Genomic DNA, 57,171 nt, shown 5'->3' with positions numbered 1-57,171 from the left:
AGGGCCGACACGCTGATCGGAACGCCCGGTTCGACGCGGGCCAGGAGCTGATCCTGGCCCGGATGAAGGTCGATCTCCATCAGGAGAAGCGACAGGAACGCTCGCGTCGACTTCGAAATCGACAGGAGGTGCTGCACCATGCTCCCCTCGCCAGCTTGCGCTGAGGCGGACGAGTTGGGGACGGCGCCGGACGACGAAGGGGTTTGGCTCATGACGTCAGTGTGGGTTCGGCGCCCCGTTCCCCGCATTAAACTACTTGTAAGTCTGGCAAATAAAATATTGCGAAAAAAATTTGCCGCCGCTCACGTCCACACGCGTTCGAGCGAAGTTTCGCGGCATTGCCCACGTCTGGTTCACCCTGCCTAGAAGGCGCAAGCTATCGGAAACGCTCGGGAAACCATCGCCCGGCCAGGATGGCGCAGTGGGGTCGGGGGACAGCGGGATCAGGCATGCGTACCGCCAGTGCGGCACCGGGCGACACAGGTGCGACAGTTCGTCTATCTGAGCTCCTTGGGGCTTTGTCCTTCGCGCTCGATCTCACGGAAGGGCAACCGATCGGCCATTGCGCGAGAGCCACGTGGATCGGCCTCGAGATCGGCCGGCGCATGGGCTTGGATGAAACCGAGCTGCGCGATCTCTACTACACCGTTCTCCTCAAGGACCTCGGGTGCTCGAGCAACGCGGCGCGCATTTGCGAGCTGTATCTCGCCGACGACCTCGCCTTCAAACGCGATTTCAAGACGCTCGGCACCAGTCTCCCCAAGGTGCTCGGCTTCGTCCTGTCGCATACCGGTCGCAGTTCGCCGCTCGGCGATCGCCTGCGCGCCATCCTCCATATCGCGCGCAACGGGGGAACGGTCGCCGAGGACCTGATCCGGACGCGATGCGATCGGGGCGCGGCGATCGCGGCCGCCCTGCGCTTTTCCGAAACGGTGAGTGCCGGCATCCGTTCGCTGGACGAGCACTGGAGCGGCGGCGGCAAGCCCGAGGGCTTGGCAGGCGCGGCCATTCCGGTGTTCGCGCGCATCGCCCTTCTGTCGCAGATCGTGGACGTGTTCCATACGGCCGCCGGCCCGGCAGCGGCGCTGGAGGAGGCCCGGGCACGCGCGGGAAGCTGGTTCGACCCCGCCGCCGTCGCCTGCCTGGAGGCTGCCGCGGCGCAGGACGGCTTCTGGACCGCCCTCGCCGACGCCGATCTGCCGGCGCGCGTGTTCGCCCTAGAGCCCGGCCAGAACAATCTCCACGCCGACGAGGACTATCTCGACGACATCGCCCGCGCCTTTGCCGAGATCGTCGATGCCAAGAGCCCATTCACGTCGGGCCATTCGGCGCGCGTGGCCGTCTATGCCGAGATGATCGCCGCCGAACTCGGCCATGGTGCCCCGCACCGCCGCTGGCTGCGGCGGGCCGCGCTCCTGCATGATCTCGGCAAGCTCGGCGTATCCAACGCGGTGCTCGACAAGAACGGCAACCTGGACGAGGACGAGTGGCGGCAGGTGCGCGCCCATGCCGAGCTGTCGGAACGCATCCTTGCCCGGGTTCCGGCCTTTCGGGACATGGCGCGGATCGGCGGCGCCCATCACGAGCGGCTGGACGGGGGCGGGTATCCCAACGGGCTGAAGGGCGACGCCATCGATCTCGACACCCGCATCGTCACGGTGGCCGACGTCTTCGACGCGCTCACCGCCGACCGCCCCTATCGCTCGGCGATGCCGGCAGTGGACGCCCTCGCGCTGATGGAACGCGAGGTGGGCACCGCCTTCGATCCCGTCTGCCTCGCGGCCTTGGCCCGCGTCGCCCTGCGCATCGAGAGCGACCTGTCGCGCGCCGCCTGATCGCGGCTCAGACCTCGTCGGGCGACTGCAGTTCGGTGAGCTGCGCCTCCAGCCGGCAGCGCAACCCGGCCGGCGCGTAATCGATCGCGACGGAGCCGCTGGTCGAACCCGGCAACCCCATCTCGATCAGTCGTGTGCCGAAGCCCTTGTGCTGCGGCGGTGCCACGGGCGGGCCGCCCGCTTCGGACCAGAGGAGGTCGAGGATGGGCTGGCCTTCGGTCTCGCCGAGCGCCCACGTCACCGAGACGATGCCGCCCGGCACGGACAGGGCGCCGTATTTCACCGCGTTGGTCGCGAGTTCGTGTCCGACCAGCGCCAGGGCCAGCGCGGCCTTCGGGCCGATCATGACCGCCGGGCCGCGGAGCACGATCCGCTCGTCCGGGTCGTGGGGCGAGACCGCCGCGCGCAGGATCGCCTCGACCGAGCCGGCGTCGCGGCGCCCGGCGAGGAGGATGTCGTGCGCCTGCGACAGGGTGCGGATCCGCTGGCTCAGGCTGGCGCGCGCGGTCGCAAGGTCGGGCGCGCCGCGCAAGGTCTGGGTGGCGATCGACTGGACCACCGCCAGCGTGTTCTTGAGCCGGTGCGCCAGCTCGTGGTTGAGGAGGGTGCGTTGCGCGTCGTCGCGTTTGCGGTCCTCGATGTCGCTGACGGTCACCACCGCCGCCACCGTTCGCCCGCGCGCATCCTTGACGGCGCTGCCCTTCACCTCGATCCACCGGCTGCCGTTCTCGGGCAGGGTGATCCGCATCTCCTGGGAGGCGGCGTCGGCCTTGCCCGAGACGATGCGCGCCAAGGGATGCTCGTCGGTCGCCAGGGGCCTTCCGTCTTCGTCGACGCCGAGGAAGAGGCCGCCTGCCTCCGTCGGAAGCGGCCCGCCGCCCAGCCCCAGAAGATCGGCGAGACGCCGGTTGGCGACCAGGAGGCGGCCCGACGGCGCTTCTGCGAGGAGCACGCCGATCGGTATGCTTTCCACCAGAGTGCGGACCCTCGCTTCGTTGTTGCGAAGTGCCTCCTCCTGCTCGATCCTGTCGCTGACCTCGAGGAAGATCACGGTGAAGCGATCATCGCCGAGAGGGCGCACGATGCCTTCGTACCAGCGCCCGAGGGTGCCGACGCGCCGCGTGAAGCGGTGGGACTGCCCCGTCTCGACCGCGACGGCGAAGTCGTCGATCCACTCCGCCTCGATCTGCGGAAGCACCTGGCGAATGCTGCGCCCGATCACGGTTCCCTCGGGGATGCCCGTCAGCGTGTACCAGGCGCGGTTGACCTCCTCGTAGACCCAGTCCACCACCCGGCCCTCGGCATCGCGCACCACGCGGCCGAGGATGAAGGCCTCTTCCAACTGCTCGAAGATCGTGCGCCAGCGTGCGTCCGACAGCCGCTCGGTCATCGCGCCCATCACGAGTCCGGCCGCCGACGACAGGCGCTCGAGGTCGCCGTCGGACCAGGCGCGCGGCTGGCTGTCGATGGCGGCGAGCGCGCCCACGACCTCGCCGCCGGGCAGGCGGAGCGGCACGCCGAGATAGGCCACTACCCCCAAAGCCTCGATGGCGCCGTTGTGGCAGAAATCCGGGTCCAGCCGGGCGTCCGGCACCACGGCCGGCGCACCTTCCTCCACGACGTGCCGGCAGAAGGACAGATCGAGCGGCGTTTCGCCCCGGCCGGCCCAAGGCTCGCCGAGGCCGGGGCTCGCCGCGAAGAACTGCCGGTCGCTGCCAACCAGCGTCACCAAGGCGACCGGCACGCCGAGCATCACCCGGACATGCTCGGCGATCAGCGTGAACTGCCGCTCGCCCGTGCGTTCCAGCAGGCCGCTGCGCATCAGGGCATGGACGCGAGCATCGCTCCGTCGCTGGGGCGATGCCGCTTCGAACGGCGTGTCGGGTCGGGTCTCGTTCATCGGCCGATTCTGAAGCTGCAAGTCGCCGAAACTAGAAATCGCCGGCGACTTGAACAGGGGCGGGACACGCCCCGCCGTCCCGCAAGCGCGACGCAGCGGCTTTCCGGCCACAGTGTCCCCGGGCATCCGCTCCCTGATTCCCGGAGGTCGAGCAACTCATTTCTCCTTGATCGCCTCCATGGCGACGTTGGTCGAGGTGCTCGCGACATGGGGCAGATTCGAGATCACCTCGCCGAGGACCTGCCGGTAGCGGCGGATGTCGCGCGTGCGCACCTTCAGGAGATAGTCGAAGCGGCCGGCGATGAGGTGGCACTCCTCCACCTCGCGGATCCGCTTCACCGCGGCGTTGAAGGCATGGAGCGCGTCCTCGCCCGTCGACGACAGCTTCACCTCGGTGAAGGCGACGTGTTCCAACCCGATGCGCGTCGGATTGATGACGGCCTTGAACCCGTCGATGACCCCGCTTTCCACCAGACGCCGGAAGCGGATCTGGCAGGGCGTCTTCGACAGGCCGACGCGTGCGGCGAGCTCCGTCACCGAGATGCGCCCGTTCTCCGCGAGGACGTCGAGCATCTTGCGATCGAAGGCGTCCAGATCGCTTAGTTTCTTGTCGTCCATGGGTCGTTCGTCCTGAAACGAGGCTCGCGAACGATCCATACGGACTATCGCGAGCCCGACACAAGACGGAACGCTGGCGCGCGAGGGGATATGGTAGCGCCACGTCCTCTCCCGCCCCGGAGCCCGCCGATGTCCGCCACGCTCGATCGTCCCGTCACGACCGATTCCGCCACTGCCGCGCCCTTCACGCGCTTCGCTCCGCCGGTGTCGGAGCCGACGCCGCTTCGCGCCGCGATCACGGCGGCCTATCGCCGGCCGGAGACAGAGTGCCTGCCGCCGCTCGTCGATGCGGCGCGATTGCCCGAGACCCTGCGCGAGCCGGTGGCACGCACCGCCCGCCGGCTGATCGAGGCGCTGCGCGCCAAGCACAAGGGCACGGGCGTGGAAGGGTTGGTGCGGGAATACTCGCTGTCGAGCCAGGAGGGCGTCGCTCTCATGTGCCTCGCCGAGGCGCTGCTGCGCATTCCCGACACCGCGACGCGCGATGCGCTGATCCGCGACAAGATCGCCGACGGGGACTGGAAGTCGCATGTCGGCGGCGGGCGCTCGCTCTTCGTCAATGCTGCGACCTGGGGTCTCGTGGTCACCGGCAAGCTGACCGCCACGGTCAGCGACCGTTCGCTCTCGGCGGCGCTGACGCGCCTCATCGCGCGGGCCGGCGAGCCGGTGATCCGGCGCGGCGTCGACATGGCCATGCGCATGATGGGCGAGCAGTTCGTCACCGGCGAGACGATCGAGGAGGCGCTGAAGCGCTCCAAGCCCCTCGAGGCACGGGGCTTCCGCTATTCCTACGACATGCTGGGCGAGGCGGCGACCACGGCCGCCGACGCCGAGCGCTACCGTCGCGACTACGAAAACGCGATCCATGCCATCGGCAAGGCGTCGGCGGGGCGCGGCGTCTACGAGGGCCCCGGCATCTCGATCAAGCTTTCGGCGCTCCATCCGCGCTACAGCCGCGCCCAGGCGGACCGTGTCATGTCGGAACTCCTGCCGCGCGTGCAGGCCCTCGCCGTTCTCGCCAAGGCTTACGACATCGGCCTCAACATCGACGCCGAGGAAGCCGACCGGCTGGAGCTTTCGCTCGACCTCCTGGAAGCGCTCAGCCTCGATCCGGCGCTGGCGGGCTGGCAGGGCCTCGGCTTCGTGCTCCAGGCTTACGGCAAGCGCTGCTCCTTCGCGATCGACTGGATCGTGGACCTCGCCCGGCGCTCGGATCGGCGCATCATGGTGCGCCTTGTGAAGGGCGCCTACTGGGATGCCGAGATCAAGCGGGCGCAGGTGGACGGGCTGCCGGGGTTCCCGGTCTACACGCGCAAGGTCCATACCGACGTCGCCTATGTCGCCTGCGCCAGGAAGCTGCTCGCCGCCGGTGGTGCGGTGTTCCCGCAGTTCGCAACCCACAACGCGCAGACCCTGGCCGCGATCTACCACCTCGCCGGCCCGGACTTCGCGGCGGACGCCTACGAGTTCCAGTGCCTGCACGGCATGGGCGAGCCGCTCTACGACGAGGTCGTCGGCTCGCAGAAGCTCGGCCGCCCGGCACGCATCTACGCGCCCGTCGGAACGCACGAGACGCTGCTCGCCTATCTCGTGCGCCGGCTCCTGGAGAACGGTGCCAATTCCTCCTTCGTCAACCGCATCTCGGACCCCAAGGTGTCGATCGAGGCGCTGATCGCCGATCCGGCCGAACTCGTCGCCGCCGAGGGCGTGATCGGTGCCCAGCACGAGGGCATCGCTGCCCCCGCCGACCTGTTCGGAACGGAGCGGATCAATTCACGCGGGCTCGACCTGTCGGACGAGAGCGTACTGGCCCGCCTGTCGCGCGAACTGTCCGAGACCGTCGACGCGCCCGTTTCGGCCCATCCCCTCGTGGCGACCGGTGCGCAGGGCGGCGATGCGCGCCCTGTTCGGAACCCGGCCGACGGGCGCGACACGGTGGGCCATGTCGCGGACCTTCCCGTGGAGGCGGCGGGCGCCGTCGTGCGGGCCGCCGCCAAGGGCGGGCCTGCCTGGGCTGCGCTGCCGACGGCGTCTCGTTCCGCCTGCCTCGAGCGTGCCGCCGATCTCATGGAGGCGCGGATCGGCGCGCTGATGGGAACCGTGATGCGCGAGGCCGGCAAGACCGCCGCCAACGCGGTGGGCGAGGTGCGCGAGGCGGTGGACTTCCTGCGCTACTACGCGAGGGAAGCGCGCTCCGGGCTCGGCCCCGCTCATGCGCCGATCGGGCCGGTCGTCTGCATCAGCCCCTGGAACTTCCCGCTCGCGATCTTCACCGGCCAGGTCGCGGCCGCGCTCGTCGCGGGCAATCCGGTGATCGCAAAGCCTGCCGAGGAAACGCCTCTCATCGCCTACCAGGCGGTCCGCATCCTCCACGAGGCCGGCGTTCCCGCGGCGGCGCTCCAGTTCGCGCCGGGCGACGGACGGCTCGGAGCGGCGCTCGTCGGCGCGCCCGAGACGGCGGGCGTCATGTTCACCGGCTCGACCGAGGTCGCGCGCCTGATCCAGGCCCAGCTCGCGAGCCGGGTCTCGGCGGAGGGCAGGCCGATCCCGCTGGTCGCGGAAACCGGCGGACAGAACGCGATGATCGTCGATTCCTCCGCGCTCGCCGAACAGGTGGTCGCCGACGTCATCGCCTCCGCCTTCGATTCCGCCGGTCAGCGCTGCTCGGCGCTGCGTGTCCTCTGCCTGCAGGAAGACATTGCCGACCGGACGCTCGCCATGCTGAAGGGCGCGATGCGCGAGCTGGCGCTCGGCCGCACGGACCGCCTCGCCGTCGATGTCGGTCCCGTCATCTCGAAGGAGGCGCGCGCCGGAATCGAGGCGCATGTGGAGCGCATGCGCGGCCTCGGCCTCAAGGTCGAACGCCTCGATCTGCCGCAGGACGCTGCCCACGGCACCTTCGTCGCCCCGACCCTGATCGAGATCCGCGACCTGTCGGAACTCAAGCGCGAGGTGTTCGGCCCGGTGCTGCACGTGCTGCGCTATTATCGCGACGATCTCGACGCGCTGGTGGATGCGATCAACGCCACCGGCTACGGGCTGACCTTCGGCCTCCATACCCGGCTCGACGAGACGGTGGCGCATGTGACGAGCCGCGTGCGCGCCGGCAATCTCTATGTCAACCGCAACGTCATCGGCGCCGTGGTCGGTGTCCAGCCCTTCGGCGGGCGAGGTCTTTCGGGCACGGGGCCGAAGGCCGGCGGACCGCTCTATCTCGGCCGTCTCGTCGCCCGTGCGCCGGTGCCGATGCACGAGGGGATGCCGCACACGGACGAGGCGCTCATGGACTACGCCCGCTGGCTGGAGGAGCGCGGCCATAGCCAGGACGGCGCCGCCGCGCGCGAGATGGCGGAGCGCTCCGGCGTCGGCCTCGTGCGCGAACTCCCGGGCCCCGTGGGCGAGACCAACCTCTACGGGCTCCATCCGCGCGGTCGCGTGCTGCTCGTGCCGGAAACGGAGGGAGGGCTGCGCCGCTTGCTCGCCGCAACGCTTGCCACCGGCAACACGGCCGTGGTGGACGAGACGGCGGGCCTGGAGGGGGCGCTGCGCGATCTGCCGGCGAGCGTCGCCGCCCGCGTCTCCCGCACGGCGGACTGGGCGAAGAGCGGACCGTTCGCGGGCGCGCTGGTGGAAGGCGATGGTGCTCGCGTGCGAGAGCTGAACACGTGCATCGCCGCCCTCGATGGGCCGCTGGTGCTGGTTCAGGCGGCGACGACGCAGGCTCTGGCGAGCGATCCGGAGGCGATCTGCCTGAGCTGGCTGGTGGAGGAGGTCTCGACCTCCGTCAACACGGCGGCCGCCGGCGGCAATGCCAGCCTGATGACGATCGGCTGATGCGACGGTGGGGCTGGAAGCGCGGCTTTCAGCCCATCTTCGCCGACGCGTAGCCGCCCGGCGAAGCGGGAAAGACCACGGTGCGGTCGCCGTTCAGGAAGGCGCGGTGGTGGATATGGGCGTGGATGGCGCGCGACAGGACCTGCGCCTCGACGTCGCGTCCGATCGAGACGTAGTCCGCCGCCGACTGGGCATGGGTGACGCGCGCGACGTCCTGCTCGATGATCGGGCCCTCGTCGAGATCGGCGGTGACGTAGTGCGCCGTCGCCCCGATCAGCTTCACGCCCCGCGCATAGGCCTGGCTGTAGGGTGCGGCCCCCTTGAAGCTCGGCAGGAACGAGTGGTGGATGTTGATGATCCGCCCCGACATCGCCTGGCACATCGCATCGGACAGCACCTGCATGTAGCGGGCGAGCACGATCAGCTCGGTGCCGGCCCCTGTCGCGATCTCCAGGATGCGCGCCTCGGCCTGCGGCTTGTTCGCCTTCGTCACCGGCACGTGGTGGAAGGGGATGTCGTGGTTCACCACGAGCTTCTGGTAGTCGAGATGGTTGGAGACGACGCCGACGATGTCGATCGGCAGCGCCCCGATGCGCCAGCGGTAGAGGATGTCGTTGAGGCAGTGGCCGAAGCGCGAGACCATGAGGAGGACCTTGGCCGGCACCGCCGTGTCGAAGATCTCGTAGGCCATGGAGAAGGGCGCGGCGACCGGGGCGAACCCCTCGCGCAGCGCATCGAGACCGACGCCTTCCTCCGAGCGGAAGCCGACCCGCATGAAGAAGCGGCCGGCGTCCATGTCGTCGAACTGGGCGCTGTCGATGATGTTGCAGCCCTGTCCCGCCAGATAGGTCGAGATCGCGGCCACGATGCCGCGCGATGTCGGGCAGGTCACCGTCAGGACAAACTGCTGCATGGGATCGTTCACGGCGCTCTGGAGGGTCGGGCGGTCCGGCATCGGGACAGTCGAAGCACGGGGGCTGGGGCAAGCGGGGGCCGAGTGGCTCCGGTCGTCAGCTGTCCATCTTCAGGGCGGCGATGAAGGCTTCCTGCGGGATGTCCACCTTGCCGAACTGGCGCATGCGCTTCTTGCCCTCCTTCTGCTTGTCGAGGAGCTTGCGCTTGCGCGAGGCGTCGCCGCCGTAGCACTTGGCGGTCACGTCCTTGCGCAGGGCCGAGATCGTCTCGCGCGCCACCACCTTGCCGCCAATCGCCGCCTGGATCGGGATCTTGAAGAGGTGGTTGGGGATCAGCTCCTTCAGCTTCTCGCACATGGCGCGGCCGCGCTTCTCCGCCTGCATGCGGTGGACGAGCATGGAGAGCGCGTCGACCGGCTCGGCGTTGACGAGGATCGAGAGCTTCACGAGGTCGCCCTCGCGATAGTCGGCGAGCTGGTAGTCGAAGGAGGCGTAGCCCTTGGAGATCGACTTCAGACGGTCGTAGAAGTCGAACACCACCTCGTTGAGCGGCAGCTCGTAGGTCACCATCGCGCGCTTGCCGACATAGGAGAGGTCGACCTGGATGCCGCGCCGCTCCTGGCAGAGCGTCAGGATGTTGCCGAGATAGTCGTCGGGGGTGAGGATCGTCGCCTTGATCCAGGGCTCGTAGATCGCCTCGATCTGCATCGTGTCCGGCATGTCGGCCGGGTTGTGCAGCATCACGGTCTCGCCGTTGCGCATCCGGATCTCGTAGACCACCGAAGGGGCGGTCGCGATGAGATCGAGGTCGAACTCGCGCGACAGGCGCTCCTGGATGATCTCGAGATGCAGGAGCCCGAGGAAGCCGCAGCGGAAGCCGAAGCCGAGCGCGGCGGAGGATTCCATCTCGAACGAGAAGCTCGCGTCGTTGAGGCGCAGCTTGCCCATCGCCGCGCGCAGGTCGTCGAAGGCGGCGGCATCGGTCGGGAACAGACCGCAGAACACGACGGGCTGAGCCGGCTGGAAGCCCGGCAGCATTTCAGCCGTTGGGCGCTTGTCCTCGGTGATCGTATCGCCGACGCGGGTATCGGCGACCTCCTTGATGGAGGCGGTGATGAAGCCGATCTCGCCGGGGCCGAGGGCCTCCATGTTGATCATCTTGGGCGTGAAGACGCCGACCCGGTCGACCGGGTACTTGGCGTCCGTGCCCATCATGCGGATGGTCTGGCCGCGCTTCAACTCGCCGTCGATGACGCGCACGAGCACGACGACGCCGAGATAGGCGTCGTACCAGGAATCGACCAGCATCGCCTTCAGAGGCGCGGCGCGATCGCCGGTTTTCGGCGCCGGCAGGCGCTTCACGATCGCTTCCAGCACGTCCTCGATGCCGAGGCCGGATTTGGCCGAGATCAGGACGGCGTCGGAGGAATCGATGCCGATGACCTCCTCGATCTGCTCCTTCACCTTGTCGGGCTCGGCGGCGGGCAGGTCGATCTTGTTGAGGACCGGCACGATCTCGAGATTGTTGTCGAGGGCGAGATAGACGTTGGCGAGCGTCTGTGCCTCGACGCCCTGCGCGGCGTCCACCACCAGGAGCGCGCCCTCGCAGGCCGAGAGCGAGCGCGACACCTCGTAGGCGAAGTCGACGTGCCCCGGCGTGTCGATGAGGTTGAGGACGTAGGTCTCGCCGTCCTTGGCGGGATAGGTCAGGCGCACGGTCTGCGCCTTGATGGTGATCCCGCGCTCCTTCTCGATATCCATGTTATCGAGAACCTGCTCCTTGCCCGCCATCTCGCGCGCGTCGAGCCCTCCCGTCAGCTGGATCAGCCGGTCGGCGAGCGTCGATTTGCCATGGTCGATATGGGCGACGATGGAGAAGTTGCGGATGCGGGAAAGAGGCGTCTGGCTCATGACAGACGCCTATAAGGCTTTGCGGGGCGGACGGGAATGGGGTTTTACGCCTTCCGTCCGGTTCGGGCGAGCCGTCAGGCTCCGTCGCCGCGGGCCACGCGCCCGCCGCGCCGTTCGCCGAAGAAGAAGGGACGAAGGCGCACGCCCACCGTGTTGCCCGCGAAGGCCGCCGCGAGCCACAGCCAGCCGTGCAGCGAGCCGCTCGCGATGCCGGAGAAGTAGGCTCCGATGTTGCAGCCATAGGCGATGCGCGCGCCGTAGCCGAGAAGGAGGCCGCCGACGACCGCCGCCAGCAGCGAGCGCAGCGGGATGCGCAGGCTCGGCGCGAAGCGGCCGGCGAGGCTCGCCGCCAGCATGGCGCCCGCCACGATCCCGAAGTCCATCACCGATGTGACGTCGGCGAAGACGCTGTTCGCCAGCGCCTTGGCGTTGCCGGGCGTCTGCCAGTAGGCCCAAGCGGCAGGATTGAAGCCGATCGCCTCGGCACCCTTGGCTCCCCACAGCGCGAAGGCCGAGGTGATGCCCCAGGGGCGGCCGGCGAGCGCCAGCGTCACGAAATTGAGGACGGCGAGCGCCAGCGCGCCGGCCAGGAGCGGCCAGGGTCCGCGCGCGAAACGGGCAAGGCCCCGGGTCGTCGGCTGCGCCTCGGTCTCCAGTGCGCCGTGGCGGCGGCGCTCGGCCCACACCGTCAAGGCGGCGATCGCGGCGAAGAGCGCGAGCGAGACGGCGATGCCGGGAGCCACGCCCAACGTCTTCACCAACGAGACCGGCTGGATCGAGGGGAGGGCCAGCCACCAGTCGAAATGCACCGTGGCGAGCACCGAGCCGACGACGAAGAAGAACAGCGTCACCAGCATGCGCGCATTGCCGCCGCCGGCCGTGAACAGTGTGCCCGATGCACAGCCGCCGCCCATCTGCATGCCGATGCCGAACAGGAAGGCGCCCACCACGACACCCGTGGAAAGGGGCGAGACGTTGCCCGACACCTCGTGACCGAACAGCGTGCCGGCGCCGAGCGCCGGAAAGAACAGGACGACGGCGAGCGCCAGCATCGCCATCTGCGCGCGCAGGCCCCGCCCGCGTCGCTCGAGGATGAAGACGCGCCAGGCCGAGGTGAAGCCGAAGGCGGCGTGGTAGAGGGTCAGCCCCAGCGCGCCGCCCAGAAGCAGCAGCGCGCCTTGGAGCGGCCCATAGGCGAGCCCGAGGGCGAGGCTGCCGAGAAGAAGCGCGGCCAGCGCGGCGAGGCCCGGGCCGCCCGGCAGGGCCGTGGGCGCGGGGCGGAGGGTGGCATCGGTCATGGCGGGCACTCCGGGCGCGATCTCGAGGGATCGGCCATGCGTCGTTCATGTGAGAAGAACCGGAATGTAAGTTCCGCATATCAATCACGCGAGCGATGGATGTGTGTTTTACCAGTGGAAAGCGGATAGGTTTTGCGCGGCATCCGGTTCACGCGGATGCGTCGGGGATCCCGGTGCCATTCTCGCGGTTCGGCGCGGCCGGTCGTCGTCCCAAGCCGCTGAAGAAGCGCAGGAGATAGCCGTCGGGGTCGATCACGACGAACTGGCGATTTCCCGCTTCCTCCTGGCCTTGCCGATACCAGCGTTCCTCCAGCGGCAGGTGGATCGTCAGGCCGGCGATCACGGCGCGGCCGTAGAGTGCATCGACATCGGGTATCTCGATCTGAAGGTTCATCCCGCGCCCGAACGGGTACGCGAGCGGCGCGGTCCGGAAGCGACGTCCCGGACCTTCCGCTTCCTCGATCATCAGGTGGACGGCGCCACGCGTCAGGTACGCGAAGCGCTCCTCCGGGCGTTCGGCGGCCGCCACGAAGCCCAGGCCTTTGATATAGAACCGAAGCGAGACGTCGAGATCGGCGACGCCGAGTTCAGGGACGATCGGTGGAGCGTTCCGCATGCCCCAGCGTAGCGCATCGCGCGACGCATGGCTTGTCCGCCGCCGCAGGTCGCGGCAAGCGTCTCAGCCCGGCCGCGCGCCGGCGATGGCGGCGGTCATCCCGCTCCGTGAACGACCTCGCCGAGGCCAAGCCATCGTGCGAGGAGATGGAGTTCGACCTCCAGCGCCTGGCGCGTGTCGGCCGGTGCGTCCGGTTCGAGGTGCAGGGCGGGAACCAGGAGCCTGGACCTCGCGCGGTCGGCCTTGAGGTCGACGCGCGCGGCGAGGCGGTCGCCGTGGAGAAAGGGAAGCACGTAGTAGCCGTGCTGCCGCAGGGCCGCCGGCACGTAGATCTCGATCCGGTAGCGGAAGCCGAACAGGCGCTCGGCGCGAGCGCGTTCCCACACCAGCGGATCGAACGGGGTCAGCAGCGCCGAGGCGGCGATGCGGCGCGGGGCTTTGGCTTGCGGGTGCAGATAGGCCGCAGGCCAGCCGGGCACCGCGACGGGAAGGAGCGCGCCGGCCTCCACCAGTTCCGCCACCGCGAGCCGCGTCTCGGCCGGCCCCAGGCGAAAGTAGTCCTTCAACTCCCCCAGCGTGGCGATGCCGAGCGCACGGGCGGAGCGCTCCACCAGCAGGCGATGGGCATGCCCTTCGTCCAAGGTCGGCAGCGCGAGGATCTCGGCGGGGATCACGCGTTCGGGCAGGTCGTAGACGCGCTCGAAGGAGCGCCGGCGCGTCCTCGTCGTCAGGTGGCCGGCATAGAAGAGCCACTCCAGCATGCGCTTGGGCTCGGACCATTCCCACCAGCCGGTGCGGCCCTTTTCGAAGTCGGACGCGCCGAGCGGGCCTTCCTGCCGGATGCGGTCGAGGATCGCCATCGCCTCCGCCCGGCGCGGCCCGGCGAAGGCGCGCATTCCGGCATAGCCCGCCCCGCCCCGGTCGGCGCGCGCCATACGCCAGCGCAGCGCCGGATGAAGGTCGAGCGGCAGAAGCGATGCCTCGTGCGCCCAGTATTCGAAGACGCGCCGCTGCGACGGGCGGCCCCAGGCGTCGCGATCGAGAAGCGCGGTGTCGTAGGCGCCGAGGCGCGAGAAGGCCGGCAGATAGTGCGCCCGCGCCACGACGTTCACGCTGTCGATCTGGTGCAGGCCCAGACGGTCGAGGTTGCGGCGCAGGTGCTGGCCGCCTGCGCGCTCCGGCCTGGCCTTCCCGAACCCCTGCGCGGCGAGCGCGATGCGGCGGGCCTCCGCGGGCGACAGGGAAAGCGTCACGGGGTGTGCTCCAGAAGGGCACGTTCGGCCTCGGTGAGGGGACGCACCGCGCCCTTGGGCAGGTCGCCAAGCTGGAGATCGCCGATCGCGACGCGCACGAGGCGCAGCGTCTCGGCACCCAGCGCCGCCAGCAGCCGGCGGATGTGCCGGTTGCGGCCCTCTTCGAGCACGATCTCCAGCCAGGCGTTTCGCGCGCCTTCGCGCAGGGCCTTCGCGGAGCGCACGCCGAGCCACTCGCCCCGATCCTCGACGCCGGCTCGGACCCCCGCCAGCAGCGCCTCGTCCGCCGGCCGGTCGATCTGCACGTGGTAGGTCTTCGGAACGTGCGAGGCGGGATCGAGCAGAGCCTGCCCGAACGCCGTGTCGTTGGTAAGGAGAAGAAGACCCTCGCTCGCCTTGTCGAGGCGGCCGACCGGCGAGACGTGGGGCAGGTCGAGGCCCTCCAGGCAGCGATAGATGGTGTCGCGCCCCTCCGGGTCGTCGCGGGTCGTCACGAGGCCGCGCGGCTTGTTGAGCATCAAGGTGACCGGCGCCTCGGCCTTGACCGTCCGGCCGTCCACCTCGATCCGTGCGGTGGAGGCGAAGGTGCGGTGCTCGGGGTCGCGGATGATGCGCCCATCCACGCTCACGCGCCCCTCGCGCACCAGCGCCTCGCCCTGCGTGCGCGAACAGTGGCCAAGCTTGGACAGGACACGCGCGAGGCCGTGGCCGCGCTCCGGAGGCGAGGCTCCGGCCTGCCCGCGACCGCTTCGGGATCGGAAGGGGGATCGTTCCTTGTGTGGCATCGTGAGGTCCGGCGCACCCGGCGATCGGGTGCCCCTCCTTGCGACGGCGGCAAGCGGCATGCAAGCCCTCAGGCCGGCGCGGGCTCGGGCGGCGCGGCCGGGTCGGGGGCTTTTGCGGCCAGGGCCCAGAGCCGGCCGATGCGGGCGGCGAAGGCATCGGGCATCTCGGCGAGCAGCCGCCCGCAGATTTCGGCCGCCCCGGCACGCAGTTCGGCCTGGTGCCGGTCGAGGAGGGCCAGCACCACGTCGAGATCGGCCCGCGCGCCGAACGAGCGCGGGTCCGCCAGCATCTCGGTGTGGAGAACCGCGTAGTCGTGGTCGCGTCCGAGCGCCTCGGCTGCGCGATCGGCTTCCTCGCGCAAGGGGGCAAGGACCGAGGGCCAGAGGTCTTCCAGAAGCTTCAGGTGCATGCCGAGATACTTGATGCGCTTGCGCAGGTCGTGGAAATCCTCCGCGTGGCCGCTGGCGAGCGCCGCCTTCAGATCGCGCCGCGCACGGCGGTAGTTCGCCTCGATCGCGGCGACGATCCGCTCGCGGTTGCGCGAGGACTTGCGTCCGAGCACCAGGGCGTCTAGCGCCAAGCGCCCTTCCTTCAGGCCCTTCAGCGCTTCCGACGCCATGTCCTCCGGGCTGCCCTGCGCATCGATCGCCGCCTGCCGCTTGAGTTCCAGCGCGGTGCGCACGACGGCGAAGGAGGACGTCGCCACCTCGCCCTCGAAGCGCTTCTCCAACCCGTCCAGCGCCTCGATCAGTGCCGTGCGATCGCGAACGCCGGACAGGGTGCGCCCGGCCTCGCGATAGCGCGCGTTTTCGGCATCGGCGAAGGAGGGGGCGGCCTCGCGCAACAGGCGCACGAGGCCGCGAAGCTTCTTGAAGCGCTTGCGCGCCTCGTGCACGCCTTCGTGCCGTTCCTCTTCGCCGCCCGACAGGTCGCGGACGGCCTTGTCGATCTGTTCTTGAGCCGCGCGCCGGAGGGCGGCGTCGACAGGCACGCGGGGATCGATGCGGTAGGCCATTGTTTCCTCTGTGACCGGCGGGCCGCAGACCCAACTAGAGCGTCTCAGGCGACTGTGTACGCCGAAAGCGCCTCCGCCGTTTCCGCCGATCATGTCGATCGCCATCGAGCGAACGGCGTATGGTCGGCAGCCGGCCTTTACTCCGGGCGCCCGTTGGAGGCGAGCCAGGCGTTGCTGTAGCGCTCGTCCCGGGTCACCTCCGTCCCGATCCAGTCCGGCAGGTCGACGGGATGGCCGATGGCGGGCAACTCGATCTCGGCCATCACGAGGGGCGCCAGCGCACCGGCGAAGACGTCGACTTCGACGGTGAGATCCCCGAGCGGCACCAGATGGCGGCGCTTCTCGATCACGACGCCGACGCGCGCGGCTTCGAGCTCGGCCGCATCGGCGTCGGGGATCGGATATTCGTACTCGCCGCGCGCGTCGCCCACGCCTGTCTTGACGGTGATCATGGCGGGCCGCCCCTCGCGCACCCGGACGCGTACGCTCAGCCCCTCCCGGATCGCCAGATAGAACTGGCGGACCAGGGTTCCCTCGTCCGCCTGGCCGCGCCAGGCGTCGCTGCGGATCAGGAACTTGCGCTCGATCTCGGTGCCCATGACGGGAAGGATCGGGCGGCCGGGCGATCCGTCAAGCGCGGCTCAGTCGTCCTCGACGAAGACCTCCTTGCGCTTGTTGCGGATCGAGGGCAGGAGCGCGAAGACGACGCAGGCGAGGCCGAGCGCCAGCAGCGAGGCGGAGATCGGCCGCTCCAGGAACACCATGGCGTTGCCGCGCGAGATGATCATGGCGCGGCGCAGGTGCTCCTCGAGAAGCGGCCCCAGCACGAAGCCGAGCAGCAGCGGCGCCGGCTCGCAGCCGAGGCGGATGAGGACATATCCAAGGACGCCGAAGACGCCGATCGCATAGACGTCGAACGGGTTGTTGTTGATCGAGTAGCAGCCGATGGCGGCGAACAGCACGATGGCGGGGAAGAGGATGCGGTAGGGGATCGTCAGCATCTTCACCCAGATGCCGATCAGCGGCAGGTTCAGGATGACGAGGAGGACGTTGCCGATCCACATCGACGCGATGATGCCCCAGAAGAGGGCGGGCTGCGTGTTGATGACGTTGGGGCCGGGCGTGATGCCCTGGAGGATGAAGGCGCCGACGATCAGCGCCATCACCGGATGGGCGGGGATGCCGAGGGTCAGGAGCGGGATGAACGAGGTCTGGGCGGCCGCGTTGTTGGCGCTTTCGGGACCCGCGACGCCCTGGATCGCCCCCTTGCCGAACTCCGACTTGTCCTTGGCGAGGTTCTTTTCCATCGAGTAGGAGGCGAAGGACGACAGGACGTGGCCGCCGCCGGGCAGCACGCCGAGGATGGAGCCGAGCGCGGTGCCGCGCAGGACCGGACCGACGATGCGGCGGAAGTCGTCTTTCGTGAGCCAGAGGCCGGCCACCTTCTTGACGCCCACCTCGCGCGTCGTCTCGTTCTCGAGATTGCGGAAGATCTCGGCGACACCGAAGACGCCGACCGCGATCGAGACGAAGTTGATGCCCTGGTAGAGCTCGAGCTGGCCGAAGGTGAAGCGCGGCGTGCCGGTGTAGATGTCCTGGCCCACCGTTCCGAGCAAGAGGCCCAGCAGGATCATCGCGAGCGCCTTCACGATGGAGCCGTGGGCGAGCGAGATCGAGACGAGGAGCCCGAGAACGATGAGGGCGAAATATTCGGGTGCGCCGAACTGAAGGGCGACGCGCGCAAGCGGTGGGGCGGCGATGGCGAGCAGCAGCGTCGCGACCGAACCGGCGAAGAAGGAGCCGAGCGCGGCCGTGGCGAGCGCGGTGCCGGCTCGCCCCTGTCTTGCCATCTGGTAGCCGTCGATCGCCGTCACCGCCGAGGAACTTTCGCCCGGCAGGTTGATGAGGATCGCGGTCGTCGAGCCGCCGTACTGGGCGCCGTAGTAGATGCCCGACAGCATGATCAGCGCCGTCACCGGCGAGAAGGTGAAGGTGATCGGCAAGAGCATCGCGATGGTCGCCGTCGGCCCGATGCCGGGCAGGACGCCGACCAGGGTGCCCAGAAGCACGCCGACGAAGCACCAGAAGACGTTGACGGGGGTGAGCGCCGTCTCGAAGCCGAGGGCGAGATGGGACAGGAGTTCCATGGAGCGCGCCTCAGGAGAAGGTCAGGAGGGGGCCGAAGGTCGGCAGGGTGATGCCGAGGCCGACCTTGAAGACCAGCCAGCACAGGGCCGACATGCAGAGCGCGATGGAGAGCGCCGAGACGACGGTGTTGCGCGCCGAGGCGAGCGCCACGATCGCCGTGCCGATGAACACCACCGGCACGAGGCCGAGGAGCGATCCGAACTCGCCGAAGATCACGAGGGCGGCGAGGATCAGCAAGATCCCCTTCCAGGGAACCGGCGTTCGTTCGACCCGCTCGTCCTTCTTCATCCCCGAGACGATGATCGCGATCCCGAGGATGGCCAGGAGGATGGCGAGCGTCATGGGAATGAAGCCCGGTCCCATGCGGATGGCCCGGCCCATGTCGTAGTTCGACGCTTCGAAGGCGAAGCCGGCGGCGATCGCGACGAAGATCAGTCCCGCGATCAGGTCGCGATGCGATTTCACGCCTTCGGATGCATGCATGCGGATGGTCCCCCCGAACCCTGTGGTAGGCCTGCGGACCGGCCGGCGGTTTCAGCCGCGACCGGTCCTTTCAACGATGGACGGGCGCGAGCGTCAGTCGGCGTAGGTGCCGGCCGCCTGGATGATCGGGCGCCAGAGCTCGATCTGGGAGGTCAGCTGGTTCTGGAGCGAGGCGGGCGTGGCTTCCTCGGCGGTCGCCGGCGCGGTGCCGAGCTCGGCGAAGCGCGCCTTCACCGTTTCGTCGGCGAGCGCCTTCTGCAGCGCGCCTTCCAGCTTGGCGACGATCGCCGGGTCCGTGCCCGCCGGTGCGTAGAGCCCGTGCCAGACGCCGATCTGCAACTTGTCGAGCCCGGCCTCCTTCGTGGTCGGCAGGTCGGGGAGGGAGGCGAGGCGTTCGGGCGAGGTCACCGCATAGGCCTTCACTTCGCCGGCCTTGATCTGGTTGGTCGTGTTGGTGGTCTGGTCGCACAGGAGATCCACCTGGCTGCCGACGATGTCGGTCATGGCCGGCGCGGCGCCCTGGTAGGGCACGGTGATCATCTGCACGCCGACCGCTTCCTGGAGAAGCATGCCGCACAGGTGCGAGGCCGAGCCGATGCCGGCATGGGCATAGGTCGTGTCGGCGCCGTTCTCCTTGAGGTAGGCGACGAGGCTGGCCGCATCGGTCGGCTCGAAATCCTTGCGCGCCACGATCGTCATCGGCACGGAGGTCACCTGGCCGATCGGGGCGAAGGCCTTCAGCGGGTCGAAGGCGAGCTGACGGTAGAGGGTCGGAGCCGTCGACATGCCGATATGATGCAGAAGCAGCGTGTAGCCGTCGGGCTTCGCCTGGGCCACCTGACCGGCGCCGAGCGTTCCGCCGGCACCGCCGACGTTCTGCACCAGCACCTGCTGGCCGAGTTCCGCCGTCATGGTCTGGGCGATCAGCCGGGTGACGGTGTCGGTCGGGCCGCCGGCGGAGAAGGGCACCACGATCGTGATCGGCTGGGTGGGATAGTCGGCCTGGGCCGAGGCCGTGGACGCAGCGGCGAGAACGGCGATCGAGGCCAGGAGCCCCTTCCAAATCGGCGACATGATTCCTCCCAGAATGTCGGAGCGCCAAAAATCATGACGCTGCCGTGAACTGCATAGGATTCCGGCCCGCTTGTCCAGTCGTGTTCCCGGGTCGCTCCACCGGAGTTGTGATCGAAGCCCTGCGGTCGAACACTATACTGTTATGTCGGCACTCAAACGGAAGCCTGCCGAAGTGTCGGGGCGCGAAGTGGGCAGATTAAGTCAGACGAATATTCGCTTGCGACGAAAGGGTGGGGCAGAGGTTGCGGCGAGAGCGGCGCTGCATCTCTCTCAATGTCTTGCGACATGGGAGTGCCGTCATGCGCGCAAGAAAAAACCCTGCGGCCGAAACGGCGCAGGGTTCGATCATGTCGATGCTTGTCGTCCCGTTCCGCCAGTTCATCCGTGGTCGAAGCGGGGCGACGAGGAAAGTTCTGGCATTCGAAGCCTGTGCGAGACTGAACGCCTGCTTTCGAAAAAGGGTCACCCGCCGACGGATCGGCGGGAGGGTCGGGATCGGCGGGTCTCTCGTGGAGCCGCGTCGCCCGGAGCGGGGCTCAGAGAGCCTTGAGGTTCTGCGCCGCGAGCTTGCCCGTCTTGCGGTCGGCGACGAGCTCGAAGCTGACCTTCTGGCCGTCGGCCAGGCCATCGAGGCCCGAGCGCTGCACCGCCGTGATGTGCACGAAGGCGTCCTGGCCGCCATCGTCGGGGGCGATGAAGCCGAAGCCCTTGTCGGAGTTAAACCATTTCACGGTTCCCGTAGCCATGGGACACCTTTCTACGCAAGCGTTCGTCGGCGGCCTGTCGGCGCGCTCCAGTTTCGAGTATCGCGATGAAACGGAGTGGAACTGGCACCGCGCGAGCGGCACAGGGCCCAGGCGTCCGGCCATCTTTCGACCATTCCGATATGCCCTCGCCGAACCGAAAAGGCAAGTCGGCGTTAGATCTTTCCGCGTCCGGGGGTGCAAACTGCGTGCAGGCATGTGCGCCTGTGCCGCAGGATCTTATTTGGCCACCCAAGCATTCCCGGCACGATGATCGACCTATCCCGCCTCCCAGAGCTTTCATTCGGTGTTGCGAGCGTCCACTGCCGCCCTTGCGGGGAGCGACTGCGGCGGCCGTCCGATGCCCGTTCGATCCGTGAACCGTCGCGATCGGCGGTCTCATGCTGACCCGCGAGATGCCGGCGCAGGATCCCGACGTCGCCGTCTCGAGCCGACCTGGTGCGCTGCCGCTCGAATCCTACGCCGCGCTCGGCGACGGACGCAGCGTGGCGCTGGTCGGCCTCGACGGGTCGATCGACTGGTGGTGCGTTCCCAACATGAATTCGGCGCCGATGCTGGACCGGGTGCTGGACGAGGCGCGCGGCGGCTACTTCTCCCTGACGCCGCTGGGACCCTACACGGCGACGCGGGCCTATCGGCCGGACTCCAACGTCCTCGAGACCGTGTTCGAGACACCCGCCGGTCGTGCTCGTCTGGTGGAGGCCCTCAACAGTGGTTCGGGCGGGCGCCTGCCCTGGTGCGAACTCGCGCGCCGCGTGGAGGGACTGGAGGGCGACGTCACGTTCGAGATGCGCCTCGTGTTCGGCACCCATGCCGACACGATCTGCCCGTTCCTCTTCACCAACGCCAATGCCACGACCTTTCACGCGGGATCCGTGATCGGCCTTCTGCGCACCAGCGACGGCGTGCACATCGAGGAGGAGGACGACGGCGAGATCCGGGGGCGGGTGACCGTTTCGGCCGGCGCGCGCGAGGTGGTCGCCATTCTCGCGGGCGAGGACGAGCCGCTGGTGGTCGATTCGCCCGAGCGGATCGATGCGCGCATCGACGTCACGGACGAGGAATGGCGGCAGTGGTGTGCGGGCATCGAGTTCCAGGGCAGCTATCGTCCGGCGGTGATGCGCAGCGCGCTGGCGCTCAAGCTCCTTCTCTACTCCCCGACCGGTGCGATCGCGGCCGCCGCGACGACCTCGTTGCCCGAGGGCATCGGCGGCAACAAGAACTACGACTACCGCTATGCCTGGGTGCGCGACGCCTCCTACACGATCAAGGCCTTCCTGCGGATCGGCGCCATGGCGGAGGCCAAGGGCGCCTTCACCTGGCTCATCAAGCGTCTCGCCGAGCACGGCGCGCTGGTGTGCTACACGCTGGAAGGCGGCAAGCTCGACAAGGAAGAGGTCGTGATCGACCTGCCGGGTTACCGCGACAGCCGTCCGGTGCGGCGCGGCAACCAGGCAGCGGGCCAGCATCAGCACGGGATCTACGGCGACATCTTCGAGACCGCGGCGCGCTTCGTGGCGGGCGGGCACGTGCTCGACCCCAACAGCGCCTCCGTGCTCGCCGGCGTCGCGGATCGTTGCGCCGAGACCTGGCGGCAGCCCGACAGCGGGATCTGGGAGCTCTCGGAACGCCGCCACTACACGATGTCCAAGATCAGCGCCTGGCAGGCCCTGGCGCGGGCCGTGGAACTGGCAGACGGCGGCCATATCCCCGCCACCTGCCGCGAGCGCTGGGCGCGATCCCGTGACCGGATCGCGCAGTGGGTCGATGCCAACTGCTGGTCCGAGCGCCAGCAGGCCTATGTCATGGTGCCGGGCGGGGACGAACTCGACGCCTCGCTGGCGCTCGCGGTGCGGTTCGGCTTCGACGGGCGCGACCGGCTGGAAAAGACGCTGCGGGCGCTGGACGGCAAGCTGCGAAGCGGTCTCTTCCACTACCGCTATCACGGGGTCGAGAACGACGAGGGCTGCTTTCTCGCCTGCACCTTCTGGATCATCGAGGGCCTCGCGCTGCTCGGCCACCGGGACGAGGCGCGCCTGCGGCTCGACGAGGTGCTGGCGGCGCTGGGAGAACGGGGCACGGGCATCCTCGCCGAGATGGTCGACCCCGCTACGCTCGCCTATCTCGGCAACATGCCCCAGGGTCTCAGCCACCTCGCATTGATCCAGGCGGCGGCGACCGTGGACGGGTGCGAGCTGTAAAAAGCCGCACCCGCTCGTTTCATCCCCCGTCGCGCACGCGAGAAAAGTAGTCGTCGCCCCCGACCTGACCGCCCTTCAGCGCGATCTCCAGCCCGTCGAAGACGGGGTCGTCGCTGTGGGCGAGGGCGACGGGCGAGCCCGGCGTGTCGGGCAGCGGCAGGCGGGTCGTGAGCGCGTGGATGCCGAGCTGGCGCAAGGCGTGGCTCGACGTGTCGCCACCCGCGATCACGGCGCGGCGGAGCCCGAGCCGGCGCACGAGCGCGGCCTGGAGGTCCCCAAGGCCCCGGCCGATCGCATGGCGCGCGCCGTCCGTTCCCGACAACTCGTCCCCGAGGTCGCTCTCCGGCCCCATGGCGGTGTGGACGATCACCGAGCGTCCGGCCCGCAGCGCCGCCTCGGCGCGTGATCCGACGGCTTCCACCGCCGCCGTGTCGCCGGTGACGAAGGCGCGCGGGTCGAAGTCGATCGGCTCGAAGCCGTTCGCGCCGGCATGGCGGATCTGGCGCTCGGTGGTGGGAGAGCAGCTTCCCGAGACGACGCTGATGCGCTCCACCGGGGCGAGCTGCGCGAATTCGGCCGGTGCGCCGATGCGTCCCGTCTTCGACCAGTGAGCCGTCAGCGCGTATTCGACGCCCGACGAGCCGACCGTGAAGCGGCAGCCGGCCTCCCGCAGCCGTTCGAGCTGGCGCCCTGCCGCTTCCTGCGTTTGCCCGTTCAGGACGTCGATCAGCACGAGGCCGGGATCGGCGGCGAGGATCGCGTCCGCTTGCGCGTCGGCGTCCTCGGCCGTCAGCGCCAGATGGTCGAGAAGGGCGACGGCGAGCGATGTCTGCGCGGCGAGATGCAGCGCCAGGTCCGCTTCCCGCATCGGTGTCACGGGATGACGGCTCATCACCGGATGGCGGTCGATGCGAAAGGTCTCGCCCCGGAAGGCGGCGAAGAGGTTCCCGAAGGCCGTCCAGCGCTTGAGCTGGGGCGCGCCGACGACGAGCGGCACGGGCCGATCGCCGAAGACGCGCCGTCCGATCTCGGCCGCCCGCCCGATCGAGCCGATGGGGGGACTGGAATCGAAGGTCGAGCAGACCTTGTAATGGGTGAGCCTGGCGCCGAGCGCCTTCATCCATTCGAAGACGGCGGGCAGGTGTTCGTCCATCCAGGCCGGCGTCTCGCTGCGGCTTGTGCCGGCAAGGCCGATCGCCTGCGCGCCGGCGAAGCGGGCCGCTTGCGCCTCGGTCGGCCGGTCGGTGAAGAGCACCGTCTCGATGCCGCGCAGGGACAGCGATTCCATGACGTCGGTCGAGCCGGTGAGATCGTCGCCGTAGAAGGCGAGAAGAGGCGCGGTCATCGGTTCAGGCTCCCTTGGAATCCGCGCCGCCGAACGTCTTGATCGAGGCGGCGAGCTCGGGGTGATCGACGGCGTAGGCCGCAAGGTCGATGCCGGCCACGGCCGCCTCCCAGGCCTGCTGCACGGCCCGGACCCCCGCCGCCGGTCCCATCGGATGGCTGACGACGCCGCCGCCGCAGAGATAAAGGAGGTCCGTGGAGCGAACGGCAGCGTAGGTCGCGGGTGCCTGTCCGCCCCACTGGCCGGAGCCGACCACTGGCAGCGGCTGGTCGCCCTCGTGGAACAGCGGCTGCGACAGGTCGTGATAGGAGCGCAGGAACGAGGCGTCCGGCTCCCAGTATTTTGCGGCGATGCCGTTGATCTGGAACTGGTCGACGCCGAGCAGTCGCCAGAAGGTCTGGTAGACCGAGAAGTCGAACCCTAGCGCGGGATGGCGGGTGAGGATATCCCAGCCGTTGCGGTGGGCATGCAGCACCAGCCCCGAGCGCCGGCGCAGGAAGGCCATGGCGCCCATGCCGATCGAGTTGATGTTGACGACGGCGGCGTTGCCCCCCGCCGCCAGCACGAGGTCGTGGTTGCGCATCATCTCGTCGGGGTCGGTGGCCGTGATGCCGAAGGCCACCATCACCTTCTTGCCGGTGCGCTGCTCGTGGTCGAGAACCACCGGCATGATCGCCTTCACCCGCTCGGGCAGCGGCGAATAGGCCGGGCTCATCAGCTTCTCGTCGTCCTTGATGAAGTCGACGCCGGCCTCCACCAGCTCCTTCACCATGTCAGCGCTTTCGGGCGGGCGGAGCCCCAGGGCGGGCTTCACGATCGTGCCGATGATCGGCCGTCCGCAAACGCCGGTCAGGCGCTTCGAGCCCTCGATGCCGAACTGCGGACCCGGCCAGGCCTTGCCGAACGCCGATGGAAGCTTCAGCCCGGTGACGCGGATGCCGCTGAAGCCCTTGATGGAGAAGGTGCCCCCGATCGCGATCGTCATCAGCGCGGCGAGGTCGGTGCCGATCGCCTCCATGGGAAAGGCGATGTCGGCCTCGCCGCACTGGAAGACGCGCGGGGCGGCGAGGTCGTCATGGCTGCGGCCGAAGGCGGGCTCTGCAACGGGCTCCAGCGCTCGTACATCGAGGACCCGGGCGGCGACGCGCGCCTTCAGCTCCGGCGTCTCGCCCGGCAGGGGCACGAAGGTGCCCGTGGACTGGTCGCTCGCGATCTTCGCCGCCAGCTTCTCGACGCTGCCGGGCGTCTCGATGCGGTAGGTCAGGACGATGTCGTCACTCATCTCGGAAACTTCCTTTGGACGCATAAGGGAAGACGCGAACTCCTCCGGTCTGGTATCGTCTCCATACCAGTGTCGGCGCGTTCGCCCTTCGCAACGCGCCGACCGTCAGCGGGGACGTCATCCATGACCCAGCCGAGCGAGCCGATCGTTCGCCGCAAGCTCTCGACCGAGGTCTACGAGCGCCTGAAGTCGATGATCACGACGGGCGAACTGAAGGCCGGCGACCAGATGCCGTCCGAGCGCGAACTGATGGAGCGTTTCGGGGTCGGCCGGCCGGCGATCCGCGAGGCGATGCAGGCGCTGAACGGCATGGGGTTGCTCGCCATCTCGCACGGCGAGCGGGCCAAGGTCCTGAACGTGACGCCGCGCTCGCTGTTCGGCCAGGTCGACCGGGCGGCGGAGATCATGCTGACCACCTCGCCCGCCGCGCTCGACCACCTGAAGGAAGCGCGCATCTTCTTCGAGCGCGGGATCGTGCGCCAGGCGGCCGAGCGGGCGGAGCCCGCCGACATCGACGCGCTCGGGGCCTTCCTGGCGGAGCAGCGCGCGGCGCTTGGCGATCCCGAGCGGTTCATCGGCATCGATATGCGTTTCCATGCCCGAATTGCGGCGGTGCCCGGCAACCCGATCTTCGAGGCCGTGGCCGAGTCCATGCTCGGCTGGCTGCGCCAGTACCACAACGAACTCCTGATCTGGAGCGGCAAGGAGAACGTCACGCTTCTGGAGCACGAGGAGATCCTCGACGCCATCGCCCGCCGCGACCCGGACGGCGCGGAGGCCGCGATGGTGCGCCACCTCGAACGCTCGCGCGATCTCTACCAGCATCAGGGCGCCTGAGGCGCAAGGAGCCGCAGGACGGCATAGGGTGGCAGAACGAGGCGTCCGTCGCTCGCCCGTGCCGCCGGGAGCGCGCCGTCCGCCGCCGCGTCGAAGGCCTCCTCGTCCAGGAGCGAGACGGCGGCGTCCGGTCCGATGCCCTCGATCGCCACGTCCTGAGGCTCGGGTGTCAGATTGGCGAGCCAGATCTCGAGCCCGCCATCGGGCCGCCTTGCCGCGATGCCGTCCACTGCGCCCGGCGTCGTCGATTGCAGGTCGAGGCGCCCGGTGCCCCCGAGCGCGGCCAGCCCTCGGGCCACGTGGAAGGCCGGTGCGACGCCGCCCCCCGGCAGAAGCAGGCCGCGCGGGCCGGCCAGACTCGCACCCGCCCAGGCCTCGACGCCGACGCCGACGAGCCGCGCGGCGTAGCCGACCAGAAAGGCCGCGCCGAAAAGACCGCGAGCGCGCGGATCGTCGTTCGCCATCGGCATGCGCTTGCCCTCCGGGTTCGGCATGGTGCGCGAACCGTAGGGGTTCTGGCGCATGCCGATCGTGGTGGGACCGAGGCGGTAGGGTGTGTTTCCGACGAAGGCGCGGGTCGAGCGCGCGATGAAGGGGATCGCCTCCAGCGTCTGCATCACCGACAGATCGTCGGCGGCATGGACGATCGGGTTGGTCGCGTGGGTGACGAAGTCGAGATCACCCAGCGGCACGCGCTTGCGGTTGAGCTCGGTGAAATAGCTGAACATGCCGCCGCCGAGCGTGACACCCGGGAAGGCGGCGCGAGCGGCGCGATACACGTCCTCGAGCGGCGGACAGGCCGGCCACTGGCTGCCCGGCGGCGTCGATTGGCGATCCACGGAAGGACCGACCACGATCGTGTGCGGTCGGAACGGCGAGGCCTCGATGAGCCGTGCCGCCTGCGCGGTCTCCGCCGCAGGATCGTCCTGGCCCGGCAGCACGAGTTCCAGCGCGCACTCGGCCTCGGGCGCGAGAGCGGCGATGCGGGCGAAACCTTCCAGCGCGTCTGCCCCGTGGCCGGCCAGGGGGTCGAAATGAAACAGCAGGAAGGCGGGCGCGAGGTCGTGAAGCCGGGCGGGCAGCGCCAGAACGGCCTGCGCGTCCTCCGGCGCCACGGCCAGGCCGAAGCGGGGCATGCGCTCGGGCAGCGGCGCCCCCAGACGGACCGCGACGGGACCGCGGGCCGTGTCGGCGCTGTCCGGCGCGAAGCCCGCCTGCGCCGCGATTCGCAGGGTCACGGACTGCCGGTCCGGTCTGCCCGCTTCCAACCGGTAGGGCCAGGGGCGGGCGAGGGGGCGCACGTAGGTCTTGTAGGAGGCGTCGGACCAGGCCCGCTGGTCCTCCATCTCGAAAGCGTCGCCCTCGAGGCGACAGGTCACGCGGAGGCCGGGTACCGGCTCGTGGGCGAGCGATCGAATGTCCTGGAAGGGCTGCCAGGGCTCGATATGATCGGGAAAGCGCGCGTCCTCGACGGTGCCGTCGGTGTGCTCGACCCGGACGGGCGCGCCGGCATTGCCCTCGATCGGATGAAGCACGCAGAAGCCGCAACGGTTGGTCTCGAAGGCCCCGTCGGTCACGGCCTCGACCGCGAAGCCGAGCGTCCCGTCAGCCGACCCCTCGATCGACGCGACGACGCGGAGGCGTACGCCGTCCGGCGCCTCGACCTCGGCCCGGTAGTGCACGCGGAACCGGTCGTCGTCTTCCTCGAGCGCAAGATCGCGGATCGGCGGATCGTAGGTGCCCCAGTCGCGGTCGCGCACGACGTAGCCGACGGCGCGAAGCACCTCGACCCCGGCGAAGCGGACCGTACGCAGATTGCCCGCGACGAGGTCCACGCAGAGCTGCCCCGCCCGAAGGTGGCGGACGGGAGCGGCTTCCTCGCGCGTACCGAAGAGTTTCACCGGGTCCGCCACGGTCAGACCTCGGACGGATCGAGTGTCAGGCGGCTCGCGGCGCTCCTGTAGGCCGCCTCGACGAGAGCGAAGGTCTTGAGGTTGTCGCGGCCCGACGTATCGGGTTCGACCCCCGAGCGCAGCGTTTCCACCCAGTGCGCCTGGATCAGCGCCACACTCTCCTGGATGTTGTGCCAGGGACGCGAGGCCCACGGCAGGAGCGGCGGCGAGACGTCCTCGACGCGGGTGCCGCCCGGGGCCGTCACCGTCAGGCGATAGCCCTCGTCCAGCCGAAGGGTGCCGTGCGCACCGTCGATCTCGACCAGCGTCTGCGGGAAGCGCTCGGTTTCCAGCTTCGTCGCGTAGGAGCAGTCCACCACGGAGGAGAAACCCGCCTCGTGGTCGAGCAGCATGGTGGCGACGTCCTCGCCGCGGATCCTCGGGTTCACGCGTTGGGTGCGGGCGGTGATGGCCGAGACGTCGCCGAACAGGAAGCGGGCGATGTCGAGCGCGTGGATGCCGAGGTCCTCGATGATGAAGCGCTCGCCCTCCGCCAGATAGGGCTGGCCGGCATAGACGTCGTAGGCCGAGCGGAACGAGACGCGGCCGAAGAACGGCGCGCCGATCTCACCGGCGCTCAGAACCCGGCGCACCGCCTGGATCGGCGACTGCCAGCGGAAGTTCTCGTGGATCATCAGCGGCACGCCGGCCGCCTCGCAGGCCGCGACCATCGCGCGCGCGTCGTCCATCGTCGGCGCGAAGGGCTTCTGGCAGATCGCGGGTATCCTGAGGGACGCCGCGAGTTCCACCAGCGCCCGGTGGCTCGGTGCGGTGGTGGCGATGTCGACGAAGTCCGGCTGCACCTCGCGCAGCATCGCGGCCGCATCGGTGAAGCGCTGGGCGATGCCGAACGCATCGCCCATCTCGGCGAGCCGCGCTTCGTCGCGGTCGCAGATCGCGACGATGGAGACGCCCGGGATATCCTCCCAGGCGTGCATCTGGTTGCGGGCGAAGAAGCCGCAGCCGACGAGGGCGCCGCGTAGCTCGCTCATGGGACGCTCCGGATCAGGTGATGCGGCGGATGGAGGCCATCAGCTCGTCCGGCTCGAAGACGCGCTTCCAGTCGTCGCGCATCAGGGCCGGCTTGCCGAATTCGATCGCCTTGTTGCAGGCGTCGGAGAAGACGCCGGGCGTTTCCTCGAAGATCACCGCGCCGAGGACGTTCATGTGGCCGAGCAGGAAGTCGCGGGCGGCTTCCTTGGGCACGCCGCGCCGAACCACTTCGTCCATCGCCTCGCGCATCACGTCGAGGAGGCTGGCCGTCACCGTCTCGGACAGTCCCGGCTCCAGAAGCGCCATCTGCTCCACCGTGATGCGATGCGAGCGCATCACCGGCGCCCAGATCACCTTGGCGATCTCCTCGCCGAGCGCGTAGGCCTCGTCCGGTCCCTGCATCAGCGCGGAGACGATGTGCTGCTTGGCCGCGACACCGCCGAAGAAGTCGCGCTTGGCGGCCGCTTCCGTCTCGTCGTTGAAGATCGGCGGATGGCAGGGGTGGGTGACGAAATAGGTGAGGTCCGACCGCTCCGGGAGGTGGCCGGCGAAGGGCGCCGCGGCATCGAGGATCACCACCATCGTGCCGGGTTTCAACTTCGCCTCGATGCCGGACAGGACCTTGCCGATCAGGGTATCGGGCACGGCGAGAACGACGACCTCGGCACCGTTCAGCGCCGCGTCCTCGTCCACGCACGCGACACCGAGATGGGTCTTCAGGCGCTCGCGTCCGGCTTCGGACCGCTCCACGTGGCGCACGTCGAAGCGCGATCCCTTGAGATTGCCGGCGAGGCGTGTGCCCATCTTGCCGCCGGCCCCGAACAGGGCGATCGATGTCATGGAGGAATCCTCGCAATTGGAACTCCCCTGGCGTCGCACGAAGACGCGAACTCGTCAACTGGTATGACGAGTATCCCTGTCGCCGATCGCGGTCGGATGACGAGCACGCCGGGTGGGGGGCTACTGGCTGACCCAGAGGATGCGTGCGATCCATTCGATGTCGGCCAGCGGAAACTGGCGGTCGGGGAACTCCGGGTTCACGGAGGCGAGTTCCAGCGTTCGCGCCGTCTGCCGCTGGAGCACCTTGACCATGACCTCGCCGCCCTTGGTGCGCACCACGACCCGGTCGCCCCGACGGACCGGCGCGCCGGGCTTGACCACCACGACGTCGCCGTCGCGGTACAGCGGCATCATGGACTGGCCGGAGACCTCGAGCGCATAGAGCGAATCGTCCGCGCCGGGCAGCTCGACCTCTTCCCAGCCTTGGCCGGCCGGGAAGCCTGCATCGTCGAAGTAACCGCCGACGCCGGCTTCCGCACTGCCGAGGAGCGGCACGGAGGTGCGCGGCGGGGGGACGGCGCGCAGCGAGCGCAGGCTGGCTTCCGGCTCGGCGAAGAAGGCCTCCGAACTCGTGCCCGTCGCTTCCAGCACCTTGGCGATCGATTCCGTCGAGGGCCAGCGCGGGCGCCCGTCGGACGCCATCCGCTTGGACTTGTTAAACGTCGTCGGGTCGAGTCCCGCTTTCCGCGCAAGGCCCGAAGGCGACATCTTCAGCCGGGCGGCGAGCCCGTCGATCGCGGCCCAGATCCTGTCATGCGACAGCATGCGTCAAACCTTTCAAGCCTCGCGTCGGCGCCGGCGGAACTCGCCCTTCGACGAGGAATATAGTCCTCGACACATTCTGTCTAAGATGTGACTCCGGTCCTGTCGATAATTCGTGCGCCGATTCGCGCGTACGACCGCTGAAATCCAGTGTTTTCCACGGGTTTGAGACGATCCCGTGCGATGCCCCGGCCTGCGATCTTTCCTCGATGGCCGGGAACCCCGGAGGCGAATGCGGCATTTCTTGGGGGGTTTGTGGCGATCGCTCCGCCGCGCCCTTGCTGGTGCCCTCGGGTTGGTTGGAAGGGTTCAAGCGCGTGGAAGGATAGGGATGAGTACGACCGGCTTCCGCTTCGCGCCCAACACCACCGAGGAAACCCGCATGCGCGCCAGCGAGCCCGGGCGCGGGCGCGACGCGACGGGACCGCTCGGCATTCCCTGGCGCGGCTGGAAGGACATCATCTGGCGGCTCTACTATTCGTTCTTCGAGGACCGCGTGATGCTGATCGCGGCCGGCGCCACCTTCTATCTCCTGCTGGCCCTGTTTCCGGCCTTCGCTGTCTTCGTCTCCTTCTACGGCATCGTCGCCAACCCGACCACGATCGCCGACCACATCGCCTTCGTCGGACGCTTCCTGCCGCAGGCGGGGACCGACATCCTGACGACGCAGCTCGAATATCTCGTCTCGCGTGATCCCGCCTCGCTGTCGGCAAGCTTCGTGACCAGCCTCCTGTTTTCGCTCTGGAGCGCCAACAACGGCATCAAGACGCTGTTCGAGGCGATGAACGTCGCCTACGGCGAGCACGAGCAGCGCTCGTTCCTGAAGCTCAACGCCGTCGCCTTCTGCTTCACGATCGGCGCCTTCTTCATCGCCACCATCCTGTTCGTCTCGGTCGGCGTGGTGCCGGCCGTCATGGCGATCGTAGGGGCCCAGAGCTACACCGACGGGCTGATCGCCGCCGCGCGCTGGCCGGTGGTCTTCTTGCTGATCGTCGGTGCCATCAGCATGGTCTATCGCTACGGGCCGAGCCGCAACCGGGCGCGCTGGACGTGGGTCCTGTTCGGCGCCATCCTGACCGCAAGCATCTGGCTGGCCGCTTCCATCGGCTTTTCCTGGTACCTGCGCTCCTTTGCCAACTACAGCGTGACCTACGGTTCCCTGGGCGCGGTCATCGGCTTCATGATGTGGGTCTGGATCTCGTCCATCATCTTCATCGTCGGTGCCGAGGTGAACGCCGAGATGGAGCATCAGACCGCGATGGACACGACCGACGTGCCGGACAAGCCGCTCGGCGAACGCGGCGCGCGTGTCGCCGACACGATCGGCCGCTCGCTGTCGCGCGAGAAGCGCGCGGGGTGATGCACCCGGCGCGCCTCCCGTTCGTTCAGGCGGCGGCCTTGGCTGGCGCGAAGCGCCCGTAGAAATTCTCACCGCGCTCCGCCATCTCCTTGAGGAGCGGGGTCGGCCGGAAGCGCTCGCCGTATTTCGATGCGAGTTTTTCGCAGAGCGCCACGAAGGCCTTCGTGCCCATCCCGTCGATGTAGGAAAGCGTGCCCCCGGTATAGGGCGCGAAGCCGAAACCGAGGATCGAGCCGACATCGGCCTCGCGCGGGTCGGTGACGACGCCTTCCTCGACCGTGCGCGCCGCCTCCAGCGCCATGGTCACGAGGAAGCGCTGCTTCAACTCCTCGAAGTCGACGGCGTCCGCCTTCTGCTGCGGGAACTTGTCCTTCAACCCCGGCCACAGGTGCTTCTTGGCGGGCTTCTGGGGATAGTCGTAGAAGCCCTTGCCCGCCTTGCGGCCGAGACGGCCCTCGCCATCCACCATCTCGTTGACGAGCGCGAGGTGGCGCGGGTCGATCGCGCCTTCGCCCATGTCGCGAATCGCAGCCTTCATGATCTTCTGGGAGAGGTCCACCGCCGTCTCGTCGTTGAGCGCCAGCGGGCCGACCGGCATGCCGGCGAACTTCGCCGCGTTCTCGATCATCGTCGGCGGCACGCCCTCGACCAACATGTCGTAGGCTTCCGTCATGTAGCGGAGGACGCAGCGGTTGGCGAAGAAACCGCGCGTGTCGTTGACGACGATCGGCGTCTTCTTGATGGCGCGCACGAAATCGAGCGCGACGGCGAGCGCGCGGTCTCCCGTCTCCTTGCCGAGGATCACCTCGGTCAGCATCATCCGGTCGACCGGTGAGAAGAAGTGGATGCCGATGAAGCGCGAGGCGTCGGGGAAGGCTTGTGCCAAGCTCGTGATCGGCAGGGTCGAGGTGTTGGAGGCGAAGATCGCGTCGGCCTTGAGCACTTCGGCGACCCGGCGGCTCACCTCGGCCTTCACGTCGCGGTCCTCGAACACGGCCTCGATCACGAGGTCGGCGTCGCCGAGCGCTGCGTAGTCGGGCGTCGCCGTGATGCGCGCGAGGAGCGCCTCGGCCTCGTCGGGTTTGGCGCGGCCCTTCTTGACGAGGCCCTCCATCAGATCAGCCGAATGCGCCTTGCCCTTGTCGGCGGCCGCCTGGTCGCGATCGACCAGAACCACCTCGATCCCGGCCTTCGCCGCGACGTAGGCGATGCCGGCGCCCATGAAGCCGGCACCGATCACGCCGATCTTCCCGATTGCCTGCTCCGGCACGCCGGCCGGGCGCCGGGCACCCTTGTTCAGCGCCTGCATGGAGACGAAGAGCGAGCGGATCATCATCGCCGCTTCGGTGGTCTGCAGGACTTGCGTGAAATAGCGCTGCTCGATCCGGAGCGCCGTGTCGATCGGAACGAGCAGCCCCTCGTAGACGCATTTCACGATGGCGCGGGCGCCCGGATAATTGTCGGCGGTCTCCTTGCGGTAGAGCGAGGCGACGGCGGGCCAGACCTGCGCGCCGGCCGGCGAGTAGACCGGGCCCGATGGGAGCTTGAAGCCCTTCTCGTCCCACGCCTTCACCGGCTTGAGGCCGGCCTTCAGCATGGCCTTCGCCGCGGCGATCAACTGGTCGTCGGCGACGACCTCGTCGATCAGTTTCATGCCCTTGGCCTTGGCCGCCGTCAGGGTCTCACCCTTCAGGAGCATCTGGAGCGCCGATTGCGTATCTGTGAGGCGCGGCACGCGCTGCGTGCCGCCGGCGCCGGGGAAGATGCCGACCTTCACCTCCGGCAGGCCCATCTTGGCGCTCTGGGCCGCGACGCGCCCGTGGCAGGCGAGCGCCAGCTCGAAGCCGCCGCCCATGCAGGTGCCGTTGATCGCGCAGACATAGGGCTTTCCGCTCGTTTCCAGCTTGCGCCAGATCCGGCCCATCTCGCCGCAGCGCTCGAAGAGTTCTGCGACGGCGCCCTCCGGGTCGGTCTTCCGCTTGGCGTCGAAGGCCGCAAACATCGCGCCGAGCATGTTGAGGTCGGCGCCGCCGGTGAACGAGCCGGGCTTGCCCGAGGCGAGCACCACGCCCTTGACCGCAGCGTCGGCTGCGAAGGCATCCACCAGCGTCTCGATCTCGCGCAAGACCTCTTCGGTGAAGACGTTCATCGAGCGGTCCGGCATGTCCCAGGTGACCAGGGCGAGCCCGTCCGCGTCGGTCTCGACGGTGAAGTTGCGAAGGTCCATGCGTTTTCTCCCGAACACTCGATCCGCTGCGATGGAACGCGGCGAAAGTCCTTAGACAGGCTGTCAAAAACCCTTGGTCTTCAGGGATTCCCAAGACCTGGCGGCTAGAATCGACCCCGACACACAGGATGCGGGACCGGGACGATGGCGGCGGATTGCGAAGGGTGCCGGTCGGGCAAACCCTTGGACTTCGATTTCTCGATGGCCTTCCAGCCGATCTTCGACCTCGCCGCCGGCCGCGTCTGGGGCTACGAGGCGCTGATCCGCGGACTGAAGGGGGAGGGCGCCTACGCGATCCTGTCGCAGGTCTCGGACGAACAGCGCTACCGCTTCGACCAGGCCTGCCGCGTCAAGGCGCTGGAGCTCGCCGCCCGCCTCTTTCCGCGCGGCGAGAACATGCGCCTGTCGATCAACTTCCTGCCCAACGCCGTCTACGAGCCGGCGGCCTGCCTGCGCGCGACGCTCATCGCGGCGCGGCGCCACGACTTCCCGCTGCAGTCGCTGATGTTCGAGTTCACCGAGAACGAGGAGATCGTCGACACCGGCCACCTCCACAACATCCTCGCCGAATACCGCCGCCAGGGCTTCATCACGGCGCTCGACGACTTCGGCGCCGGCTATGCGGGGCTCACGCTTCTGGCCGACTTCCAGCCCGACCTGATCAAGCTCGACATGAAGCTCATCCGCGGCATCGAGGTGAGCCGGCCGCGCCAGATCATCGTGGCGACGATCGCCACCGCGGCGCGCGAACTCGGCATCCAGGTTCTGGCCGAGGGCGTCGAGACCGAGGACGAGTTCACCATCCTGAAGGCCGCCGGCATCACGCTCTTCCAGGGCTACTGGTTCGCCAAGCCCGCCTTCGAGGCGCTTCCGGAGATCGACATGTCGATCCGCGCCACTCATCGCACCAGCCGCAGCCTGGTCGCCTGAGCGCGCGATCGCCGGCGCGACGCTGGGCATCAGACCCGCTCGATGATCGTCGCCGTGCCCATGCCGGCGCCGATGCAGAGCGTGACGAGCGCCGTCTGCTTGTCCTGGCGCTCCAGCTCGTCGAGCACGGTGCCCAGAATCATCGCGCCCGTCGCGCCGAGCGGATGGCCCATGGCGATGGCGCCGCCGTTGACGTTCATCACGGCGGGATCGATGGCGAACGCCTGGAGATAGCGTAGCACGACGGCCGCGAAGGCCTCGTTCAGCTCGAAGAGGTCGATGTCCGCGAGTGCCATGCCGGAACGCTTCAGGAGCTTCTCGGTCACATCCACCGGGCCGGTCAGCATCAGCGCCGGGTCCGAGCCGATCGAGGCAAAGGCGCGGATGCGGGCGCGGGGCTTCAGGCCCAGCGTCTCGCCGCCCGCCTTCGAGCCGAGGAGCACGGCCGCCGCGCCGTCCACGATGCCGGACGAGTTGCCGGCGTGGTGGACGTGGTCGACCGCCTCCACTTCCGGGTGCGCCTGGATGGCGACCGCATCGTAGCCACCCATCTCGCCCATCATGGCGAAGGACGCGCTGAGCGAGCCCAGCGACTGCATGTCGGTCGTGGGCCGCATGTGCTCGTCGCGGTCGAGGATGAGGAGGCCGTTCTGGTCCCGCACCGGCACCACGGAGCGCTCGAAGCGCCCCTCGTCCCAAGCCTTGGCCGCGCGCTTCTGCGATTCCACGGCGTAGGCGTCGACGTCGTCGCGGGTGAAGCCGTATTTCGTGGCGATGAGGTCCGCCGAGACGCCCTGCGGCATGAAGTAGGCGGGGATGCCGACCGAGGGGTCCATGATCCAGGCGCCGCCCGACATTCCCATACCGACGCGCGACATGGATTCGACGCCGCCCGCGATCACCAGCTCGTCCGAGCCCGCCGCGATCTTGGCAGCCCCGAGATTGACCGCGTCGAGGCCCGATGCGCAGAAGCGCGAGATCTGCATGCCGGGGGCGGCGAAGTCGTAGCCCGCCTCGAAGGCCGAGGCCTTCGGGATCACCGAGCCGGCCTCGCCCACGGGGTCGACGCAACCGAAGATGATGTCGTCGACCTCGCGCGTCGGCAGCCCGTTGCGGTCGCGCAAGGACTCCAGGACCTTGGCGCCGAGCCGCACCGCCGGCACCTCGTGCAGCGAGCCGTCCTTCTTGCCGCGGCCGCGCGGGGTGCGCACGTGGTCGTAGATGAAAGCGTCGGTCATGGGATCGGATCTTTCCTGTGCGGCCAGTTCGTACGACGTGTTCAGAAGGCGTCGGCGTCGAGCGCCATCATCGAATCGGCGCCCGTCGAGATACGGACGAGATGCACCGCGGTCTCGGGCATCAGCCGGTCCATGAAGAAGCGCGCGGTGACGAGCTTGTTCTGGAGGAAGGGTGCCTCGTCACCCGCCCCGGCCGCAAGCTTCTCCTGCGCGGTGTGCGCCATGCGGCCCCACATGTAGCCGAGCGCCACGAGGCCGAAGAGGTGCATGTAGTCGGTGGAGGCGGCGCCGGCGTTGTCGGGCTTGGCCATGGCGTTGGTCATCAGCCACATCGTGGCGGACTGGAGGTCGTTGAGGCCCTTCTTCAGCGACTTGGTGTAGGGCGCCATCTCGGCGTTGGCGCGGTGCTCTTCGCAGAAGGCGCCCACCTCCTTGAAGAAGGCCTGGATCGCCCGGCCGCCGTTCAGCGCGAGCTTGCGGCCGACGAGGTCGAGCGCCTGTATGCCGTTGGCGCCCTCGTAGATCTGGGCGATGCGCGCGTCGCGCACGAACTGCTCCATGCCCCATTCGCGCACATACCCATGGCCGCCGTAGACCTGCTGGGCCATCACGGCGTTCTCGAAGCCCTTGTCGGTGAGGACGCCCTTGATGACGGGGGTCAGGAGGCCCATCCAGTCGTCCGACGCCTCGCGCACCTTGGCGTCCTCGGCGCGGTGCGCGAGGTCGCCCCGGAGCGCCGTCCAGAGGATCAGCGCGCGGCCCGCCTCGTTGACGGCGCGGATCGACATCAGCATGCGTCTGACGTCGGGGTGGACGATGATCGGGTCGGCGGCCTTCTCGCCATGCTTGGAGCCGGCGAGCGCGCGGCCCTGCAGGCGGTCGCGGGCATAGGCGACGGCGTTCTGATAGGCGATCTCGGAGATCGCGAGCCCCTGCACGCCGACGCCGAGCCGCGCCTCGTTCATCATCGTGAACATCGCGCGCAGGCCCTTGTGCGCTTCGCCGACCAGCCAGCCCGTCGCCCCGTCGTAGTTCATGACACAGGTGGCGTTGCCGTGGATGCCCATCTTCTCTTCGAGCGAGCCGCAGGAGACGCCGTTGCGCGCGCCGGGGTTGCCGGCCTCGTCGGGCAGGAACTTCGGCACGATGAAGAGCGAGATGCCCTTCACGCCTTCCGGCGCGCCCTCGATGCGGGCGAGCACGAGGTGGACGATGTTCTCGGAGAGGTCGTGCTCGCCGGCCGAGATGAAGATCTTCTGGCCGGAGATCTTGTAGGTTCCGTCCTCCGCCGGCACGGCGCGAGTGCGCAGGAGGCCGAGATCGGTGCCCGCATGCGGCTCGGTGAGGTTCATGGTGCCGGTCCAGATGCCGTCCACCATCTTCGGCAGATAGAGTGCCTTCTGCTCGTCGGACCCGTGGCTCTCGATCGCCGCGATCGCGCCGCGCGTCAGGCCGGGATACATGGCGAAGGCCATGTTGGCCGAGGATAGGAACTCGTTGACGGCGGCCGCCAGCGTGTGCGGCAGGCCCTGGCCGCCGTATTCGGGGCTCGCCGACAGTCCGCCCCAGCCCGCCTCGCGGAACTGGTCGTACGCTGCCTTGAAGCCCTTCGGCGTCGTCACCGACGCGTCGGCGGCGCGGTGGCAACCCTCCTGGTCGCCCACTTGGTTCAGCGGCAGGAAGATGTCGGTCGCGAACTTGCCGGCCTCGCCGAGGATGGCCTCCACGACGTCCGGTGTCGCGTCCGAGAAGCCCGGCAGGTTGCCGTGTCGCTCCCAACCGAGAAGGTCGTTGAGGACGAAAAGCGTGTCGGCGACGGGGGCCTGATAGACCGGCATGACGAGAACTCCCAGCGTCAAGCTTTGACGTTTGCGTAAACGTCACTCAGCGATATCTACTGCCGATCCGGCGTCCGATCAAGCGGTCAGCCGCTCGGCCGGGACGCGATCCCCTCCGCATTCGATCGGGTCTTGAGATCGTCGCCGGAGACTGAAACACAGGAACGCGACAAGGCAAACGAGGACCGCTCCCATGTTCCAGAACTTCGACGAAGCGTCGGATTCCAGCCAGAGCGCGTCGCGCGCGGCGTGGTTGCGCGCCAGCCTGAAGGAGATGGGGATCGACGGGTTCGTGGTGCCGCGGGCCGACGAGCATCAGGGCGAGTACATCCCCGCCGCCGCCGATCGCCTGCGCTGGCTCACCGGCTTCACCGGATCGGCCGGCACCGCGCTGGTCCTGCCGGAGACGGCCGCGATCTTCGTCGACGGTCGCTACACCGTGCAGGTGCGCGCACAGGTGGACGCTTCCGTGTTCGCCATCGAAAGCTCGGTCGATACGCCGCTCGGCACCTACCTGCGCGAGCATGCCAAGACCCTGCGTATCGGGATCGACCCCTGGCTGCACACGGTGGGCGAGGTCGCCATGCTCCGCGCGGCCATGGCGGAGGCCGGGGGCGAACTCGTCCCTCTGGCGCACAATCCGCTCGACCGCGTGTGGCAGGACAGGCCGCTGCCGCCGAAGGGCGCGGTCGCCGTCCACCCGATCGAACATGCCGGGCGCTCGAGCGCGGAAAAGCTCGGCGAGATCGGCGAAGCGCTGGCCAAGGCGAACGCGGACGCCACGGTGCTCACCGATCCGTCCTCCGTCGCCTGGACCTTCAACATCCGCGGCTCGGACGTGCCGCACACGCCGCTGCCGCTCTCCTTCGCGCTGATCCCGCGCGAGGGACGGCCGACCCTCTTCATCGACGCGGAGAAGCTCGGGAACGACGTGGCTCGGGCGCTCGGCGACCTTGCCGACATCGCCGCACCCGAGACGCTGGAGCGCTCGCTGGCAGCTTTCGCGGCCGAGAGGCGCATCATGCTCGACCCCGCGCTGGCCGCCGACCGCCTGCGCGAGGTGGTGGAAGGGGCCGGGGGCACCGTGGTCGCAGGTGCCGATCCGGCTCGCCTCCCCCGTGCGCGCAAGAACGCCGTGGAGATCGAGGGCTCGCGCCGGGCGCACCTGCGCGACGGGGCGGCGGTCTCGGCCTTCCTCGCCTGGCTCGATGCCCAGGCGCCCGGAACGGTGGACGAGATCGGCGCGGCCGAGGCGCTGGAGCGGTTCCGCGCACGCTTCGGCGAGGCCGACGGGCAGCCGCTGCGCGACCTGTCCTTCGACACGATCTCCGCCGCCGGTCCCAACGCCGCCCTGCCGCACTACCGGGTGAACCGTCAGTCCAACCGCGTGCTCGGCGAGGGCGAGGTGTTCCTGATCGATTCCGGTGCGCAGTATCTCGACGGCACCACCGACATCACGCGCACGGTGGCGATCGGGCGCGTGGCGGACGAGGCGCGGCGCAAGTTCACGCTGGTTCTGAAGGGCATGATCGCGATCAGCCGCGCCCGCTTTCCCGTCGGAACGCGCGGCATCGATCTCGACCCCCTGGCGCGCGTCGCGCTCTGGCAGGCCGGTTGCGACTACGCCCATGGCACGGGCCATGGGATCGGATCCTACCTCGCCGTCCATGAAGGGCCGCAGTCGATCTCGCGGCGCGGCATGGCCGTTCTGGAGGCGGGGATGATCGTCTCCAACGAGCCCGGCTACTATCGCGAGGGGGCGTTCGGCATCCGCATCGAGAACCTGATCCTGGTCTCGAAGCCGGAGCGGATCGCGGGCGGCGATCTCGACACCCACAGCTTCGAGACCCTGACCTTCGCGCCGATCGATCGGCGGATGATCGCGACCGAACATCTCGATGCCGGGGAACGGGCGTGGCTCGACGCCTATCATGCCGATGTGCGCGCGGCGATCGCGCCGCGTCTCGATGGCGAGGTGCGGGTCTGGCTCGAGGCCGCGACCCGTCCGCTAGCGGACGGATAAGGCCGCGGTCAGCGGCAGAGGCGGCGGGGGCCCGAGGACGGCTGGTAGGTGCCGGTCTCCGGATCGAACGAGCGATAGCGGGACTCGCAATAGCGATACCAAGGCCCGGTGAAGGGAGCCGGGCCGCCCTTGCGCACCACGGTCACGCCTCGCGGCGGCTCGGCATCCGCCAGTGCCGCGTCGAGGTCGAAGGCGAGGATCGAGCCTGCGGTCAGTGCCGGATCGTCGCGATAGAGCCCGGGTGCTGGCGGAGCGGGGCGGGCGTAGTACAGGGGACCTGCGACGAGGGGGCCGCCGAACTGGCCGGGGCCACGCTTGTAGACGGGCGGCGAGACCGCGAGCGGCACCGTCGGGATCGGGTCCGGACGGACGTAGACGGGGCGGTTGTAGGGATCGAGACCGACATAGTCGCCCGCCAGAGCCGGTGCCGAGGGCACCGAACCAAGCGCTGCCACGGCAAGTGCCGCCCATGCCGTCCGGCGCCAACCATCCATCACGCTCTCCCCAACCGCGGTCATCGCTGATCGCTAAAGGCGGCCGCCGGGCGCTTGGTTCCCGAACGCGGGCGACCGCCCCACGAGGGAGCGGCCGCCGATGTCGCTTCATGCTTCCTGGACGGCCTCAGCGGCAGAGCTGGCGCGGGCCGTTGTAGGGCTGGAACGTGCCCGAACGCGGGTCGAAGGACCGGTAGCGCTGCGAACAGTAGTTGTACCACTCGCGCGTCCAGGGGGCAGCCCGGTAGGCAGGTGCCGCGTAGTAGCGCGGGGCCCGTTCGACGTAGCGCGGCTGGGCGGCGCTGGCGATCGCCGCGCCGACGCCGAGACCGACGATCGCACCGGCGATCGCAGCCCCGCCGTTGTGGCGGCGATAACCGCGGTCGCGGTAGCCGTAGCGCGGGCCGCCACCGTAGTAGCGCGGTCCGCCGCCGTAGTAACCGCGGCCCCGGTTCCAGCCGTGGCCGCCGCGGAAGCCGCCGTGGCCGTAGCGGTAGTAGGGATCCGCCTTCGCGGCGGTGACGCCGACGAGCGGGGTGGTGGAGGGCAGGGCGGCCGGCACCATGGTCAGCGCGAGCGCGACGGCCAGTGCCCGTCCGCCAAGCCATTTGGGAATGCGCATGGGAAACCTCCGGACAAGTTCGATCCTGTCCGTTGAACCGCTTTCGACCTGAACGGTTCCTGAACGTCTCCTAGCGGCACCTCTCCGATGCAGCCGGACGGTGTGACGCGACCGCACCCATCTGGAAAAATTGATTAATATTTCGTAAATCATGTTGCTTCGATCCGATGTCCCCGGCAAGACCGCTGGGTGATCGGACCGAAGGGGAGTCGATAGGGATGAGCTCACCGCTGTCGTTCTTCTTCCGGCGTGACGGCCAGCGCCCAAGCGAGAACGCCGGCGAACGGCCGGATTTCGCAAAGGTGATGGATCCCGTGGCGCCGCGCGCTTCCGCCCCTGCTGCGCCGGGTCCCGCCGGTTTCGTGCCCCCGCTCGACAATATCGGCCAGCGCAACGAGTTGCTCAAAGTGCGCATCGGCGAGATGGCCGAGCGCCTCGGCGACCTTCGCTCCCTGACGGACGACTTCGCCCAGCTCATCGGCCCGATCGAGACGATCGCCGAGGAGCTGCCGCGTTCGAAGTCGCGCATCCTGGAGCTCGAGGCTCTCCTGCAGCAGGAGATGGAAAGCGGGCAGGCGCTCCGCCGCGAGGTGGACTCGCTGCTCGGACGCTATTCCACCGCCTCCAGCGAACTCTCCACGGCCGTCGCGCGTGCGTCGCGGCTCGAAAACCTCCTGCGCGAGCAGGAAACTTCGTTCGACGAGCAGCGCCTGACGCTGCGCGAGAAGACGACCCACGCCAACGCGCTGGAACGCCAGCTTCTGGCCGAGGTCGAGCAGAACCAGTCGCTCTCGCTGGAGGTGAAGACCCTGCGCGCCGAAGCGCAGGTTTCCGATCAGGCGCTGGCCGATGCCGAGCGCATGCTCGGCGAAGTGTCCGAGCGCCGCCAGATCCTGGAGCAGGAGAACCGGCGCCTTCAGAACCTCGCCGAAGAGCAGGCCGCCGAGCTCGTGTCGGGCGGCAGCCGCATGGACGAGATGGCGGCCCAGATCGAGGCGCATCTCCAGACCATCGCGCTGCAGGGAACCCAGCTCGCCTCCGAACAGGCCGGTCGCCAGCGGGCCGTGGCCCAGCTCGAAGCCGAGCTCTCGGCCATGAAGACCGAGCGGTCCAGCGCTTCCATGAAGATCGAGGCCCTGTCGGCGCGCCTCATGGCGACCGACCAGATCCTCGGCCAGGTCCGGGGCCAGCTCCGCGAGCGCGAAGAGGCCATGCGCGCGGCCGAGCGGGCCAACAAGGAGGCGATCGCCGAGCGCACCACCTTCGACCGGCGCCTGGAGGCCAGCAAGACCGAGGCCGGCCGTCTCCTGGCGCAGCTTCAGGACGCCCAGAAGGGCCGGATGGAGCTGGAAGCCCGCGCCGACATGCTGGTGAAGGCGTTGGCCGCCAAGGACGCGGCGCTGGAGGGCGTAACCACCCGGGCCAACAACCTGTCCGACCGCGTCGAGGCGCTGACGCTTCGCTTCGAGCAGGAGCGCCAGACGCTGGAGGCGGCCAACCGCCGGCTGATCGAGGAACTGCAGAACGAGAAGGCCGAGCGCACCCTGGCGCAAGGGGCGCTCGACATCGCGCGCGAGAACCGGTCCGCTCTCCAGCGCCAGAACGAGACGCTGAAGCGCGCGACGCGCTCGCGCGCGGGCGAGGCTGGGCTTCTCGGCGAGGGCGCGCAGGACGGACATGGCGGCGGCGATGCCGCCTCCAACGTCCGCCCCTTCCCGGTGCCCGAGAAGGGCGACTGAGGTCCCGGCGCCTGCCGGTTCGCCTGCGGCGACGGGGGACGTGACGGCCGGACAACGGCGTGCGGCAAACAGGAAATGCGCCGCAACCCGTTGGACGGATGCGGGAAAATATCCGAAGGTTCGGTTCAGGGCTCTCGGAGGCGATGCGTGAGCGGCGGCAGAGGATCGACAAGATGGCGAATGGTGCGAGCGAGGAGATCGGCGTGAGCCTGCGGCAGAGCGTGACGGAGCATTCCGCCGCCGGCCGGGGCGATGCCGGTTTCATGCTGGTCTCGAACAACGACAGGTCGGGGGGCGCGCGCGACTGGTCGGCGGCGCTGGATCTCGTGCGCGAGGCGAGCGAGGCGATCCGCATCCGCGACGAGCGCGCGACGGAGATGGAGATCGAGCATCGCCTCGACGCGGAGCGCGCGAGCGAGGAGATCCGCTCGCTGCAGGAGCAGCTCGACGAATCGGAGGTGCGTCTGGCCGAGACCGAGGCGCGCGTGCGCCTCGCCGAGGCCCGTGCCGCCGAGGCCGAGGCGTGGCTCGCCAAGATGCACGATACGATCGTCGGCAGCTTCGGGCAGATGCTCGCCAGCGAAGACAGTGCCGAGGCCGAGCTTCGCGCGGCCCTGGCCGGCGGGCGCCTCGGTATCGACGAATGAGCGCCGTCCGCGAAACCGTCTCCTTTCCCGAAGGCGAGGCCGAGACCATGGCGCAATCCGACGGCGGACGTGCGGCCGAGGTCACGAGCCTCTTTCCCGTACAGGAGGTTTCTCCTGCCGAGCCGGCGCGCGCAGAGCCGGTGCCGGGGGCGCTGACGCCGGACCAGCCGGTGACGCAGGCCGGCGCGATCGCTCTGGCGGTGGGGCATCTGACGATCGAGCCCTCGCCGACCGACTGGACTCGCACCCTGACGCTGGTGGAGCGGACGGCGGCGACGATCCGGGCGTACGAGAAGCGCTTCGTGCAGTTGGAGAAGCAGTCCAAGGCTCTCGCCGACCGCGCGGCCGAGGACCAGCACCGACTGCAGACCCACATCCAGGCTCTGGAGGAGCGGCTGCGTCAGTCGGAGGAGAGGGTCGTCACGGCCGAAACCACGCTGCGCGACGCCGAATACCACGAATGGGAAGCCGACATGCGGGCCAAGCGCGCGGAACAGCGGGCGCTGGAGGCCGAGGCCAAGTGCCGCCAGACCGAAGCGTATCTGCGCCGCGTCCACGAGCTTCTGTCCGGCGTATCCTGACCGGAACGACCGCTTCGGCCGGCCGCGGCTTGGCGGTCGCGCCCGGGGTTCGGGCGGGCGAGGGGATAGGTGCGGTGGCGGCGCGCTCGAACCGCGCTGTCGAAACCCCGTCGATGCCGCGCGCGGCCTGACACACGTTGCGATGGGATCCATCCGTGCTAGCGGCCGCTCGCCATCGCTTATCCCGTCCGACGTCGCCACCGCGATCGAGCACCGCGAGCCATGCCCGGTCCATCATGCAGGGCCGGACGCCGTCCGCTCGCTGCGATGCGGATTGGCGAGCGCGACAACCCTCGATCGCCAACCCTTGGTGTGCAGGGGCACACCGTTCGAGACGGAGGGAACAGCCCTCCGGTTCGCCATCGTGCGGAAGGTGCATGTGCGGGCGAGGTTTTCTCGGGAAAGTATGCCCCGACGCCCTGCAATGCGGGGCTACGCCCCAACAGCCACCCGTCTTCGCCAGTTGCGGCCGTGTCGCCGGGGCCGACGAGGACCCGCTGACGATCGGCTTCCCGGAGACCGCCTTCCACCATTCTCGCTCGTCTCGAACGGCGAATGCGCAAGCGCGGGTCGTCATGAGCGCCGCGAACTGTCGCGCGCGGCGCGTCTCGTCGGAAAAGCCCGCCTTGACGCGGACCGGGGCAACGGACGCCTCCATCTCCGGTTGCGGCCCGGTGCGGTTCAGCCAAGCGGGCCAGAACCCCTCGTGGCGCTTGAGCCCGGGTTCCCCCAGCGAACCCGGGGCACCGCGTCTCAGGCGGGTTCCACGAACCCTTCCAGCACGCGCTTCTGCCCGGCGCGGTCGAAATCGACCGTCAGCTTGTTGCCCTCGACCAGCGCCACGGTGCCCGCGCCGAACTTGAGGTGGAACACCCGGTCGCCGAGGGCGAAGCGGCTCGGCTCGTCGGCGACGGATTTCGCGACCAGCGTCCCCTCGATCTCGCGAGGGCCGCCGGCCCGCGCCGACGAATAGAGTCCGCCGCCCTTGCGCGGCGGCTGGTTGGCCCCACGCGAACGATTGGCCGAGAAGGGATCGGTCAGCCGGCCGGCGAAGCCCGAACGGTCCGCGCCCGCCCCGGAGGCCTCGTCGAAACCACCGGGCGAGCGCCCGCCGGCACCATCGCGGGCGATGTATTTGTCGGCCGTCGCCGCCGCGCGCGAGCGCGCATCCGGACCCGAACCCCTGACGCCCTCTTCGCCATACTCGATCGCGCGGCCGCGTCCACCGGCATAGCCGCCGGCGCCCCCCGCCGCCTGCGCGCGGCGCCAGCCGGGCGTGCCGTAGGAGGAGGTCGAGAAGGCGTTGCCGTCCCAGCGCGAGGCCCCGTAGCCGCCCATGCCGCCGGCCCCGTAGCCGCCATAGGAAGTGGAGGGCTCGGTAACGTCGACATGGTCTTCCGGCAGTTCGTCGAGGAAGCGCGAGGGGATGGTGGACTGCCACATGCCGTGGATGCGCCGGTTCGAGACGAACCAGATCTTCACCCGGCGCTTGCCGCGCGTGATGCCGACATAGGCCAGCCGGCGCTCCTCCTCGAGGCCGGATCGCCCCCCTTCGTCCAGCGAGCGCTGATGGGGAAAGAGACCTTCCTCCCAGCCGGGCAGGAACACCGTGTCGAACTCCAGCCCCTTGGCCGAATGGAGCGTCATGATCGAGACCGCGTCCGTCTCGGCGTTCTGCTCGGCGTCCATCACGAGCGCGATGTGCTCCAGAAAGCCCGGCAGGCTTTCGTAGTCGTCCATGGAGCGGATGAGCTCCTTCAGGTTCTCCAGCCGCCCCGGCGCCTCGGCCGAGCGGTCGGCCTGCCACATCTCAGTATAGCCGGACTCGTCGAGGATCATCTCGCCGAGATCGGTGTGGCGCATCGTGGAGAGAAGCCCCGACCAGCGCTCGAAGTTGCGCACGACGTCGGCGAGCGCCGCGCGCGGACGCGCCTTCAGCTCGTCGCCCTGGACGAGATCGCCGGCGGCGGCGATGAGCGGCAGGCCCTTGGCGCGGGCGTATTCGTGCAGGAGCCGGATCGCCGCGTCGCCGAGGCCGCGCTTGGGCGTGTTGACGATGCGCTCGAAGGCGAGGTCGTCCGCCGGCTGACAGACGCAGCGGAAGTAGGCGAGGGCGTCGCGGATCTCCTGGCGCTCGTAGAAGCGCGGACCGCCGATAACGCGATAGTTGAGGCCGAGCGTGACGAAGCGGTCCTCGAACTCGCGCATCTGGAACGAGGCGCGCACGAGGATCGCCATGTCGTTGAGCTTGGTGCCCTTGCGCTGGAGCTGCTCGATCTCCTCGCCGATCGCGCGCGCCTCCTCCTCCGAATCCCAACCGTTGGCGACGGAGACCTTCTCGTGTTCGGGATCGTCGAGGTCGGTGTAGAGCGTCTTGCCGAGGCGATCCTCGTTGACCGCGATGAGACCGGCGGCCGCCCCAAGGATATGGGCGGTGGAGCGGTAGTTGCGCTCCAGCCGGATCACGGTGGCGCCCGGAAAGTCCCGCTCGAAGCGCAGGATGTTGTCCACCTCCGCGCCGCGCCAGCCGTAGATCGACTGGTCGTCGTCGCCGACGCAGCAGACGTTCACCGCCGCCTGGCCGCTTTCGGCTCGCACCGGCGAATGCTGGGCGAGAAGCCGCAGCCAGAGATACTGCGCGACGTTGGTGTCCTGGTACTCGTCCACCAGGATGTAGCGAAAGCGGCGGTGGTAGTCGGCGAGCACGTCCGGATGGTTCTGAAAGATCGCGATCGGGTGCATCAGGAGGTCGCCGAAGTCGGCGGCGTTGAGGCTGACGAGGCGGTCCTGATAGGCGCGGTAGAGTTCGCGGCCGCGACCGTTGGCGAAGGCGCGTGCGTCGCCTTCCGGGATCTTGTCCGGCGTCAGGCCCTTGTTCTTCCAGCCGTCCATCAGTGTGGCGAAGGCGCGGGCCGGCCAGCGCTTGTCGTCGAGATTCTCGGCCTGGATCAGCTGCTTGATCAAACGGATCTGGTCGTCGGTGTCGAGGATGGTGAAGTTCGACTTGAGGCCGACCAGCTCGGCATGGCGGCGCAGGATCTTGACGCCGATCGAGTGGAACGTGCCGAGCCAGGGCATGCCCTCGACCTCGCCGCCGACGAGATGGCCGATGCGCGTCTTCATCTCGCGCGCGGCCTTGTTGGTGAAGGTGACGGCGAGGATCTGCGACGGAAAGGCGCGCCGCGTCGCCAGGATATGAGCGATGCGGGTGGTGAGGACGCGCGTCTTGCCGGTGCCGGCGCCCGCCAGCACGAGCACCGGGCCCTCCGTCGTCTCCACCGCCGCACGCTGCTCCGGGTTGAGCCCGGACAGGTAGTCGGGTGCGGGAGCGGCCACCGGGGCGCCGCGCGCGGCCATGGCCCGCGCCGCGATGCCGCCCTTCGGCCGGCTCTCGGGCGCGGCGTTCTGATCTCGGGTCTCGTCCATCGCCTCTACTTAATCGATTCCGCCGGGAACACTAGGGGAACATCGAAAGGCCGCGAGCGGGAGCCGTCCGCCGGCTATCCCCACGTCTGTGGCGCGCGCCGCCTTGCTCTTGCTGCGGCTTATGCCCCAAAAACAGGGAAGACGCCCCGATCGGGGCGAACCGGGGCACGAGCGGAAAGGAGGCAGGACGCATGAAGCTCTTCATCGCACTGGGCGGCCTCCTCGTCGTGGCTCTGCTCGTGCTCCTCGTCGGCCCGTCTTTCGTCGACTGGACGAGCTACCGGGCCAATTTCGAGGCGGAGGCCTCGCGCATCCTCGGCCAGAAGGTCAAGGTGCGGGGTACCGCATCGGCGCGCCTCCTGCCGTTTCCATCCCTGTCCTTCACAGATGTCGTGGTAGGCGACGATCCCGCCGATCCGGTCCTCTCGGTGCGCGCCTTCCGCATGGACGCCGAGCTCGCCCCCTACCTGTCGGGCGAGATCCGGATCTTCGACATGCGCCTCGACGGCCCGGCGCTGAGCCTGCCGGTCGAGGCGGACGGCGCGATCCGATGGCCCGTGGGAGCGCGGGCGGAGCCACCGCGGGGCAACGTCGTCCTCGAGCGCATCGAGGTCGTGGACGGCTCGGCCGTCCTGTCGGATCGCCGCTCCGCACGCCGCATCGCCCTGTCGGACATCGCGGGCACCCTGTCGGCCCAGTCGCTGCGCGGACCTTTCGTGGGCAGCGCGACTCTTTTCGCCGACGGCGAGCCGCTGGCGGCGTCGTTCTCCACCGGCACGGGCGCAGGGGAGGGGCGTCTCGCCTTCCGCCTGACGCTCGATTCGCCGCGGCTCGATGCGCGCGCCACCCTGGATGCCGTCGCCTCCAGCCTTCCCGGCGAACGGCTGGCCGACGGCGTCCTGACGGTGTCGAGCCCGATCGACCCGTCCGCCGAGCGGCCGGAGGGGACGGTCGCGCTGCTGCCGCCGCTGCGGCTGACGACGAAACTCGGCGCCACGCCCACCTCGCTGGAGGCCTCGGACCTGCGCGCGGAGGTCGGCGACCCGCAGCAGCCCTATGTGGCGACAGGCTCGGCGCTCGTGGATGTCGGGTCGATCCCGCGCTTCGACCTTCAGCTCGACGGGCAGGCGATCGACGTCGACCGGATCGCCCCGCCGGTGGTGTCCGGCAGCCAAACGCCGGGCCTTCCGGCCCGCATCGAGGCGCTCCGGGCCGCGCTCGAAGGGCTGCCGACGCCTCGCATGCCGGGGCGGGTGCGCCTCGCCCTGCCGCTCGTTACCATCGGCGACACCACGATCCGCAACGTCGCCCTGGCCGGTTCGCCGGCAAGCGAAGGCTGGTCGCTCCAGTCGCTGTCGGCCGAACTGCCGGGGCGGACGCTCGTGGAGGCGTCGGGGGTCCTGCGCACGGACGAGGTGCCCGGCTTTCGCGGCAACCTGCTCCTGGCGGCGCGTCAGCCAGCCACGTTTCTCGCTTGGGCTGCCGGCGTATCGGAGCCGGCGCTGACCCGGCTCGGCCGTGCCGGCTTCTCGGCCGAGGTCGAGCTTTCTCCCGGCGACCAGCGCTTCGACAAGCTGGAGGTGGATCTCGACGGTCGGAGCCTCAACGGCTCGATCCGCCGCACGGTCCGTCCCGAGGGCTCGAACACCGCGATCGATCTCAGCGGCGAGGACGGCGGCGACGGCGTCGATCTCGAACCGGTCACGGCTCTGGCGCGGCTCCTCGCCCTGAAGGAGGGCGCCCCGCGCGATGGGGAGCGTTTCGAGGTACAGTTCGCCGCCGGCCGGTCTCGGTTCGGCGACTTCGAGGCGGCGTCGCTGGAGGCCGACCTGTCCTTCGATCGCGGGCTCCTCGACATCGCGAGCCTCGACGCGCGCGACTTCGCGGGCGCGGACCTTCATGCCGAGGGCACGCTGGCCGACCCGTTCGGCACGCCCCGTCCCGATCTCAGCCTCGAGCTTTCCGCCGCCGATCCCGCCGAGGTCGTGGAGTTCCTGCGCCGACGGCTGCCGGACAGTCCGCTGGCCGAAACGCTCGCCCGTCGCGCGCCGACGCTCGGGCCGCTCGCCTTGAGCGGCACGGCGACCTCGCAGGGCGCGGGCCGCTCCGACCTCGCCCTCGATCTCGCGGGGACTGCGGCCGGCACCGAGGTCACGCTGCGCCTCGCGCTGGAGAACGGTCTGGCAGCCACCGAACGCAACGGGCGCTTCGGCCTTGATCTGTCCGTCGCTCAGGCGGATGCCGGCATCCTCCTGGCACAGGCCGGGCTTCCCGTTCTGCCCGTCGGCGCCACCGTGCCGCTCACCGCCGACCTCGCCGTATCCGGCGCTCCCGGCCAGCCGACGGACGTCTCGTTGCGGATGCGCTCGACCGGCACGGAGCTTTCCGCCAATGGCACGGCGACCCTCGGTGCGGCCGGATTGCAGGCCGCGGGGCTGGCCCTTCGCCTGCGCAGCGACGATCTCGCGCCTTGGGCGACGCGGCTGGCGCTGGCCTACGGCCAGCCGCTGGACGGTTTGCCGGCGAGCGGCGAAGCCCGGCTGTCCTGGACGCAGGACGGCTGGTCCCTCGAAGGCCTGGCCGGCGAGATCGCGGGCTCGCGAATGTCCGCCGAACTGTCGGCGCCGACCGGCGCGCCCGTATCGGGAAAGCTCGTCCTGTCCGATCTGTCGCTCGACTGGCTCGGCACGGTGGTGGGCGGCGTGGTTGGGCGCAGCGCGCTCGGCCTCGACGGCGACCAGCCCACGCCCTTCGCCGCGCCGCTCCTTCCCGCGCGGTCTTTCCGTCTCGCGCTGGCGGCCGACCGGGCGGCGGGGCTCGGCCTGAACCTGTCGGGACTCGCGGCTGCGGTCGAGGGCGACGGCGCGCGGCTTGCGGTCTCCGATCTGTCGGCCGCCACGGTGTCCGGCGCGCGCCTTGCCGGTGCCGGCGAGGTGCGCAACGCCGGTGGCATCGTGTCGACGCGCCTCGACATGAGCCTGCGCGGCCAGCCGGTGTCGGCCCAGGCCAGTCTGCTCGCCGGCCGCCTCGACATTTCCGGCGAACTGTCCGGGGGCGGCGAGAGCTGGACGGCGCTGCTCGCCTCGCTGGACGGGCGCGGCCGGCTGACGGTCGCCGACGCGGCGTTGCGCGGCGTCAGGCCGGACCTTCTCGCGCCGGTTCTCGCGGCGTCGGATGCGGACGGGTTCGAGCCGGGTGCGCGCGCGGTCGCGTCCCTGGTGGACCGTCTCTCGGCGGAGGCGCAGGTGTCGCTCGGAACGGTCGCGACCGACTGGACCCTCGGGGCCGGAACCTTGCGCACGGCGCCCCTCCGGCGCGACTTCGCGGACGCCGCGCTGGAGGGGGCGGCAGCCTTCGACCTGCGGACGGGGCTCGTGGACGCGAGCCTTGCCCTTCGTCTCGTGCCGCCGGCCGACGACGCGATCGAGGAGGCGCCTCCATCCGTCGGATACCGGATCGCTGGCCCGTGGGGGAACCCAAGCCTTCAGGCGTCCGTCCAGCCGCTGGCGGCCTATCTCTCGGCGCTCAGTGCCCGGCGCGAGGAAGAGCGGATCGAGGCGATCGAGGACGATCTGCGCGAGACCGTGCGGCTGCGGCGCGAGGCGCGCCTCTACCGTGAACGCGAGCGCGTGCGCGAGAATCTGCGGCAAGAGCGCGAAGCGCGCGAGGCGGCGGCCCGCGAGGAGGCCACCCGGCAGGAAGCCGAGCGCCTGGAGCGCGAGCGGGCGGAGACTGAGCGGCGCGAAGCGGAAACCCGGGCGGCGCGCGAAGCGGATGCGGCGCGCGAGGCCGCCGCCCTTGCCGCCGCCGCGAAGGCGGCTGCCGCGCAGGCCGAAGCGGAAGCCGCCGCGCGTGCGGTGCCGCCTGAGCGCTCGCCGCCGCCCGACTTCGAACTGCAACCGCTGCTGCCACCCGCGCGCGTGCCGGGTGCGGGGTTCGGGGGGCTGCCGGGCGTCAGCGATCCCAACCGCCTTTAGGGCGCGCCGCGCGCTATGCCGGTTCGCCCTGCGGCGTCATCCGTTCCGGCGGGGCATGCTCCAGTCGGGACCGCACGTCTGTCCCATCGCGATGTCGTCCGTCTGAAGGCTCGGCTATCCCCGCCGCTCGCCGAGCCGGGATGCGCCTGCCGGGCGCTCGTTGGCGCTTGCGTCGAAGGAAGGTCGCTGCGTCCCGGCGGCCGTCAGGCGTTGCCCTGCGCGCGCGCCAGGGCGTCGGCGAGCACATGCAGGCGGATGGCGGAGGACAGGTTGGTGTCGGCCCCGCGCTCGGCATCGATCTCGGCGATCAGCGCGGCGAGGCTCATATGGCGGCGCACGGCGAGGGACCGGAGTTCCGACCAGAAGGCGTCCTCGAGACTGATCGATGTCCGGTGCCCCCGGATCGACAGGGAACGCTTGCCGGTCATGTCTGCGGGTCGTCGCCCGATGCCGTCGCCTGTCTCGAACCACCATCCCGTCGAGCACTGTCGAGCACTCGGCCCGCATGCTCCGTTTCGCGGCGTGCGGCCTCGCGCTCGGGCTTCGATACACCGTGGCTGGCGCGGTTGCGGGCGGCCGCTTCCTCGCCGGCCGCACGGGCGGCGCGCTTGCGAGCGAGGCGAAGATTGACGACCTCGCCCAAGCGGTCAGGGCTTCTTGCGGAAGGCGTCCAGCGACACGACGTCGGCCGAGGATTTCTCGGCTTGCCCCGGCTCGTCACCGGCGGCCTCGGAGGTCTCGGACTTTGCGTCGTCCTGCGCGGCCTTGGCCGGCACCTTGCCGGACGGTGCGGCGGACTTCTGCGGTAGTGGCTTGACGGCGGCGGCGTTGGACGAAACGGGCGCGAGGGCGGTCGGCGCCGGGGCGCTCTCGTCCTGCGAGTTGGCCGCGTCCATGTCGCGCACGTCGAACTCGAGCTCGAAGTTCACGGCGGGATCGTAGAATCCGCGAATCGCCGAATAGGGGATCAGCAGGCGTTCGGGAATGTCGGAGAAGGACAGGCCGACCTCGAAGGCGGTGTCGTTGACCGAGAGGTCCCAGTACTGGTGCTGGATGACGATGGTCATCAGCTCGGGATACTTCTCGCGCAGGCGCGAGGAAAGCCGAACGCCGGGCGCCGAGGTCAGGAAGGTGATGAAGAAGTGGTGCTCGCCGGGCAGGCCGGTCTTGACGACCTCGCCCAGCACCTTGCGGATGACGCCGCGCAAGGCGTCCTGCGCCAGAACATCGTATCGGATAAGGTCCTGGCCCATCGGTGGTCCTGAATTCGCAACGCCCGGCTGCGGGCGCTTGGGCCCGAAGAACTAAGTGGAGGTTTCTGTTGCCAGGCACCTCCGAGCCCCGCCTGAGAGTGCGAACCCCCAGGGCTTGATTTGAAGCTATCGCACCGCGTTAAGCGGCGAGACGCACTTCCGCATAGTTGTCGTTGGCAACTACTTTTTCAGCCCGATAACGGTGGTACCATGCCGAGCGAAAGAACGATCTTTACACCCTCGTCGATCCTATTTCGCCCCCGCCTCAAACCAGCCGGGGGCTGGGTTCAGGTGGAGGCGCCGGGTACCGCCCCCGGGTCCGAAAGGTTTATTCCATCGGCCGTTTATCGCCATAGCCGGAGCAAGCCCCGGCGCGCCGAATATAGGGATTTGGCAGGGCTCTGAAAAGACGGGAAAATGCTTTTGATGGAGCGCCCGCATCGGGGCACGCCGCGGGACTCGACTCCGCGCCCGAAACGGACGATCCATCCAGCTGACACGCGGATACCGGAGCCGACATGCGCGCCTATCTCGACCTTCTCGCCCGCGCCCTGGACGACGGCACCGACCGGGGCGATCGCACCGGAACGGGAACGCGCGGCGTCTTCGGCCACCAGATGCGCTTCGATCTGCGCCAAGGCTTTCCGCTCGTCACCACCAAGCGGCTGCACCTGCGCTCCATCATCCACGAGCTTCTCTGGTTCCTGCGGGGCGAGACCAACATCGCCTACCTCCGGGAGAACGGCGTCCGGATCTGGGACGAATGGGCGGACGAGAACGGCGACCTCGGCCCTGTCTACGGCTCGCAGTGGCGCTCCTGGCCGGACGGGAAGGGCGGCCATATCGACCAGATCGCCAAGGTCGTCGAGCAGATCAGGACCAACCCCAATTCGCGCCGCCTGATCGTCTCGGCCTGGAACCCGGCGATGGTGGACGAGATGGCCCTGCCGCCCTGCCACTGCCTGTTCCAGTTCTATGTCTCGAACGGGCGCCTGTCCTGCCAGCTCTACCAGCGCTCCGGCGACATCTTCCTCGGCGTGCCCTTCAACATCGCCTCCTATGCGCTGCTGACGCACATGGTGGCGCAGGTGACGGGGCTCGAGGCCGGCGATTTCGTCCACACGCTCGGCGACGCGCATCTCTATCACAACCACCTCGACCAGGCTCGCCTGCAGCTGACGCGCGAGCCGCTGCCGCTGCCGCGCCTGGTGCTCAACCCCGAGGTGCGCGATCTCTTCGCCTTCCGCTTCGAGGACATCGCGATCGAGGGGTACGAGGCGCACGACCACATCGCCGCCAAGGTCGCGGTCTGAGATGAGCGCGCTTGCGCTCGTGGCGGTGGTCGCGACGGCCGCCAACGGGGTGATCGGTTTCCAGGGGGGGATGCCCTGGTCGATCCCGTCCGACCTCAAGCGCTACCGGGCGCTGACCATGGGGCGGCCGATGATCATGGGTCGGCGCACCCTCGAAGCGATCGGACGCGTGCTGGACGGTCGCGATACGATCGTGCTGACCCGTGCGCCGAGCCTGCCCTTCGCCGGGGCGATTCTCGCCGCATCGCCCGAGGAAGCGCTGGCGTTGGCGCGGCAGGCGGCGGATCGACGCGGGGCGAACGAAATCGTGATCGCCGGCGGAGGCGAGATCTACCGGCAGTTCCTGCCTCTGACGACGCGCGTCGAGCGCACGATGATCGAGGCGGAACCGGTGGGAGACGCCTTCTTTCCCGACCTCTCCGCCGCAGGCTTCGCGTTGATCGCCGAGGAACCCGGCATCCCCGGCCCGCGCGACAGCGCTCCGACCCGCTACCAGCGATGGGAGCGGATGGCGTCGCCCCGCTAACCATGGCGCAAGGGCGGTCGATCATTCGGCCGTGACGCGCGTTGAAACGCGATTTTGCGGTTCCTATAAGGAGTTGATGACGCGGCACGGCGAATTTCGCCTGGAGCCCGCCTCAAGGTTTTGACGGAAGGACATCCATGCCCTGGAGCAATCAGACGGGGAACGGCGGCTGGAAAGGCGGCGGTGGCGGCGGCCCTTGGGGGCAGGGGCCGCAAGGACCGCGTCCCGGCGGCAACAACAACTCGCCTGATCTCGAGGACATCCTGCGCCGCGGTCAGGACCGCCTGCGCCGCGCCATGCCGGGTGGCGGTGGACGCGGTCCGGGCGCCGGCGGTGGCGCGGCGATCGCAGGTCTTGCGGTCGCGGGCCTTGCTGTCGTCTGGCTCCTCAACGCGGTCTACACCGTGCAGCCGGACGAGGTCGGCGTCGAGCTTCTCTTCGGCAAGCCCAACGAGCAGCTGTCCGAGCCCGGCCTCCATTTCGTGATGTGGCCCTTCGAGACGGTGGAGACCGTCTCCACCGCCGAAAGCCAGATGGTGATCGGCTCGTCCCAGGGCGGCGAGGGCTCCGGTCTGATGCTGTCCGGCGACCAGAACATCGTCGACGTGCAGTTCACCGTGAACTACCAGGTCGAGAACCCCGACAACTACCTGTTCAACGTTCAGGATCCTCCGGCGCTGCTGCGCCAGGTAGCCGAGAGCGCCATGCGCGAGGTGGTCGGCCGTCGACCCGTCGAGGACATCTTCCGCGACGATCGCGCCGGCATCGCCGAGCAGGTGCGCGCGATCACGCAGGACACGCTCAACACCTATGGCGCCGGCCTTCGGGTCAACGCCATCACGATCCAGGACGCGGCCCCGCCGTCCGACGTCGCCGACGCCTTCGAGGAGGTGCAGCGCGCCGAGCAGAACGAGGCGCAGTTCGTCGACGAGGCGCGTCGCTACCAGAACGAGCAGCTTGGCCGCGCGCAAGGCGAGGCCGTCCAGATCCGCGAGGACGCGGCCGCCTACAAGAACCGCGTCGTTCAGGAGGCGCAGGGCGAGTCGCAGCGCTTCACCGCCATCCTCGGCGAATACGAGAAGGCGCCCGAGATCACCCGCCAGCGTCTCTACTTCGAGACGATGGAAGGGGTGCTGGGCAACTCCTCCAAGGTCATCATGGACCCGGCGGCCGGCGGCCAGGGCGTCGTGCCCTACCTGCCCTTGAACGAACTGCCGCGACCCAGCGCGCAAAGCCCGAACGCCGTCGGGGGCACGCGCACGATCCAGCCGAGCGGGACCAACACCCCCGATTCCAGCGTCCCGGCGCCCTCGCAAGGGAACAACGTGCAGGGCACCAACCTGTCCAGCATCCAGGGGGGCACCCGATGAGCAACCGCGTCTACGCTCTTCTCGCGGTCGTCCTCGCCGCGCTCTTCGTCCTCTACAACTCGGTCTTCATCGTGCGCGAGGGCAACCAGGCCGTGGTCACGCGCTTCGGCCAGATCCAGCGCGTCGTCACGGAGCCGGGCCTCTACTTCAAGCTGCCGCTGAACTTCGCGGGCGCCGACAACATCCAGGTCCTGCCGAACCGGCTCCTGCGTCTCGACCTCGACAACATGCGCGTCCAGGTTTCGGGCGGCGCGTTCTATATCGTGGACGCCTTCCTGGTCTACACGATCGACGACGCGGCCCGCTTCCGCCAGGCCGTCTCCGGTTCGGTGGACCAGGCCGAGCAGCGCCTGCGCAACCGTTTCGACGCCGCCGTGCGCCGGGTCTACGGTCTGCGCAACTTCGAATCGGCTCTGTCGGAAGAGCGCTCGCAGATGATGGTCGAGGTGCGCGACCAGATCCGTCCCGACGCCACGCAGCTCGGCATCAACCTCGTGGACGTGCGCATCCGCCGCACCGACCTTACCGACGACGTGTCGCAGCAGACCTATGCGCGCATGCGTGCCGAGCGTCTGGCCGAGGCCGAGCGCGTGCGGGCGCGGGGCAGGGTGTCGGCGCGCGAGATCCGCGCCTCCACCGACCGCTCCGTGTCGGAAAACGTGTCGGGTGCCCGACGCGACGCGGAGATCCTGCAGGGCGAGGGCGAGGCCGAGCGTTCCTCGATCTTCGCCAACGCCTACCAGCGCGACCCGGAATTCTTCCAGTTCTACCGCGCCATGCAGGCCTATCGCACGGCGCTGGAGAACGGCGGAACGACGATGCTCTTGCGTCCCGACTCGGAGTTCTTCCGCTACTTCGACAACGCGGGCGGCCCGGGCGGCGGCGCGCCGCGGCCGGCAACGGCCACGACCGCGACACCGGCGGGAGGGGCATCGCCGACCGCGAC

At 69.3% G+C, this 57,171-nt stretch carries 45 protein-coding genes and 1 other RNA gene (1 of these 46 only partly in view); 15 read left to right on the top strand and 31 right to left on the bottom strand.

Translation table 11 applies throughout. The annotated features are described in order from the left end of the window. A protein-coding gene (locus AUL34_RS03340) for a MarR family winged helix-turn-helix transcriptional regulator (protein WP_244492427.1) crosses the window boundary here: on the bottom strand, positions 1-212 show its start. 283 nt of this gene lie to the left of the window's left edge; 212 of the gene's 495 nt are visible here — the first part of the coding sequence; its start codon is at positions 210-212; the stop codon falls past the left edge of the window. A gap of 237 nt (positions 213-449) precedes the next feature. Here AUL34_RS03340 and AUL34_RS03335 point away from each other — a divergent pair, with 237 nt between their 5' ends. Then, entirely contained in the window at positions 450-1,835 is a 1,386-nt protein-coding gene (locus AUL34_RS03335; protein ID WP_061931171.1) for an HD-GYP domain-containing protein, read from the top strand. A 7-nt stretch (positions 1,836-1,842) separates the two neighbouring features. Here AUL34_RS03335 and AUL34_RS03330 read toward each other — a convergent pair whose 3' ends face one another. Together AUL34_RS03330 and AUL34_RS03325 are read right to left on the bottom strand one after the other, a co-directional pair. Continuing rightward, entirely contained in the window at positions 1,843-3,735 is a 1,893-nt protein-coding gene (locus AUL34_RS03330; RefSeq protein ID WP_061931168.1) for an HWE histidine kinase domain-containing protein, read from the bottom strand. Between the two features lie 156 nt (positions 3,736-3,891). Beyond that, the gene (locus tag AUL34_RS03325) at positions 3,892-4,353 is read right to left on the bottom strand and encodes an Lrp/AsnC family transcriptional regulator (protein ID WP_061931196.1); all 462 of its coding nucleotides are present in this window, start codon (positions 4,351-4,353) and stop codon (positions 3,892-3,894) included. Positions 4,354-4,482: 129 nt separating this feature from the next. Here AUL34_RS03325 and putA point away from each other — a divergent pair, with 129 nt between their 5' ends. Further along, on the top strand, positions 4,483-8,187 hold the full coding sequence (gene putA / locus AUL34_RS03320; protein ID WP_061931165.1) for a trifunctional transcriptional regulator/proline dehydrogenase/L-glutamate gamma-semialdehyde dehydrogenase: 3,705 nt from the start codon (positions 4,483-4,485) through the stop codon (positions 8,185-8,187). A 28-nt stretch (positions 8,188-8,215) separates the two neighbouring features. Here putA and purU read toward each other — a convergent pair whose 3' ends face one another. The 12 genes from purU to AUL34_RS03260 form a co-directional block, all read right to left on the bottom strand. Continuing rightward, on the bottom strand, positions 8,216-9,100 hold the full coding sequence (gene purU / locus AUL34_RS03315) for a formyltetrahydrofolate deformylase (protein ID WP_061931193.1): 885 nt from the start codon (positions 9,098-9,100) through the stop codon (positions 8,216-8,218). A 97-nt stretch (positions 9,101-9,197) separates the two neighbouring features. After that, positions 9,198-11,012, bottom strand: coding sequence for a translation elongation factor 4 (gene lepA / locus AUL34_RS03310; RefSeq protein ID WP_061931162.1), 1,815 nt, complete (start codon positions 11,010-11,012; stop codon positions 9,198-9,200). A 74-nt stretch (positions 11,013-11,086) separates the two neighbouring features. Next, positions 11,087-12,310 (bottom strand): YeeE/YedE family protein, encoded by a 1,224-nt coding sequence (locus tag AUL34_RS03305; RefSeq protein ID WP_061931160.1) that lies wholly within the window; start codon positions 12,308-12,310, stop codon positions 11,087-11,089. Positions 12,311-12,458: 148 nt separating this feature from the next. After that, positions 12,459-12,926: a VOC family protein gene (locus tag AUL34_RS03300; protein ID WP_061931157.1), complete on the bottom strand. Its 468-nt coding sequence runs from the start codon at positions 12,924-12,926 to the stop codon at positions 12,459-12,461. A 95-nt stretch (positions 12,927-13,021) separates the two neighbouring features. Continuing rightward, positions 13,022-14,179, bottom strand: a complete 1,158-nt coding sequence (locus tag AUL34_RS03295; RefSeq protein WP_061931154.1) for a winged helix-turn-helix domain-containing protein — start codon at positions 14,177-14,179, stop codon at positions 13,022-13,024. After that, entirely contained in the window at positions 14,176-14,964 is a 789-nt protein-coding gene (locus tag AUL34_RS03290; RefSeq protein ID WP_061931151.1) for a pseudouridine synthase, read from the bottom strand. Before AUL34_RS03290 ends, AUL34_RS03295 begins: the two co-directional genes overlap by 4 nt. A 68-nt stretch (positions 14,965-15,032) precedes the next feature. After that, the gene (locus tag AUL34_RS03285; RefSeq protein WP_061931148.1) at positions 15,033-15,980 is read right to left on the bottom strand and encodes a CHAD domain-containing protein; all 948 of its coding nucleotides are present in this window, start codon (positions 15,978-15,980) and stop codon (positions 15,033-15,035) included. A gap of 137 nt (positions 15,981-16,117) precedes the next feature. Beyond that, positions 16,118-16,579: a CYTH domain-containing protein gene (locus tag AUL34_RS03280; protein WP_061931145.1), complete on the bottom strand. Its 462-nt coding sequence runs from the start codon at positions 16,577-16,579 to the stop codon at positions 16,118-16,120. Between the two features lie 42 nt (positions 16,580-16,621). Next, positions 16,622-18,127, bottom strand: coding sequence for a tripartite tricarboxylate transporter permease (locus AUL34_RS03275; protein WP_061931142.1), 1,506 nt, complete (start codon positions 18,125-18,127; stop codon positions 16,622-16,624). 10 nt (positions 18,128-18,137) lie between these two features. Continuing rightward, on the bottom strand, positions 18,138-18,611 hold the full coding sequence (locus AUL34_RS03270) for a tripartite tricarboxylate transporter TctB family protein (RefSeq protein WP_061931140.1): 474 nt from the start codon (positions 18,609-18,611) through the stop codon (positions 18,138-18,140). Positions 18,612-18,704: 93 nt separating this feature from the next. Continuing rightward, a complete protein-coding gene (locus AUL34_RS03265; RefSeq protein WP_061931137.1) occupies positions 18,705-19,685 on the bottom strand; it encodes a tripartite tricarboxylate transporter substrate-binding protein in 981 nt (326 codons plus the stop codon). Positions 19,686-20,221: 536 nt separating this feature from the next. Beyond that, complete coding sequence (locus AUL34_RS03260; protein WP_061931134.1) at positions 20,222-20,431, bottom strand: cold-shock protein; 210 nt, start codon at positions 20,429-20,431, stop codon at positions 20,222-20,224. Positions 20,432-20,829: 398 nt separating this feature from the next. Between AUL34_RS03260 and AUL34_RS03255 the strand changes: the two genes are divergently transcribed. After that, positions 20,830-22,650 carry a glycoside hydrolase family 15 protein gene (locus AUL34_RS03255; protein WP_082653127.1) on the top strand — a complete coding sequence of 607 codons (1,821 nt, stop codon included), beginning with the start codon at positions 20,830-20,832 and terminating at the stop codon, positions 22,648-22,650. A gap of 19 nt (positions 22,651-22,669) precedes the next feature. Here the strand turns inward: AUL34_RS03255 and AUL34_RS03250 are convergent, their stop codons facing one another. Beyond that, complete coding sequence (locus tag AUL34_RS03250; protein ID WP_061931131.1) at positions 22,670-23,995, bottom strand: four-carbon acid sugar kinase family protein; 1,326 nt, start codon at positions 23,993-23,995, stop codon at positions 22,670-22,672. Between the two features lie 4 nt (positions 23,996-23,999). Then, a complete protein-coding gene (oiaX, locus tag AUL34_RS03245) occupies positions 24,000-25,277 on the bottom strand; it encodes a 3-oxo-isoapionate-4-phosphate decarboxylase OiaX (RefSeq protein ID WP_061931127.1) in 1,278 nt (425 codons plus the stop codon). Between the two features lie 123 nt (positions 25,278-25,400). Between oiaX and AUL34_RS03240 the strand changes: the two genes are divergently transcribed. After that, a complete protein-coding gene (locus AUL34_RS03240) occupies positions 25,401-26,114 on the top strand; it encodes a transcriptional regulator NanR (protein ID WP_061931126.1) in 714 nt (237 codons plus the stop codon). Here AUL34_RS03240 and AUL34_RS03235 read toward each other — a convergent pair. The 4 genes from AUL34_RS03235 to AUL34_RS03220 form a co-directional block, all read right to left on the bottom strand. Then, positions 26,102-28,015, bottom strand: a complete 1,914-nt coding sequence (locus AUL34_RS03235; protein WP_244492426.1) for a hypothetical protein — start codon at positions 28,013-28,015, stop codon at positions 26,102-26,104. The two genes, AUL34_RS03240 and AUL34_RS03235, sit on opposite strands and share 13 nt — an antisense overlap. A gap of 14 nt (positions 28,016-28,029) precedes the next feature. Beyond that, on the bottom strand, positions 28,030-29,058 hold the full coding sequence (locus tag AUL34_RS03230; RefSeq protein ID WP_061931120.1) for a Gfo/Idh/MocA family protein: 1,029 nt from the start codon (positions 29,056-29,058) through the stop codon (positions 28,030-28,032). A 13-nt stretch (positions 29,059-29,071) separates the two neighbouring features. Beyond that, positions 29,072-29,899 (bottom strand): phosphogluconate dehydrogenase C-terminal domain-containing protein, encoded by an 828-nt coding sequence (locus AUL34_RS03225; protein ID WP_061931118.1) that lies wholly within the window; start codon positions 29,897-29,899, stop codon positions 29,072-29,074. Between the two features lie 120 nt (positions 29,900-30,019). Then, the gene (locus AUL34_RS03220) at positions 30,020-30,664 is read right to left on the bottom strand and encodes a helix-turn-helix transcriptional regulator (RefSeq protein ID WP_061931115.1); all 645 of its coding nucleotides are present in this window, start codon (positions 30,662-30,664) and stop codon (positions 30,020-30,022) included. Positions 30,665-30,992: 328 nt separating this feature from the next. Here AUL34_RS03220 and AUL34_RS03215 point away from each other — a divergent pair, with 328 nt between their 5' ends. Then, a complete protein-coding gene (locus tag AUL34_RS03215) occupies positions 30,993-32,021 on the top strand; it encodes a YihY/virulence factor BrkB family protein (protein WP_082653126.1) in 1,029 nt (342 codons plus the stop codon). A gap of 25 nt (positions 32,022-32,046) precedes the next feature. Here the strand turns inward: AUL34_RS03215 and AUL34_RS03210 are convergent, their stop codons facing one another. Continuing rightward, positions 32,047-34,248, bottom strand: a complete 2,202-nt coding sequence (locus AUL34_RS03210) for an FAD-dependent oxidoreductase (protein WP_061931112.1) — start codon at positions 34,246-34,248, stop codon at positions 32,047-32,049. 144 nt (positions 34,249-34,392) lie between these two features. Here AUL34_RS03210 and AUL34_RS03205 point away from each other — a divergent pair, with 144 nt between their 5' ends. Then, positions 34,393-35,178: an EAL domain-containing protein gene (locus AUL34_RS03205; RefSeq protein ID WP_061931109.1), complete on the top strand. Its 786-nt coding sequence runs from the start codon at positions 34,393-34,395 to the stop codon at positions 35,176-35,178. A 29-nt stretch (positions 35,179-35,207) separates the two neighbouring features. On the opposite strand, the gene AUL34_RS03200 is transcribed toward AUL34_RS03205, so the two are convergent. Together AUL34_RS03200 and AUL34_RS03195 are read right to left on the bottom strand one after the other, a co-directional pair. Beyond that, positions 35,208-36,416, bottom strand: a complete 1,209-nt coding sequence (locus AUL34_RS03200) for an acetyl-CoA C-acetyltransferase (protein WP_061931106.1) — start codon at positions 36,414-36,416, stop codon at positions 35,208-35,210. Between the two features lie 41 nt (positions 36,417-36,457). Continuing rightward, positions 36,458-38,254 carry an acyl-CoA dehydrogenase C-terminal domain-containing protein gene (locus tag AUL34_RS03195; RefSeq protein WP_061931103.1) on the bottom strand — a complete coding sequence of 599 codons (1,797 nt, stop codon included), beginning with the start codon at positions 38,252-38,254 and terminating at the stop codon, positions 36,458-36,460. Positions 38,255-38,447: 193 nt separating this feature from the next. On the opposite strand from AUL34_RS03195, the gene AUL34_RS03190 reads away from it, so the two are divergent. Further along, positions 38,448-40,277 (top strand): aminopeptidase P family protein, encoded by a 1,830-nt coding sequence (locus tag AUL34_RS03190; RefSeq protein ID WP_061931100.1) that lies wholly within the window; start codon positions 38,448-38,450, stop codon positions 40,275-40,277. Between the two features lie 8 nt (positions 40,278-40,285). Here the strand turns inward: AUL34_RS03190 and AUL34_RS03185 are convergent, their stop codons facing one another. Next, positions 40,286-40,795, bottom strand: coding sequence for a BA14K family protein (locus AUL34_RS03185; RefSeq protein WP_244492425.1), 510 nt, complete (start codon positions 40,793-40,795; stop codon positions 40,286-40,288). A gap of 103 nt (positions 40,796-40,898) precedes the next feature. After that, on the bottom strand, positions 40,899-41,393 hold the full coding sequence (locus AUL34_RS03180) for a BA14K family protein (RefSeq protein ID WP_061931094.1): 495 nt from the start codon (positions 41,391-41,393) through the stop codon (positions 40,899-40,901). Positions 41,394-41,611: 218 nt separating this feature from the next. Between AUL34_RS03180 and AUL34_RS03175 the strand changes: the two genes are divergently transcribed. From AUL34_RS03175 to AUL34_RS03165, 3 genes are all read left to right on the top strand, one after another. Further along, entirely contained in the window at positions 41,612-43,132 is a 1,521-nt protein-coding gene (locus AUL34_RS03175; protein ID WP_061931091.1) for a hypothetical protein, read from the top strand. Positions 43,133-43,305: 173 nt separating this feature from the next. Further along, a complete protein-coding gene (locus AUL34_RS03170; RefSeq protein WP_192845680.1) occupies positions 43,306-43,779 on the top strand; it encodes a hypothetical protein in 474 nt (157 codons plus the stop codon). After that, entirely contained in the window at positions 43,776-44,360 is a 585-nt protein-coding gene (locus AUL34_RS03165) for a hypothetical protein (RefSeq protein ID WP_061931085.1), read from the top strand. Before AUL34_RS03170 ends, AUL34_RS03165 begins: the two co-directional genes overlap by 4 nt. A gap of 753 nt (positions 44,361-45,113) precedes the next feature. On the opposite strand, the gene AUL34_RS03160 is transcribed toward AUL34_RS03165, so the two are convergent. Continuing rightward, positions 45,114-47,786 (bottom strand): ATP-dependent helicase, encoded by a 2,673-nt coding sequence (locus AUL34_RS03160; protein ID WP_061931082.1) that lies wholly within the window; start codon positions 47,784-47,786, stop codon positions 45,114-45,116. 191 nt (positions 47,787-47,977) lie between these two features. Here AUL34_RS03160 and AUL34_RS03155 point away from each other — a divergent pair, with 191 nt between their 5' ends. Continuing rightward, positions 47,978-51,763: an AsmA-like C-terminal region-containing protein gene (locus AUL34_RS03155; protein WP_061931079.1), complete on the top strand. Its 3,786-nt coding sequence runs from the start codon at positions 47,978-47,980 to the stop codon at positions 51,761-51,763. A 203-nt stretch (positions 51,764-51,966) separates the two neighbouring features. Here AUL34_RS03155 and AUL34_RS03150 read toward each other — a convergent pair whose 3' ends face one another. From AUL34_RS03150 to ssrA, 4 genes are all read right to left on the bottom strand, one after another. Next, a complete protein-coding gene (locus AUL34_RS03150; RefSeq protein ID WP_061931076.1) occupies positions 51,967-52,191 on the bottom strand; it encodes a ribbon-helix-helix domain-containing protein in 225 nt (74 codons plus the stop codon). Further along, positions 52,188-52,484 carry a DUF4169 family protein gene (locus AUL34_RS21780; RefSeq protein ID WP_244492424.1) on the bottom strand — a complete coding sequence of 99 codons (297 nt, stop codon included), beginning with the start codon at positions 52,482-52,484 and terminating at the stop codon, positions 52,188-52,190. Before AUL34_RS21780 ends, AUL34_RS03150 begins: the two co-directional genes overlap by 4 nt. Further along, positions 52,411-53,016: an SspB family protein gene (locus AUL34_RS03145; protein WP_061931073.1), complete on the bottom strand. Its 606-nt coding sequence runs from the start codon at positions 53,014-53,016 to the stop codon at positions 52,411-52,413. Before AUL34_RS03145 ends, AUL34_RS21780 begins: the two co-directional genes overlap by 74 nt. 54 nt (positions 53,017-53,070) lie before the next feature. After that, positions 53,071-53,428: a transfer-messenger RNA gene (gene ssrA, locus AUL34_RS03140) on the bottom strand. Positions 53,429-53,534: 106 nt separating this feature from the next. On the opposite strand from ssrA, the gene AUL34_RS03135 reads away from it, so the two are divergent. From AUL34_RS03135 to hflC, 4 genes are all read left to right on the top strand, one after another. Beyond that, entirely contained in the window at positions 53,535-54,329 is a 795-nt protein-coding gene (locus AUL34_RS03135; protein WP_061931071.1) for a thymidylate synthase, read from the top strand. A gap of 1 nt (position 54,330) precedes the next feature. After that, positions 54,331-54,855 (top strand): dihydrofolate reductase, encoded by a 525-nt coding sequence (locus tag AUL34_RS03130; RefSeq protein WP_061931068.1) that lies wholly within the window; start codon positions 54,331-54,333, stop codon positions 54,853-54,855. Between the two features lie 137 nt (positions 54,856-54,992). Next, positions 54,993-56,225: an FtsH protease activity modulator HflK gene (gene hflK, locus AUL34_RS03125; RefSeq protein WP_061931065.1), complete on the top strand. Its 1,233-nt coding sequence runs from the start codon at positions 54,993-54,995 to the stop codon at positions 56,223-56,225. Continuing rightward, the coding region (hflC, locus tag AUL34_RS03120) for a protease modulator HflC (protein WP_061931062.1) at positions 56,222-57,171 on the top strand (950 nt) is incomplete at its 3' end. The genes hflK and hflC, both read left to right, overlap by 4 nt.

It is taken from the genome of Aureimonas sp. AU22 (assembly GCF_001463745.1).
Taxonomy (GTDB): domain Bacteria; phylum Pseudomonadota; class Alphaproteobacteria; order Rhizobiales; family Rhizobiaceae; genus Aureimonas.
The sequence above is the reverse complement of the archived record's forward strand: the minus strand, read 5'-3'. Positions and strand labels throughout refer to the sequence as shown.

What these genes read in the sequence shown, in the direction of transcription:
- AUL34_RS03155 (WP_061931079.1), top strand. Translation starts at nt 47,978, where the DNA reads ATGAAGCTCTTCATCGCACTGGGCGGCCTCCTCGTCGTGGCTCTGCTC.
- AUL34_RS03300 (WP_061931157.1), bottom strand. Translation starts at nt 12,926, where the DNA reads ATGCGGAACGCTCCACCGATCGTCCCTGAACTCGGCGTCGCCGATCTC.
- putA (WP_061931165.1), top strand. Translation starts at nt 4,483, where the DNA reads ATGTCCGCCACGCTCGATCGTCCCGTCACGACCGATTCCGCCACTGCC.
- AUL34_RS03135 (WP_061931071.1), top strand. Translation starts at nt 53,535, where the DNA reads ATGCGCGCCTATCTCGACCTTCTCGCCCGCGCCCTGGACGACGGCACC.
- AUL34_RS03165 (WP_061931085.1), top strand. Translation starts at nt 43,776, where the DNA reads ATGAGCGCCGTCCGCGAAACCGTCTCCTTTCCCGAAGGCGAGGCCGAG.
- AUL34_RS03335 (WP_061931171.1), top strand. Translation starts at nt 450, where the DNA reads ATGCGTACCGCCAGTGCGGCACCGGGCGACACAGGTGCGACAGTTCGT.
- AUL34_RS03240 (WP_061931126.1), top strand. Translation starts at nt 25,401, where the DNA reads ATGACCCAGCCGAGCGAGCCGATCGTTCGCCGCAAGCTCTCGACCGAG.
- AUL34_RS03160 (WP_061931082.1), bottom strand. Translation starts at nt 47,786, where the DNA reads ATGGACGAGACCCGAGATCAGAACGCCGCGCCCGAGAGCCGGCCGAAG.
- AUL34_RS03180 (WP_061931094.1), bottom strand. Translation starts at nt 41,393, where the DNA reads ATGCGCATTCCCAAATGGCTTGGCGGACGGGCACTGGCCGTCGCGCTC.
- hflK (WP_061931065.1), top strand. Translation starts at nt 54,993, where the DNA reads ATGCCCTGGAGCAATCAGACGGGGAACGGCGGCTGGAAAGGCGGCGGT.
- AUL34_RS03215 (WP_082653126.1), top strand. Translation starts at nt 30,993, where the DNA reads ATGAGTACGACCGGCTTCCGCTTCGCGCCCAACACCACCGAGGAAACC.
- AUL34_RS03325 (WP_061931196.1), bottom strand. Translation starts at nt 4,353, where the DNA reads ATGGACGACAAGAAACTAAGCGATCTGGACGCCTTCGATCGCAAGATG.
- AUL34_RS03210 (WP_061931112.1), bottom strand. Translation starts at nt 34,248, where the DNA reads ATGGACCTTCGCAACTTCACCGTCGAGACCGACGCGGACGGGCTCGCC.
- AUL34_RS03225 (WP_061931118.1), bottom strand. Translation starts at nt 29,899, where the DNA reads ATGACATCGATCGCCCTGTTCGGGGCCGGCGGCAAGATGGGCACACGC.
- AUL34_RS03195 (WP_061931103.1), bottom strand. Translation starts at nt 38,254, where the DNA reads ATGCCGGTCTATCAGGCCCCCGTCGCCGACACGCTTTTCGTCCTCAAC.
- AUL34_RS03275 (WP_061931142.1), bottom strand. Translation starts at nt 18,127, where the DNA reads ATGGAACTCCTGTCCCATCTCGCCCTCGGCTTCGAGACGGCGCTCACC.
- oiaX (WP_061931127.1), bottom strand. Translation starts at nt 25,277, where the DNA reads ATGAGTGACGACATCGTCCTGACCTACCGCATCGAGACGCCCGGCAGC.
- AUL34_RS03330 (WP_061931168.1), bottom strand. Translation starts at nt 3,735, where the DNA reads ATGAACGAGACCCGACCCGACACGCCGTTCGAAGCGGCATCGCCCCAG.
- AUL34_RS03170 (WP_192845680.1), top strand. Translation starts at nt 43,306, where the DNA reads ATGGCGAATGGTGCGAGCGAGGAGATCGGCGTGAGCCTGCGGCAGAGC.
- AUL34_RS03220 (WP_061931115.1), bottom strand. Translation starts at nt 30,664, where the DNA reads ATGCTGTCGCATGACAGGATCTGGGCCGCGATCGACGGGCTCGCCGCC.
- AUL34_RS03270 (WP_061931140.1), bottom strand. Translation starts at nt 18,611, where the DNA reads ATGCATGCATCCGAAGGCGTGAAATCGCATCGCGACCTGATCGCGGGA.
- purU (WP_061931193.1), bottom strand. Translation starts at nt 9,100, where the DNA reads ATGCAGCAGTTTGTCCTGACGGTGACCTGCCCGACATCGCGCGGCATC.
- AUL34_RS03130 (WP_061931068.1), top strand. Translation starts at nt 54,331, where the DNA reads ATGAGCGCGCTTGCGCTCGTGGCGGTGGTCGCGACGGCCGCCAACGGG.
- AUL34_RS03205 (WP_061931109.1), top strand. Translation starts at nt 34,393, where the DNA reads ATGGCGGCGGATTGCGAAGGGTGCCGGTCGGGCAAACCCTTGGACTTC.
- lepA (WP_061931162.1), bottom strand. Translation starts at nt 11,012, where the DNA reads ATGAGCCAGACGCCTCTTTCCCGCATCCGCAACTTCTCCATCGTCGCC.
- AUL34_RS03290 (WP_061931151.1), bottom strand. Translation starts at nt 14,964, where the DNA reads ATGCCACACAAGGAACGATCCCCCTTCCGATCCCGAAGCGGTCGCGGG.
- AUL34_RS03305 (WP_061931160.1), bottom strand. Translation starts at nt 12,310, where the DNA reads ATGACCGATGCCACCCTCCGCCCCGCGCCCACGGCCCTGCCGGGCGGC.
- AUL34_RS03190 (WP_061931100.1), top strand. Translation starts at nt 38,448, where the DNA reads ATGTTCCAGAACTTCGACGAAGCGTCGGATTCCAGCCAGAGCGCGTCG.
- AUL34_RS03250 (WP_061931131.1), bottom strand. Translation starts at nt 23,995, where the DNA reads ATGACCGCGCCTCTTCTCGCCTTCTACGGCGACGATCTCACCGGCTCG.
- AUL34_RS03260 (WP_061931134.1), bottom strand. Translation starts at nt 20,431, where the DNA reads ATGGCTACGGGAACCGTGAAATGGTTTAACTCCGACAAGGGCTTCGGC.
- AUL34_RS03255 (WP_082653127.1), top strand. Translation starts at nt 20,830, where the DNA reads ATGCTGACCCGCGAGATGCCGGCGCAGGATCCCGACGTCGCCGTCTCG.
- AUL34_RS03285 (WP_061931148.1), bottom strand. Translation starts at nt 15,980, where the DNA reads ATGGCCTACCGCATCGATCCCCGCGTGCCTGTCGACGCCGCCCTCCGG.
- AUL34_RS03175 (WP_061931091.1), top strand. Translation starts at nt 41,612, where the DNA reads ATGAGCTCACCGCTGTCGTTCTTCTTCCGGCGTGACGGCCAGCGCCCA.
- AUL34_RS03150 (WP_061931076.1), bottom strand. Translation starts at nt 52,191, where the DNA reads ATGACCGGCAAGCGTTCCCTGTCGATCCGGGGGCACCGGACATCGATC.
- AUL34_RS03185 (WP_244492425.1), bottom strand. Translation starts at nt 40,795, where the DNA reads ATGACCGCGGTTGGGGAGAGCGTGATGGATGGTTGGCGCCGGACGGCA.
- AUL34_RS03265 (WP_061931137.1), bottom strand. Translation starts at nt 19,685, where the DNA reads ATGTCGCCGATTTGGAAGGGGCTCCTGGCCTCGATCGCCGTTCTCGCC.
- AUL34_RS03200 (WP_061931106.1), bottom strand. Translation starts at nt 36,416, where the DNA reads ATGACCGACGCTTTCATCTACGACCACGTGCGCACCCCGCGCGGCCGC.
- AUL34_RS03145 (WP_061931073.1), bottom strand. Translation starts at nt 53,016, where the DNA reads ATGGGCCAGGACCTTATCCGATACGATGTTCTGGCGCAGGACGCCTTG.
- AUL34_RS03230 (WP_061931120.1), bottom strand. Translation starts at nt 29,058, where the DNA reads ATGAGCGAGCTACGCGGCGCCCTCGTCGGCTGCGGCTTCTTCGCCCGC.
- AUL34_RS03280 (WP_061931145.1), bottom strand. Translation starts at nt 16,579, where the DNA reads ATGGGCACCGAGATCGAGCGCAAGTTCCTGATCCGCAGCGACGCCTGG.